General features: G+C 71.8%; 52 protein-coding genes and 1 pseudogene (1 of these 53 running past the window's edge). 30 read left to right on the top strand and 23 right to left on the bottom strand.

What is annotated here, in order from left to right; translation table 11 throughout:
• Nucleotides 1–103 precede the first annotated feature (103 nt).
• The 4 genes from argG to ACK4LS_RS08765 form a co-directional block, all read right to left on the bottom strand.
• Nucleotides 104–1,546 carry an argininosuccinate synthase gene (argG, locus tag ACK4LS_RS08750; RefSeq protein ID WP_409716169.1) on the bottom strand — a complete coding sequence of 481 codons (1,443 nt, stop codon included), beginning with the start codon at nt 1,544–1,546 and terminating at the stop codon, nt 104–106.
• Nucleotides 1,547–1,641: 95 nt separating this feature from the next.
• Entirely contained in the window at nt 1,642–2,319 is a 678-nt protein-coding gene (locus ACK4LS_RS08755) for a peptidylprolyl isomerase (protein ID WP_409716172.1), read from the bottom strand.
• Nucleotides 2,320–2,337: 18 nt separating this feature from the next.
• Nucleotides 2,338–3,336, bottom strand: a complete 999-nt coding sequence (locus ACK4LS_RS08760) for a glycoside hydrolase family 6 protein (RefSeq protein WP_409716174.1) — start codon at nt 3,334–3,336, stop codon at nt 2,338–2,340.
• A gap of 69 nt (nt 3,337–3,405) precedes the next feature.
• Nucleotides 3,406–4,137 carry a Pr6Pr family membrane protein gene (locus tag ACK4LS_RS08765; RefSeq protein ID WP_409716177.1) on the bottom strand — a complete coding sequence of 244 codons (732 nt, stop codon included), beginning with the start codon at nt 4,135–4,137 and terminating at the stop codon, nt 3,406–3,408.
• 105 nt (nt 4,138–4,242) lie between these two features.
• Between ACK4LS_RS08765 and ACK4LS_RS08770 the strand changes: the two genes are divergently transcribed.
• Together ACK4LS_RS08770 and ACK4LS_RS08775 are read left to right on the top strand one after the other, a co-directional pair.
• Nucleotides 4,243–5,529 (top strand): adenylosuccinate synthase, encoded by a 1,287-nt coding sequence (locus ACK4LS_RS08770; RefSeq protein WP_409716180.1) that lies wholly within the window; start codon nt 4,243–4,245, stop codon nt 5,527–5,529.
• Nucleotides 5,529–6,728, top strand: a complete 1,200-nt coding sequence (locus tag ACK4LS_RS08775; RefSeq protein WP_409716183.1) for a lactonase family protein — start codon at nt 5,529–5,531, stop codon at nt 6,726–6,728. The genes ACK4LS_RS08770 and ACK4LS_RS08775 overlap by 1 nt, the downstream gene beginning before the upstream one ends.
• A gap of 213 nt (nt 6,729–6,941) precedes the next feature.
• Here ACK4LS_RS08775 and ACK4LS_RS08780 read toward each other — a convergent pair whose 3' ends face one another.
• The gene (locus ACK4LS_RS08780; protein ID WP_409716186.1) at nt 6,942–8,066 is read right to left on the bottom strand and encodes an AI-2E family transporter; all 1,125 of its coding nucleotides are present in this window, start codon (nt 8,064–8,066) and stop codon (nt 6,942–6,944) included.
• A gap of 80 nt (nt 8,067–8,146) precedes the next feature.
• Between ACK4LS_RS08780 and ACK4LS_RS08785 the strand changes: the two are divergent.
• The 4 genes and pseudogenes from ACK4LS_RS08785 to ACK4LS_RS08800 all read left to right on the top strand — a co-directional run.
• Nucleotides 8,147–8,437: pseudogene (locus ACK4LS_RS08785) on the top strand (chorismate mutase); the annotation flags it as partial.
• A gap of 708 nt (nt 8,438–9,145) precedes the next feature.
• On the top strand, nt 9,146–10,471 hold the full coding sequence (locus tag ACK4LS_RS08790; RefSeq protein ID WP_409716280.1) for a glycine betaine/L-proline ABC transporter ATP-binding protein: 1,326 nt from the start codon (nt 9,146–9,148) through the stop codon (nt 10,469–10,471).
• A complete protein-coding gene (locus ACK4LS_RS08795) occupies nt 10,471–11,463 on the top strand; it encodes an ABC transporter permease (RefSeq protein ID WP_409716189.1) in 993 nt (330 codons plus the stop codon). The genes ACK4LS_RS08790 and ACK4LS_RS08795 overlap by 1 nt, the downstream gene beginning before the upstream one ends.
• A 153-nt stretch (nt 11,464–11,616) precedes the next feature.
• Entirely contained in the window at nt 11,617–12,522 is a 906-nt protein-coding gene (locus tag ACK4LS_RS08800) for a glycine betaine ABC transporter substrate-binding protein (protein ID WP_409716192.1), read from the top strand.
• Between the two features lie 70 nt (nt 12,523–12,592).
• Here ACK4LS_RS08800 and ACK4LS_RS08805 read toward each other — a convergent pair whose 3' ends face one another.
• Complete coding sequence (locus tag ACK4LS_RS08805; RefSeq protein ID WP_409716195.1) at nt 12,593–12,745, bottom strand: hypothetical protein; 153 nt, start codon at nt 12,743–12,745, stop codon at nt 12,593–12,595.
• A 102-nt stretch (nt 12,746–12,847) separates the two neighbouring features.
• Nucleotides 12,848–13,579 carry a YqjF family protein gene (locus ACK4LS_RS08810; RefSeq protein ID WP_409716198.1) on the bottom strand — a complete coding sequence of 244 codons (732 nt, stop codon included), beginning with the start codon at nt 13,577–13,579 and terminating at the stop codon, nt 12,848–12,850.
• Nucleotides 13,580–13,626: 47 nt separating this feature from the next.
• Between ACK4LS_RS08810 and ACK4LS_RS08815 the strand changes: the two genes are divergently transcribed.
• Nucleotides 13,627–13,887: a DUF3253 domain-containing protein gene (locus ACK4LS_RS08815; RefSeq protein WP_409716201.1), complete on the top strand. Its 261-nt coding sequence runs from the start codon at nt 13,627–13,629 to the stop codon at nt 13,885–13,887.
• Nucleotides 13,888–13,946: 59 nt separating this feature from the next.
• On the opposite strand, the gene ACK4LS_RS08820 is transcribed toward ACK4LS_RS08815, so the two are convergent.
• Together ACK4LS_RS08820 and ACK4LS_RS08825 are read right to left on the bottom strand one after the other, a co-directional pair.
• Nucleotides 13,947–14,696, bottom strand: coding sequence for a hypothetical protein (locus tag ACK4LS_RS08820; protein ID WP_409716204.1), 750 nt, complete (start codon nt 14,694–14,696; stop codon nt 13,947–13,949).
• A 33-nt stretch (nt 14,697–14,729) separates the two neighbouring features.
• A complete protein-coding gene (locus ACK4LS_RS08825; protein ID WP_409716207.1) occupies nt 14,730–15,716 on the bottom strand; it encodes a hypothetical protein in 987 nt (328 codons plus the stop codon).
• A gap of 199 nt (nt 15,717–15,915) precedes the next feature.
• Here ACK4LS_RS08825 and ACK4LS_RS08830 point away from each other — a divergent pair, with 199 nt between their 5' ends.
• Nucleotides 15,916–17,286 (top strand): TrkH family potassium uptake protein, encoded by a 1,371-nt coding sequence (locus ACK4LS_RS08830; protein ID WP_409716209.1) that lies wholly within the window; start codon nt 15,916–15,918, stop codon nt 17,284–17,286.
• The gene (locus ACK4LS_RS08835; protein WP_409716211.1) at nt 17,279–17,971 is read left to right on the top strand and encodes a potassium channel family protein; all 693 of its coding nucleotides are present in this window, start codon (nt 17,279–17,281) and stop codon (nt 17,969–17,971) included. The genes ACK4LS_RS08830 and ACK4LS_RS08835 overlap by 8 nt, the downstream gene beginning before the upstream one ends.
• Nucleotides 17,972–18,084: 113 nt before the next feature.
• Here ACK4LS_RS08835 and ACK4LS_RS08840 read toward each other — a convergent pair whose 3' ends face one another.
• Nucleotides 18,085–18,219, bottom strand: coding sequence for a hypothetical protein (locus tag ACK4LS_RS08840; protein ID WP_276606268.1), 135 nt, complete (start codon nt 18,217–18,219; stop codon nt 18,085–18,087).
• A 56-nt stretch (nt 18,220–18,275) separates the two neighbouring features.
• Nucleotides 18,276–20,636: a phosphoribosylformylglycinamidine synthase subunit PurL gene (gene purL / locus ACK4LS_RS08845; RefSeq protein WP_409716282.1), complete on the bottom strand. Its 2,361-nt coding sequence runs from the start codon at nt 20,634–20,636 to the stop codon at nt 18,276–18,278.
• Between the two features lie 184 nt (nt 20,637–20,820).
• Here purL and ACK4LS_RS08850 point away from each other — a divergent pair, with 184 nt between their 5' ends.
• The 7 genes from ACK4LS_RS08850 to ACK4LS_RS08880 all read left to right on the top strand — a co-directional run bounded on the left by ACK4LS_RS08850 (nt 20,821) and on the right by ACK4LS_RS08880 (nt 31,120).
• Nucleotides 20,821–21,987 (top strand): ROK family protein, encoded by a 1,167-nt coding sequence (locus ACK4LS_RS08850; RefSeq protein WP_409716284.1) that lies wholly within the window; start codon nt 20,821–20,823, stop codon nt 21,985–21,987.
• 223 nt (nt 21,988–22,210) lie between these two features.
• The gene (locus tag ACK4LS_RS08855; protein ID WP_409716213.1) at nt 22,211–23,494 is read left to right on the top strand and encodes an ABC transporter substrate-binding protein; all 1,284 of its coding nucleotides are present in this window, start codon (nt 22,211–22,213) and stop codon (nt 23,492–23,494) included.
• A 67-nt stretch (nt 23,495–23,561) separates the two neighbouring features.
• Complete coding sequence (locus ACK4LS_RS08860) at nt 23,562–24,491, top strand: carbohydrate ABC transporter permease (protein WP_409716215.1); 930 nt, start codon at nt 23,562–23,564, stop codon at nt 24,489–24,491.
• Nucleotides 24,491–25,390: a carbohydrate ABC transporter permease gene (locus ACK4LS_RS08865; protein ID WP_409716217.1), complete on the top strand. Its 900-nt coding sequence runs from the start codon at nt 24,491–24,493 to the stop codon at nt 25,388–25,390. The genes ACK4LS_RS08860 and ACK4LS_RS08865 overlap by 1 nt, the downstream gene beginning before the upstream one ends.
• Nucleotides 25,391–25,425: 35 nt before the next feature.
• Entirely contained in the window at nt 25,426–27,465 is a 2,040-nt protein-coding gene (locus ACK4LS_RS08870; protein WP_409716219.1) for a beta-galactosidase, read from the top strand.
• A complete protein-coding gene (gene yicI, locus ACK4LS_RS08875) occupies nt 27,462–29,681 on the top strand; it encodes an alpha-xylosidase (RefSeq protein WP_409716222.1) in 2,220 nt (739 codons plus the stop codon). Before ACK4LS_RS08870 ends, yicI begins: the two co-directional genes overlap by 4 nt.
• Complete coding sequence (locus tag ACK4LS_RS08880; protein WP_409716224.1) at nt 29,678–31,120, top strand: GH1 family beta-glucosidase; 1,443 nt, start codon at nt 29,678–29,680, stop codon at nt 31,118–31,120. Before yicI ends, ACK4LS_RS08880 begins: the two co-directional genes overlap by 4 nt.
• Before the next feature lie 138 nt (nt 31,121–31,258).
• Here the strand turns inward: ACK4LS_RS08880 and ACK4LS_RS08885 are convergent, their stop codons facing one another.
• Nucleotides 31,259–33,580: an FdhF/YdeP family oxidoreductase gene (locus ACK4LS_RS08885; RefSeq protein ID WP_409716226.1), complete on the bottom strand. Its 2,322-nt coding sequence runs from the start codon at nt 33,578–33,580 to the stop codon at nt 31,259–31,261.
• 61 nt (nt 33,581–33,641) lie between these two features.
• Nucleotides 33,642–34,532 (bottom strand): formate dehydrogenase accessory sulfurtransferase FdhD, encoded by an 891-nt coding sequence (gene fdhD / locus ACK4LS_RS08890; protein ID WP_409716228.1) that lies wholly within the window; start codon nt 34,530–34,532, stop codon nt 33,642–33,644.
• 257 nt (nt 34,533–34,789) lie between these two features.
• Here fdhD and ACK4LS_RS08895 point away from each other — a divergent pair, with 257 nt between their 5' ends.
• The 6 genes from ACK4LS_RS08895 to ACK4LS_RS08920 are packed head-to-tail and all read left to right on the top strand — an operon-like array spanning nt 34,790 to nt 37,900.
• A complete protein-coding gene (locus tag ACK4LS_RS08895; RefSeq protein ID WP_409716230.1) occupies nt 34,790–35,272 on the top strand; it encodes an Asp23/Gls24 family envelope stress response protein in 483 nt (160 codons plus the stop codon).
• Entirely contained in the window at nt 35,269–35,457 is a 189-nt protein-coding gene (locus ACK4LS_RS08900) for a DUF2273 domain-containing protein (RefSeq protein WP_409716232.1), read from the top strand. The genes ACK4LS_RS08895 and ACK4LS_RS08900 overlap by 4 nt, the downstream gene beginning before the upstream one ends.
• A complete protein-coding gene (locus tag ACK4LS_RS08905; protein WP_409716234.1) occupies nt 35,454–35,846 on the top strand; it encodes a hypothetical protein in 393 nt (130 codons plus the stop codon). Before ACK4LS_RS08900 ends, ACK4LS_RS08905 begins: the two co-directional genes overlap by 4 nt.
• Nucleotides 35,846–36,424 (top strand): DNA/RNA endonuclease G, encoded by a 579-nt coding sequence (locus ACK4LS_RS08910; RefSeq protein ID WP_409716236.1) that lies wholly within the window; start codon nt 35,846–35,848, stop codon nt 36,422–36,424. Before ACK4LS_RS08905 ends, ACK4LS_RS08910 begins: the two co-directional genes overlap by 1 nt.
• Nucleotides 36,424–37,011 (top strand): hypothetical protein, encoded by a 588-nt coding sequence (locus ACK4LS_RS08915; RefSeq protein ID WP_409716238.1) that lies wholly within the window; start codon nt 36,424–36,426, stop codon nt 37,009–37,011. Before ACK4LS_RS08910 ends, ACK4LS_RS08915 begins: the two co-directional genes overlap by 1 nt.
• A gap of 25 nt (nt 37,012–37,036) precedes the next feature.
• A complete protein-coding gene (locus ACK4LS_RS08920; protein WP_409716240.1) occupies nt 37,037–37,900 on the top strand; it encodes an Asp23/Gls24 family envelope stress response protein in 864 nt (287 codons plus the stop codon).
• Between the two features lie 109 nt (nt 37,901–38,009).
• Here ACK4LS_RS08920 and ACK4LS_RS08925 read toward each other — a convergent pair whose 3' ends face one another.
• The 4 genes from ACK4LS_RS08925 to ACK4LS_RS08940 all read right to left on the bottom strand — a co-directional run bounded on the left by ACK4LS_RS08925 (nt 38,010) and on the right by ACK4LS_RS08940 (nt 41,998).
• Complete coding sequence (locus ACK4LS_RS08925; RefSeq protein ID WP_409716243.1) at nt 38,010–39,377, bottom strand: ABC transporter substrate-binding protein; 1,368 nt, start codon at nt 39,375–39,377, stop codon at nt 38,010–38,012.
• A 30-nt stretch (nt 39,378–39,407) separates the two neighbouring features.
• The gene (locus ACK4LS_RS08930; RefSeq protein ID WP_409716245.1) at nt 39,408–40,352 is read right to left on the bottom strand and encodes a carbohydrate ABC transporter permease; all 945 of its coding nucleotides are present in this window, start codon (nt 40,350–40,352) and stop codon (nt 39,408–39,410) included.
• A complete protein-coding gene (locus ACK4LS_RS08935; protein ID WP_409716247.1) occupies nt 40,352–41,329 on the bottom strand; it encodes a carbohydrate ABC transporter permease in 978 nt (325 codons plus the stop codon). Before ACK4LS_RS08935 ends, ACK4LS_RS08930 begins: the two co-directional genes overlap by 1 nt.
• Before the next feature lie 174 nt (nt 41,330–41,503).
• Nucleotides 41,504–41,998 carry a DUF1990 family protein gene (locus ACK4LS_RS08940; protein ID WP_409716249.1) on the bottom strand — a complete coding sequence of 165 codons (495 nt, stop codon included), beginning with the start codon at nt 41,996–41,998 and terminating at the stop codon, nt 41,504–41,506.
• 82 nt (nt 41,999–42,080) lie between these two features.
• Between ACK4LS_RS08940 and ACK4LS_RS08945 the strand changes: the two genes are divergently transcribed.
• Genes ACK4LS_RS08945 through ACK4LS_RS08955 form a run of 3 tightly spaced genes read left to right on the top strand, consistent with a single transcriptional unit; the run spans nt 42,081 to nt 44,626 of the window.
• On the top strand, nt 42,081–42,581 hold the full coding sequence (locus ACK4LS_RS08945) for an N-acetyltransferase family protein (RefSeq protein WP_409716251.1): 501 nt from the start codon (nt 42,081–42,083) through the stop codon (nt 42,579–42,581).
• Between the two features lie 33 nt (nt 42,582–42,614).
• Nucleotides 42,615–43,802, top strand: coding sequence for a gephyrin-like molybdotransferase Glp (gene glp, locus ACK4LS_RS08950; RefSeq protein WP_409716252.1), 1,188 nt, complete (start codon nt 42,615–42,617; stop codon nt 43,800–43,802).
• Nucleotides 43,796–44,626, top strand: a complete 831-nt coding sequence (locus ACK4LS_RS08955; RefSeq protein ID WP_409716254.1) for an NTP transferase domain-containing protein — start codon at nt 43,796–43,798, stop codon at nt 44,624–44,626. Before glp ends, ACK4LS_RS08955 begins: the two co-directional genes overlap by 7 nt.
• 131 nt (nt 44,627–44,757) lie before the next feature.
• Here the strand turns inward: ACK4LS_RS08955 and ACK4LS_RS08960 are convergent, their stop codons facing one another.
• The gene (locus tag ACK4LS_RS08960; protein ID WP_409716256.1) at nt 44,758–45,939 is read right to left on the bottom strand and encodes a citrate/2-methylcitrate synthase; all 1,182 of its coding nucleotides are present in this window, start codon (nt 45,937–45,939) and stop codon (nt 44,758–44,760) included.
• Between the two features lie 52 nt (nt 45,940–45,991).
• Here ACK4LS_RS08960 and ACK4LS_RS08965 point away from each other — a divergent pair, with 52 nt between their 5' ends.
• Entirely contained in the window at nt 45,992–47,095 is a 1,104-nt protein-coding gene (locus tag ACK4LS_RS08965; protein WP_409716258.1) for a citrate synthase, read from the top strand.
• Between the two features lie 128 nt (nt 47,096–47,223).
• Nucleotides 47,224–48,420 (top strand): MFS transporter, encoded by a 1,197-nt coding sequence (locus ACK4LS_RS08970; RefSeq protein WP_409716260.1) that lies wholly within the window; start codon nt 47,224–47,226, stop codon nt 48,418–48,420.
• A 156-nt stretch (nt 48,421–48,576) separates the two neighbouring features.
• On the opposite strand, the gene ACK4LS_RS08975 is transcribed toward ACK4LS_RS08970, so the two are convergent.
• The 5 genes from ACK4LS_RS08975 to otnK form a co-directional block, all read right to left on the bottom strand.
• Complete coding sequence (locus ACK4LS_RS08975) at nt 48,577–49,461, bottom strand: helix-turn-helix transcriptional regulator (RefSeq protein WP_409716262.1); 885 nt, start codon at nt 49,459–49,461, stop codon at nt 48,577–48,579.
• Between the two features lie 158 nt (nt 49,462–49,619).
• The gene (locus tag ACK4LS_RS08980) at nt 49,620–49,991 is read right to left on the bottom strand and encodes a hypothetical protein (protein ID WP_409716264.1); all 372 of its coding nucleotides are present in this window, start codon (nt 49,989–49,991) and stop codon (nt 49,620–49,622) included.
• Between the two features lie 49 nt (nt 49,992–50,040).
• Complete coding sequence (locus tag ACK4LS_RS08985) at nt 50,041–50,820, bottom strand: DeoR/GlpR family DNA-binding transcription regulator (protein ID WP_409716266.1); 780 nt, start codon at nt 50,818–50,820, stop codon at nt 50,041–50,043.
• A gap of 19 nt (nt 50,821–50,839) precedes the next feature.
• A complete protein-coding gene (locus ACK4LS_RS08990; RefSeq protein ID WP_409716268.1) occupies nt 50,840–51,490 on the bottom strand; it encodes a class II aldolase/adducin family protein in 651 nt (216 codons plus the stop codon).
• Nucleotides 51,487–52,707, bottom strand: a complete 1,221-nt coding sequence (otnK, locus tag ACK4LS_RS08995; RefSeq protein WP_409716270.1) for a 3-oxo-tetronate kinase — start codon at nt 52,705–52,707, stop codon at nt 51,487–51,489. Before otnK ends, ACK4LS_RS08990 begins: the two co-directional genes overlap by 4 nt.
• A gap of 165 nt (nt 52,708–52,872) precedes the next feature.
• On the opposite strand from otnK, the gene ACK4LS_RS09000 reads away from it, so the two are divergent.
• From ACK4LS_RS09000 to ACK4LS_RS09010, 3 genes are all read left to right on the top strand, one after another.
• On the top strand, nt 52,873–54,234 hold the full coding sequence (locus tag ACK4LS_RS09000) for a homoserine dehydrogenase (RefSeq protein ID WP_409716271.1): 1,362 nt from the start codon (nt 52,873–52,875) through the stop codon (nt 54,232–54,234).
• 81 nt (nt 54,235–54,315) lie between these two features.
• Complete coding sequence (locus tag ACK4LS_RS09005) at nt 54,316–55,644, top strand: SLC13 family permease (protein WP_409716273.1); 1,329 nt, start codon at nt 54,316–54,318, stop codon at nt 55,642–55,644.
• Nucleotides 55,645–55,727: 83 nt separating this feature from the next.
• Nucleotides 55,728–56,189, top strand: the 5' portion of a protein-coding gene (locus ACK4LS_RS09010; RefSeq protein ID WP_409716275.1) for a DUF429 domain-containing protein. It continues 288 nt past the right edge of the window; only the first 462 of its 750 coding nucleotides appear in the window; its start codon is at nt 55,728–55,730; its stop codon lies beyond the right edge, outside the window.

The raw sequence follows: 56,189 nt of genomic DNA on the forward strand, positions 1-56,189 counted from the left end.
CGGGGGGGGTGTGGGGGGGGGGGATCCCCGCCCCGCGCGGGGGGCCGGGCCCCGACTCCTACGCCGCCGCCCCGGGGGCCGCCGGATTCGTCGAACGTGGGGGTCAGTCGGTGCCGGAGTCGAACGCGGCGCTCTCGCCCGCGACGTCGGTCGCCTCGGCGAGGCGCTCGCCGTCGGCGGAGAGCGGGGCAGCCGGCTCGGTGATCTCGCGGGCACCGCCCTGGGTGACATCGCCGACGAGCTCACCCGTCGGACCGCCGATGAGCCCGAGCCCGGCGTACTGCTCGAGGCGCGCGCGCGAGTCGGCGATGTCGAGGTTGCGCATGGTGAGCTGCCCGATGCGGTCGACGGGGCCGAACGCGGCGTCGCCGACGCGCTCCATCGACAGCTTCTCGGGCGAGTACGACATGCCGGATGCCACGGTGTCGAGGATCGTGTAGTCCTCGCCGCGGCGCAGACGCAGCGTGACCGAGCCCGTGATGGTCGATCCGACCCACTTCTGGATCGACTCGCGCAGCATGAGCGACTGCGGCTCGAGCCAGCGCCCCTCGTACATGAGGCGACCGAGCCGGCGACCCTGCTCGTGGTAGGTGGCGAGGGTGTCTTCGTTGAGGATGCTGTTGACCAGGCGCTCGTACGTGATGAACAGCAGCGCCATACCGGGGGCCTCGTAGATGCCGCGGGACTTGGCCTCGATGATGCGGTTCTCGATCTGGTCGCTCATGCCCAGGCCGTGACGGCCGCCGATGGCGTTGGCCTCGCGCACGAGAGCGACCGGGTCGTCGAAGCGCTCGCCGTTGATCGAGACGGGACGACCCCCCTCGAAGGCGACCGTGACGTCTTCGGTCTCGATCTCGACCTCGGGGTCCCAGAACCGCACGCCCATGATGGGCTCGACGGTCTCGAGCGACACGTCGAGGTGTTCGAGGGTCTTCGCCTCGTGCGTCGCGCCCCAGATGTTGGCATCGGTCGAGTACGCCTTCTCGACGCTGTCGCGGTAGGGGAAGTCGTGGGCGACGAGCCACTCGCTCATCTCTTTGCGTCCGCCGAGCTCGGTGACGAAGTCGGCGTCGAGCCACGGCTTGTAGATGCGCAGAGCGGGGTTGGCGAGCAGGCCGTAGCGGTAGAACCGCTCGATGTCGTTGCCCTTGTAGGTGGAGCCGTCGCCCCAGATGTCGACGCCGTCTTCCTTCATCGCCCGCACCAGGAGGGTGCCGGTGACGGCGCGGCCGAGGGGCGTGGTGTTGAAGTACGTACGGCCGCCCGAGCGGATGTGGAACGCGCCGCACGCCAGCGCGACGAAGCCCTCTTCGACGAGTGCCGTCTTGCAGTCGACCAGACGCGAGATCTCGGCGCCGTACTGCGTCGCGCGCCCGGGGATCGAGGCGATGTCGTCTTCGTCGTACTGCCCGAGGTCACCCGTATAGGTGCAGGGCACGGCGCCCTTGTCGCGCATCCACGCGACGGCCACCGAGGTGTCGAGACCACCCGAGAAGGCGATGCCGACGCGCTCGCCGACGGGAAGGGACTGAAGGACCTTGGACATGCCTCCGATTCTAGGACGGAGGGATGCCGCGCCCCGACCCCGCGCCCCGACCCCGCGACGCGCCCCGCTCGCGCGGAGTGCCGGGGGAGGAGGGGTCAGCCGACGGTGACGCCCGTGATCGTCACCGGCTCGGCGGGCGGCCCGTCGGGGGCACCGCCCTCGGTGCCCGCGGCGGCGATCGCTTCGACGACCTCGACACCCTCGGGCGACATCGTGCCGAACACCGTGTAGTCGGGGCTCAGCTGCGTGTCGTCGTAGACCAGGAAGAACTGCGATCCGTTGGTGCCCGGACCCGCGTTCGCCATGGCGACGGTGCCCGCCGGATACGTCTCGCTGCCGTCGAGCTCGTCGGCGAAGCGGTAGCCCGGGCCACCACGGCCGGTGCCCGTGGGGTCGCCGCACTGCAGCACGAAGATGCCCTGCGTGGTCAGGCGGTGGCACTCGGTGTTGGTGAAGTACTGCTGCTGCGCGAGCGACACGAAGCTCTCGACCGTGCAGGGGGTGCGCTCGCCGTTCAGGGTGATCGGGATGTCGCCGGCCGAGGTCTGCAGCACCGCCTGCACGTCGCCGGTGGGGCGATCGGTCCCCTCTGCCGGGGGCGTGACGTCGACGGCGGGCTGCCCCGACGTCGGGTACGCGCACTCCCCGCTCGCGGCGCCCCCCGACGACGAGCTCGCCGCGGGGGCGGAGGTGTCGGGCGTGCCCGCCGCGCAGCCGGCGAGCAGGAGCAGGGCGGAGGCGGCCAGGGCCGCGGACATCAGTCGCGTACGCACGCGTTCCAGGGTAGAGGCCTAGGTCTTGCGCAGCGACACCAGCTCGAGCGCCGCCTTCTCGAACCAGCTCCCCGCCGCGGGACCGCCGTTGCAGCCGCCGTCGCTCTCGCCCGGGCGCTTGATCCACAGCAGCGCATCGAGACCGCCGCTCCCGGTGACCGCGCGAGGGGTGCTGCCCAGGCCCACGCCGGCCGGGTTGCACCAGTCGCCGGTCCATCCGCGGCCGTTACGAGAGGTGTCGATGACGTAGCGGGTCGTGCCGCCGAGGAGTGCGCGCACCCGCTCGGCGTACTTCTGCTCCGACGCCGTGCCGCGAAACCCCGACACGTTGGTGGCGAAGCCTCGCGCCTCGGACACGCCGGCGGCGCGCAGCCGCTCGGCCATCGCCTCGGCCGGAACCCAGCCGGAGTTGCCCGCGTCGATGTAGGCGGGCACGTTCGCCGCGGCGAGGTCGCGCACGGCCTGGCGGATGAGCGCCGCCCGATCGCCCTGGCCCTCGCATTCGCCGATCATCGCGAGGGCGTCTGGCTCCACGATCGCGACCGAGGGGGTGCCGCGCAGCGTCCGGGCGATCGTCTTCGTCCACTCGCGGTAGGCGGCGGCGTCGAATCCGCCGGCGGAGTGCTGACCGCAGTCGCGGGCCGGGATGGCGTAGAGCACGAACACCGCGACCTTCTTCTGCTGCACCGCGGCCCGTGTCTCGGCCTGGAGCACCCGCACGAGCGACGCCCGGTCGTACCAGTCGCCGAGCCAAACGGCGGAGGGCTGCGCGGCGATCACGCCGATGCGCTTCGCGACACTGGTGCGACCGGCGCGGATCGCAGCCTGTTGCGCCTCGGCGGCCGCCGAGAACGCGGGGAGGGCGGGGCCGGATGCCAGGGGGTTCGGGCCGGTCGAGATCGTCGACGGGGAGGCGGCGGAGGCCGCGGACGAGCCGACGAGGGCGAGGGGCGCGACGATCAACGCGAGGGCGCTCGCGACGAGCCACGTTCTCCACGGCGCTGGGCGTGACGGCATCCGGTATCGCTTTCGGCGGGGCCGGGGATCGGTCCCCTCCGTTCGATTATCACCACCGGAGCGCGGACATCACCCCCGACGGCCCGAATCGACGCTCGCAGCGGCCCCGCGGATGCCGCGCGCCCGGCCGATCGCGACCACGCCGACGGCGAGGGCGACGATGGCGAGGGCGATCACGACGATGTAGACGGCGACGCTGCCCCACCCGCCGGTGCTGGGGTCGAGGAAGGGATACGGGTACCAGAAGGGGGCGCCCGTGGTGGGGTTGGTGATCAGGGGGGCGCGCAGGAGCGTGTACACGATCCAGACGATGGGGAAGATCGCCGCTCCGAGAGCCGCCGTCCACGGCAGTCGCCGTCTGCCGGACCCGAGCAGCACGTCGAGCAGGAGGAAGAGCGGCCCCCACACGTGGAGGATCTCGTTCGACCAGCCGACCGTCTCGGGCTGCAGGGGCAGGCCCCGCAGCAGGAGGTTGTAGACGACGCCGGTGACGATCATGTAGGTCGAGACCCAGGCGAGCGCCGTCGCGAGGGCCGGGCTGTCGACCTCGGGGTGGTCGGCCGCAGGACGCCGCCGGGCGAACCGCACCGCTGCGATCAGCAGCACGACGGCTGCCGACACGTTCGAGAGGATCGTGAAGAAGCTGAAGAAGTTCGCCACCGTCGTCGTGACGTCGCGGCCGGCCGCGGCCGCCCCGGAGGCGGTGGAGACGAATTGCGCGACGACGGCCACCAGGACCGCGACGGCCACGATCGCCCGCAGGATGTTCCAGCCGGTCGCCCACCGCGTCGTCGTCGTCATCCGTTCAGGGTACTGACGTGGCGACCCCGTCGGCAGGCCGCGGGGCGGTGTCGGACCCGCTCGATAGGATGGGGTGTACCGCCGGACAACATGCGAGGAGCACTCATGCCCGGAATCGTGATCGTCGGCGTCCAGTGGGGCGACGAGGGCAAGGGCAAGGCCACCGACCTGCTCGGTGAGCGCACCGACTGGGTGGTGAAGTTCAACGGCGGCAACAACGCCGGCCACACCGTCGTCATCGGCGACGAGAAGTACGCGCTGCACCTGCTGCCCAGCGGCATCCTGTCCCCGGGCGTGACGCCGGTGATCGGCAACGGCGTCGTCGTCGACCTCGAGGTGCTCTTCGCCGAGCTCGAGGCGCTCAACGCCCGCGGGCTCGACACCAGCCGGCTGAAGATCAGCGCGAACGCGCACATCATCACGCAGTACCACCGCACGCTCGACAAGGTCACCGAGCGCTTCCTCGGCAAGCGTCAGATCGGCACCACCGGTCGCGGCATCGGGCCCGCCTACGCCGACAAGATCAACCGGGTCGGCATCCGGGTGCAAGACCTGTTCGACGAGAACATCCTGCGGCAGAAGGTCGAGGGAGCCCTCGACCAGAAGAACCACATGCTCGTGAAGGTGTTCAACCGTCGCTCGGTCACGGTCGACGAGGTCGTCGAAGACCTGCTGTCGTACGCCGAGCGCGTGCGGCCGATGGTCGCCGACATCTCGTTGCTGCTGAACGACGCGCTGGATGCCGGAGACGTCGTCGTCTTCGAGGGCGGCCAGGCCACCATGCTCGACGTCGACCACGGCACCTACCCGTTCGTGACGTCGTCGTCGGCCACGGCCGGTGGCGCCTCGACGGGGTCGGGCGTGGGTCCCAACCGTCTCGACCGCATCGTCGGCATCGTGAAGGCGTACACCACGCGCGTGGGATCGGGTCCGTTCCCGACCGAGCTGTTCGACGAGAGCGGCGACTGGCTGCGCTCCCGCGGGTTCGAGTTCGGCACGACCACCGGTCGCCCGCGCCGCGTCGGCTGGTACGACGCGCCGATCACGCGCTACGCCACCCGCATCAACGGCATCACCGACCTCGTGCTGACCAAGCTCGACATCCTCGGCGGCCTCGAGCAGATCCCGGTCTGCGTCGCCTACGACGTCGACGGCGTGCGGTTCGACGACCTGCCGGTCAATCAGACCGACTTCCATCACGCGAAGTCGATCTACGAGAACTTCCCCGGCTGGAGCGAGGACATCTCGTCGGCACGCACGTTCGACGACCTTCCGCAGACCGCGCAGGAGTACGTGCTGGCCCTCGAGAAGATGAGCGGAACGCGCATCTCGGTGATCGGCGTGGGTCCCGCCCGCGATCAGGTCATCGTCCGTCACGACCTGATCGACTGATGCGGTTCTGGGTCGGCGCGTACGCCCCCGACGCCGGATCCGCCGAGGGCATCGGCCTGCTCCAGGCCGGCGAGGCCGACTCGCCCGGTGCGGGCGGCCCACTCGGCATGGTCGGCACGGCTGTCGCGGCCCCGGGATCGCCGTCGTGGATCGCGGCCCACCCCACGCACGAGCTGCTCTACGCGGCCGTCGAGTTCGACGGCACCGTCCAGGCGTATCGACGCACCGGTGAGACCAGGCTGACGCCGGTCGGCGCGCCCGTCGACGCCGGCGCGGCCGTGTGCCACGTCGCCGTCGCGCCCGACGCCTCGTTCCTCGTCGCCAGCTGCTGGGGCGATGGACGCGTCGTGCGGATCGACCTGGATGCCGCGGGCCGGCCGTCTCGACCCGTGATCGCCGCCGAGGCCGCCGACCCGTACGGGCCGTCGCCCGTGGAAGGCGCCGTCTCGACCGGCGCGCGCGTGTCGGGCGCCGTGGTGCCCGACCTCGCTGCCGCGGCCCGTGCGCTGCGCGACGCGGCGGGTGAGGAGTACGGGCACCTCATCCCCGCATACGACGACGTTCCCGAGACCGACGCCGAGTCGGAGGAGGCGGCCGCCGGCGCCCGCGTCTCGCGCGCGCATCAGGCCACCTTCCTTCCGGGCGGTCTCGTCGCGACCACCGACATGGGCCTCGACCTGGTGCGCATCTGGCGTCCGGCAGCGGACGGGCTCCGGCTCGTGCAGAGCGTGGTGTTCCCGAAGGGGAGCGGTCCGCGGCACGGGCTGTGGCATCCGTCGGGGCACCTCTACGTGGTGACCGAGCTCAGCCGGGAGGTCTTCGTGCTCGCCGCCGATCGCGAGGGGCGTTGGCACGTGCGTTCGGGTGAGCGGCTGCTCGGCACGCTCGAGACCGACACCGCGGCCGAACTGTGCGCCGGCCGCGACGGCTCGACGCTGTACGCGGGCGTGCGCGGAAGCGACACGGTCGGCGTGCTGTCGGTGCGCGGCGCGGGCGAGACCCTGCAGCTCACCGCTCTCGCCGAGACCGGCACGCACTGGCCGCGGCACCACGTCGTGGTCGACGACACGCTCCTGGTGGCCGGGCAGCTCGCGCACGAGATCGTGTCGCTGCCGCTCGACCAGCGCACGGGCGTCCCGGGGCGGGTGCGGCACCGCACGGCCTCACCGTCGCCGACGCGTCTGCTGCCGCTGCGCTGAGCCCGCTTTCCGCCCCCGGTTAACCCGCGCCGCGTGGGCCACGGGCGGCGATCCCGTCGCCGTCGGGGTGCTCGTGATGCGCTGGGTCCGCCCCCGGGGCATAAACGCTTTCTGCGCACATAAACACGAGTACAGCGCGTTTATGCGCGCGGGGTGCGTTTATGCCGAGGAGGAACCACGCTCGAGGTTCGGCGGTTCGCTGGAGTGGGCGTGCTACTTCTTGGCATCCTGTCGCGGGATGACGATCTGCTTGACGATCAGCAGCACCGACGCCGTGACGGGGATGGCGACGAGGGCGCCGAGCAGCCCCAGCAGCGTGCCGCCGACCAGCGCGCCGATCACGACGAGCGCACCCGGGATCGAGATGGTGCGGTTCATGACGCGCGGCGTGAGGATGTATGCCTCGATCTGCATGTACGCGAGGTAGATGATCGCGAACCACAGGCCCGCGGTGGGGCTGACGATCAGCGTGAACAGCGTGGCCGTCGCCCAGAACAGCACGGAACCGACCAGGGGGATCAGGGTGATGCCGAAAGCCAGGGCGGCCAGGAGCGCTGCGAACGGCTGCTGCAGGATCGTGAGCACGATGAACGCGAAAACCGCGTTGCACAGGGCGAGCACCACCATGCCGGCGAGGTATCCACCGACCGAGTCGGTGATCTGACCGGTCATGTCGGCGACCGTCTCGCGGCTGCGCGCGGGGGTCAGACGCACGAGGCTGTTCTTCATCTTGGGCAGGGATGCCAGGAAGTACAGGCTCAGCACGAGCACGATGATCGCGCCCGAGATGAACTCCCCGATGCCGATGCCCACCTGCAGCAGGCCACCGCCGATCGCGGCGATGTTCGCGGGGTTCGTCGCGAAGTTCTGCACCTCCTTCAGCACGTTGCCGAGGCTGTCGCCGAAGTTCGCCTCGACCCAGCGCACCGCGTCGCTGTCGATGAGGTCGTTGACGAAGGAGGGGATGTCGCCGACGAACTGCTCGACCTGCCGCACGACCGGCGGGATGAGCAGCCAGAGTGCGCCCGCGAGGATCACGGCGAGGCCGCCGAACACGATCACGATCCCCCAGGCGCGCGAGAGGCCGCGGCGCACGAGCAGACGGACGAGGGGGTCGAGCGCGAGGGCGACGAACAGCGCGATGGCGATGTAGATCAGCACGGTCGACAACTTGCCGAGGGCGAGCGCCAGCAGGAACGCGGTCAGCCCGCCGAGGGTCAGGAAGAAGCCCGCGGCGTACGGGCGGGAGACGGCCGACCACACCGGCTTGTCGCGCGAGGTGGCAGCCCCGGCGTCGGCGCCTTCGGCGGTGGGGTCGGGGCGCGTCGATCGGCTCATGCTCACACTGTAGGACCGGGGTACGCCGGTGCGCGGCGTCGAGCGCGCCGCGGTAGGGTCGGAGCGATCTGGGAGGACACATGACCGACGCCGATCCCTCGACGATTCTGCAGGGGCTGCGCGGCAGCATCGACAACATCGACGCCGCGCTCATCTTCCTTCTCGCGGAGCGCTTCCGCTGCACCAAGCAGGTGGGCGTCCTCAAGGCGCAGCACGGGATGCCGGCATCCGACCCCGCGCGCGAGGAGCAGCAGATCGCCCGGCTGGTGCAGCTCGCCGAGCAGGCCGACCTCGACCCCGCGTTCGCGGAGAAGTGGTTCAACTTCGTCGTCGCGGAGGTCATCCGTCACCACCGCACCGCAGCGGTAGAGCCCGTCGCCGACGCCCGCACCGCCGACGCCACGCCCGCAGGCGCCGCGCCCACCGACGCCACGCCCGCGGGCGCCGCACCCCCCGTCCGCACCGCCGACGCCGGACCCTCCGCGGACTGATCCCGCCGCGTCCGGCCCGGCGTGGCGAGCGTCGTCGAGATCCCGGTGCCCCCGGTGCGGCCGTGCCGCTCGAGGGCGCGACCGTGCCGCCCGTTCGCGCGGGTGTCGTGCGTGGCGGGGGGAGGCGCGTGCTCGCCCTATGGGCACGGGCGACACGCCCGAGGTGACATCCACGTGAATCCATGACCGGTGCCGCGACCGCCGATCCCAGGCGCGCGCGCGTGCCACAGGCCCACCGTCAGGGCAAGTCCGCCGCTGATTTGCCAGCCGATCCATCACCGTGAAACGTTTGTGGAGGCCCTTTCAGGGCCGTTCACCCGACCAGTCCGCGGTCGCCGGTGCCACCTCGGGGGAGGGGACGCCGCGAGCGTACGGTCGGCGGCCAGGGCGCCGGACCCGATGTCCGGTGCCGGTGCGCTCCGCCCCCGGAGAGTGCCGACGGCTGCCACCCGGGCGTGACCGCTGCGGCCACCCGAAGGCCGCCGAGGTGCACCAGTGACACATCCGCCTGCCCCCACGGAGCCCGCCTCTCGAGAGCCCGCCTCTCGGGAGCCCGCCTCCGCGGCGCCCGCTCTCGCGGCGAAGAACCTGTTCAAGGTCTTCGGCCGCGCACCCCAGGCCGCCGTCGACAAGCTGCGCGCCGGTTCGTCGCGCGACGAGATCTCCGACCACGGAACCGCCGCCGTCATCGACGCGAGCTTCGACGTGAGACCCGGTGAGATCTTCGTCATCATGGGCCTGTCCGGCTCCGGCAAGTCCACCATCATCCGCATGCTGAACGGCCTGCACGACGCCACCGCGGGGACCGTGGAGGTGCAGGGCGACGCCCTCACCGGCGTCGGTGCCGCGCGGCTGCGCACCCTCCGCCGCGACCGGCTGGCGATGGTGTTCCAGCACTTCGCCCTCCTCCCGCACCGCACGGTGGCGGCGAACGTCGCCTACCCGCTCGAACTGCGCGGGGTCGCCAAGGCCGAGCGCCTCGCGAAGGCGAACGAGATCCTCGCGCTCGTCGGTCTCGAGGGCTGGGGCGAGAAGCTCCCCTCGGCGCTCTCGGGTGGAATGCAGCAGCGCGTCGGCATCGCCCGTGCGCTCGCCGCCGACACCGACATCCTGCTCATGGACGAGGCCTTCAGCGCCCTCGACCCGCTCATCCGGCGCGAGATGCAGGAACAGCTGCTCGAGCTGCAGCGCACCCTGAAGAAGACCATCGTCTTCATCACCCACGACCTCAACGAGGCGATGTTCCTCGGCGACCGCATCGCCGTCATGCGCGACGGGCGCATCGTGCAGATCGGCACGCCGGAAGACATCCTCACCGACCCGGCCAACGACTACGTCGAGCAGTTCGTGCAGGACGTCGACCGCGCCCGCGTGCTCACCGCCGGCAACGTCATGGAGCGTCCGCGTCCGCGCGTCGACGCCTCGGCGGGCCCCCGCACGGCGCTGCGCCAGATGCGCGACGCCTACATGTCGGCGGTCTACGTGACCGACCGCGACCGCAAGCCGCTGGGCATCATCACCGACCGGGATGCCATCAAGCTCGTCCGTGCGGGTGAGAACTCGCTGCACGGCAAGCTCAAGCCGGTGCCGCAGGCCGTGCGCGAAGACGACGTGCTCATGAACCTCTTCGTCCCGTCGGTCGAGTCGCCCCTTCCTCTCGCCGTGCTCGACGGCGACGGACGCCTGGCCGGCGTCATCCCGCGCGTGACGCTGCTGGCGGCTCTCGGGCCCGGACCCACCTCGACCGAGGAGATCACCGTGCTCCCGCAGCCCCTCCCGTCCGCCGAGATCGATGCGGCGCTCGACGCCACGGGCACCGACCCGGATGCGGGTGACTCCGTGTCGGCGTCGGCCGCCGGCTCGCGCGGCGCCGCCGGCGGAGCCGCGGCATCCGGAATCGAGGGGGTGCGCTGATGGACGGCTTCCGCATTCCCGTCGGCTTGTGGGTCGACTCCGCCGTGGACTGGCTGCGCGACAACCTCTCGGGCCTGTTCGACGTCATCGCCGTGACCGTGCGGTTCCTCGTCGGTGGACTCAGCGACGTGCTGCTGGCGGCGCCCATCGTCGTGGTGATCGTGATCGCGGCGCTGCTGGCCTGGCTGCTGCGCTCGTGGAAGCTCGCGATCGGGACGGTCATCGGTTTCGCACTGATCCTCGCCATGGGGCAGTGGGTCACCGCGATGCAGACCCTGGCGCTCGTGCTCGTGGCGACCGTCGTCGCCGTGGCGATCTCGGTGCCTCTGGGCATCTGGTCGGCGCGCAACGCCACGGTGCGGGCGATCCTGAAACCGATCCTCGACTTCATGCAGACGATGCCCGCGTTCGTCTACCTGATCCCGGCGATCACGTTCTTCAGCATCGGCGTCGTGCCCGGTGTCGTCTCGACGGTCATCTTCGCGCTGCCCCCGGGGGTGCGTCTGACCGAGCTCGGCATCCGCGGTGTCGACTCCGAGACGGTCGAGGCCGGACACGCGTTCGGTGCCACGCCCTGGCAGATCCTGCGCGGCATCCAGCTGCCGCTCGCGACGCCCACGATCATGGCGGGTGTCAACCAGGTGATCATGCTCGCCCTGTCGATGGCGGTCGTGGCCGGCATCGTCGGCGCTGACGGCCTCGGCAAGGAGGTCGTCCAGTCGATCTCGACCGTCAACCTGCCCAAGGGTGTCGAGGCCGGTCTCAGCGTCGTCATCCTCGCGGTGTACCTCGATCGCCTGACGGCCGCCCTCGGCAATCGCGCCGACAACGGCGGGTCGCTGCTGGGCGTGCTCGGGCGCCGCCGTGCGGCACGGGCTTCGGCGGTCGCGGCGGCCGGCGCCGCCTCGGCGCCCCACGCCGGCACCCCGTCGGCGGACGCCGCGCGCGAGAAGGCGTCGCCCCGTCGCGCGCCCATCTCGACCGGCCGCTGACACCGGCATCGCCCTCGCCCCCTCGACGTGCTCGACGTGAGGGGTCGGCATCCGTCGCCGAGGACGCTCCCGGGCGACGGAGACGGACCCCTCACGCGCCCGACGGGCGGGGCCCCAACGGAAATCACATACGAAAAGGAAGAGAACACAGCAATGAAGACACGACACCTCACCAGCACTCTCGCTCTCGGCGCCGTCGGCGCGCTGGCGCTCGCCGGCTGCGCGAGCGGCAACCAGGCCGACGGCGGCTCGGGAGAAGGCGGCGACAAGGGCACCATCACGCTCGGCTTCCTCCCCTCGTGGACCGACGGCCTGAGCACCGCGTACCTGCTCGAGGACCAGCTCGAGAAGCTCGGCTACTCGGTCGAGATGCAGACGCTCACCGAAGCGGGTCCGCTGTACACCGGCCTCGCCCAGGGCGACGTCGACATCTACCCCTCGGCCTGGCCCGAACTCACGCACAAGTCGTACATGGACACCTACGGCGACCAGATCGAAGACCTCGGCGCGTACTACGACAACGCCAAGCTCACGATCGCGGTGCCGAGCTACGTCGACATCGACTCCATCGAAGACCTCCAGGCCGACCCGGCGCGCTTCGGCGGCCGCATCTACGGCATCGAGCCGGGCGCGGGCCTGACGAAGCAGACGCAGGAATCGATGCTGCCCGGCTACGGCCTCGACGGCGACTACGAGCTCGTCACCTCCTCGACCGCGGCGATGCTCACCGAGCTCGACAACGCCATCGCGGCGCAGAAGGACATCGCGGTCACCCTGTGGCGTCCCTTCTGGGCCAACGACGCCTACGACGTGAAGGACCTCGAAGACCCCCAGGGGCTGATGGGCGACCCCGAGGCGCTGCACTTCCTGGGCACGAGCGGCTTCGCGGAGCAGTACCCGGATGCCGCCGAGCTCATCGCCGGCATCCAGCTCGACGACGAGCAGTACGGCGCCCTCGAAGACCTCGTCGTCAACGAGTACGGCGAGGGCCGCGAGGCCGAGGCCGTCGACGCGTGGCTCGAGCAGTACCCCGAGGCGTTCTCGACCCAGCGCGACTGACCTCTCGCACAGCGACGGCCCCCTCCGGTGCGGAGGGGGCCGTCTCGCTGTGGTCGCCGGGGTGTCGTTCTCAGGGGACGACGACGGCGTCGTCGATGAACGACTGCTCCAGGAGGATCGGTGAACCCCCAGCCGTCGGCACGGGCACGGTCAGCGCCGCGATCGCCGCGGCCACCGCCCACCAGTGGAGGGTGCTCGCCCGTGGGGCGACGGGCTCGCTCACCGGGCCGGTCGTACCGTGTGGATGCTCCCGTCGACCCGTGCGGGGTTGCCCGCCTGCGTTGTGACCGAACAGCTCTCGCGGGGCGCGTCCGGCCCCACCGGCTCAGCCGACGGCGTGCGCCGCGGTGAACCGCGTGATGAAGCCCGGGTGGTCGGCGGGCATCGCGAGCACCGAGTCGGGGGCGCGACCGGCCAGCTGCGGGAAACCGGCATCCGCCACGAGCTCGTCGTCCAGGGTGTCGAGCTCGGCGGTGACCAGCGGCCAGGGCTCGTGGCTGTTGGCGGCCCAGATCGTGCGACCGAGGTGACGCTCGTGGAAGCCCCAGCGGGCGGTGAGGAAGCGCGAGAGCGGGGTGTCGACGGTCTCGGTGCCGAGCGTCGCCCGCAGCCGCGTCCCGGGATGCCGGCCGCCGTGGCGCTGCGAGCGGTACTCGATGCGATCGCCGTCGGTGCGCACCCCCGCGCGCGCCCAGCGGTACGGCAGCCCGAACAGCGCGCGCGCGGCGAGTACGGGGGCGAGGTGCTCCGCCTCGAGCGTGCGGAAGACCACACCCCGATGGCCTTCGTCATCCACGGCGTAGGTGCGCACGTTGATCTCGGTGAAGGTGCCCACGAACGGCACCGGCGGCAACGGCAGGAATCGGAACTCGCTCAGCACGAACGGCACGAGCCCGACCCACGCCGACCCGTCGTGGACGTCGGGGCGGGTGCCCGGGGGCAGCAGAGGGGCGACCTCGGCCGGGTCGATGCGCCAATGCACGAACACGGCGCGGTTCCAGCGCTGCGCGATGACGGCGCGTCCGGGTAGGTCGGGGGCATGGCGCTCGGTGATCACCGGGTCATTCTGACCCCGAGACCGAGCCGCGGAGGGACACTGGACAGATGGCCCCGTCATCTGGTGCAGACCCGCGGCTCGTGGCATCCATCCGCGACCTCCTCGCGGCGCGCGATGCCGGGAAGACGATCTGCCCGTCGGAAGCCGCGCGCGCCGTGGGCGGCGACGACTGGCGCGACCTCATGCAGCCCGCGCGCGATGCGGCGCAGGAGCTCGTCGGCCTCGGCGAGGTGGAGGTCACCCAGAAGGGCGTGGTGGTCGATATGACCACGGCGCGGGGGCCGGTGCGGATCCGGCGGAAGGTCTGAGCGGCACGCTGCGGCCGTTCCCACCCATCGCGCACCGCGCGGCCCGAGGCGGCCGGGCCTCAGGGGGCGGGCTCGGGCGGGGGAGTGGATGCCGAGGGCGTGCTGCGCTCGCGGGGGAGCTCGAGCGCGACCTTCTTCTCGAGCTCGTCGACGGCTTCGTCGCTCAGCCAGATGAGGCCCTCGATCTCTTCGCGTACGCGCTTGTACGCGAGCTGGCGCTCGTTCGGGGTGGCGGCCTGGTCGGTCGCGACGCTGAGGAGCTGCTTCGCGGTGTCGAGACGCTTGCGTTCGTCGGGCGAGAACGCCGCGTCTTTCACCCGGCGGGCGTCGCGCTCGGCGACCTCGAACGCCACCTCGTAATCGGTGACGGCGTCGCGGTACTCGCGTCGGCGCGCAGCGGACAGGGTCTCATCCGCGCGAGGACGGAGGTTGTCGGCGACCTTCTTGGCCCGGAGGAACGCGGCGGTCAGGGGTTGGCGCCCGTCGCTCATGGCCGGATAGCTGATGACCTTGGCGGCGTCGAGCTCGTACTCGAGCCAGCGGTGCGTGACGTCGTCGTGCGCCTCGACGAGGCGGCGTTGGTCTCCGTCGTCGTCGCCGGTGAGCGCAGCGGTCGGCGATGCGGCGGACTCGGCGACCGGCACGGGTGCGGCGGATCGGGCAGCGAGCAGCTCGAGCTGCTCCTTGTGCCGCCGACGCGCGGCCACCTCGCGGTGCTTCGACCGGGCGTTGACAGCACCCATCGTCATCCCGAAGATCGGGAAGACGAGCCACCAGTAGTCGCCGGCGAAGTTCCAGAAGTCCTGCACGTCGCCATGCTACGCCGACCGATCCGAGACGCCTCAGCGGCTGGGCGGCTGCGGCCGATCCCGTGCGGGCGGTGGCCAGAACGGGCGCCGGGGCGCGGGGCCGTCGGCATCCGGGGCTTGGGCGGAAGTGCGTTTGGCGGCGCGCTCGGCCCTTTGGCCCGCGGCCGCGCGCCCCATCGACTCCATCGACCGGGCGAGGGCGCGCTGCGCGGTCTCGGCGAGATCGGATGCCACCCGGCTCCAGGTGTCGCCGGCGTCGAGGCTCGGTTGCTCCCCGCCGAGGCGCGCGGCGCGTTCGGCACGGTCGAAGGCGTGGCCGGTGCGGCGCACGGCATCGCGATAGGCGAGGTACTCGGCGGGCTCGAGACGGGTGTGCACCGAGGCGGGACGCAGCCACTGCGCACGCTCGTGCGCGCGGAGGAAGTCCGCGAGCAGGGGGGAGCCCGAGTCGGTCATGGCGGGGTAGTCGATGGCCAGACCCGGGTCGGTCTCGTACGACATCCAGCGCGCGAGGATCGCGTCGTGATCGGCGAGGAGGCGCGCCACGGGCAGGGGAGCGTTGCCGGAGCGGATGGCCGGCAGCATCGCCTTCGCGGCCTTCACCCCCGCGCGGCGGGCGCGGACCTCGGCCGTCGCGGCCCGGAGGTCGCGCTGCGCGTCGATCAGTCTCTGTCGCGCGGCGGCGACCACGTCGCCCGAGACACGGGATGCCGCTCGCTCGGCCTGAGCACGCACCACCTCGGCGTCGGCGACCTTCACGTCGGCTCGGCCACGGGTGACGGCGTGTCGCGCGTTCTGCAGGTCGAGCAGCGCGGAATCCAGCTCGAGGCGACGCGCGGCGGCCTTGCCCATCGGGCGGGACGCCCAGGCCCGGGCAGCGCGATCACCGGTCGCCGTCGCGCCCGCGGGAAGGGAGCGGCGGCGGGTGCGACGCACGCCGATCCAACCGACGGTGCCCGCACCGGCCGCAGCGGGGCCGATCCACCACCACTCGGTGAGCAACACCAACAGCGGTTCCACGTGCCCATGCTACGTCGGGGCTCCGACACGGGGCTGGGTGTGGGGTTCGAATCCGGAAGCGACGTCCGCAGCGAGGCGCGACAGGGCGTCGTCGGGGGCGCGTTCGGCGCCCGTCCTCGGCGTGACGAGCGTGCCGCAGTCGGGTGCGGCGCGGCCGCCCGCGCAGTTCCGGGGACGCCGGGTGTGAGATCGTGGCGAGGTGATCTTTCGGCGACGAGCGCGGCGCGGGCGCGGCGGCGTCCGCGCCGCTTTCCGGCTCACCGCGGGTCAGGCCATCGTGGTGGGCTTCGGGGCCGTGCTCGCGGTCGGAACGCTGTTGCTCAGTCTGCCGATCTCGGTCCAGGGGCGTTCGGCATCCTTCATCGAGGCGCTCTTCACCGCGACCAGCGCCCTGTGCGTCACGGGCCATGTGGTGGTGGACACGGCGACCTTCTGGAGCCCGTTCGGGCAGGTCGTCATCATGGTGCTCATTCAGATCGGTGGTTTCGGGGTGATGTCGTTCGCCACGCTGCTGGGGCTCCTCGTCGCCCGTCGCCTCGGTCTGCGCACGCGCCTGACCGCGGTGAGCGAGACCCACACGGTCGCCGTCGGCGACGTCCGACGCGTGGTGACCGGTGTCGCCCTCATCACCCTCTGCGTCCAGACGATCGTCGCGGTCATCCTCGCCGCGCGCTTCGCGATCGGCTACGGCGAGCCGTTCGGCCGCTCGCTCTGGCTCGGCGCCTTCCACGCGGTGTCGTCGTTCAACAACGCCGGGTTCGCCCTCTTCAGCGACAACCTCATGTCGTTCGTGACCGACCCCTGGATCTGCCTCCCGATCTGCGCGGCCATCATCCTCGGTGGCCTCGGCTTCCCGGTGATCATGGAGCTGCGGCGGCGCTTCCGCTTCCCACGACGGTGGACGCTCAACACCGTCACCGTCCTGGCGGGCACCATCACGCTGCTCGTCGGCGGCGCCGTGACCCTCACGGCCCTGGAGTGGTCGAATCCCGGCACCCTGGGGCCCCTCGACCCGGCCGGCCGCCTCCTCGCCGGCTTCACCCTCAGTGTGATGCCGCGCACGGCGGGCTTCAACGCAATCGACGTGGGCGCGATGCACCCCGAGAGCTGGTTCGTCACCGACATCCTCATGTTCATCGGTGGAGGCCCCGCCGGAACGGCCGGAGGACTGAAGATCACGACGTTCGCCGTGCTCCTGTTCATCGTGCTCGCGGAGCTGCGCGGCGACACGGCCGTGAACATGTTCGGCAAGCGCCTCCCGCGATCGACGCACCGCGAGGCGCTGACGGTGGCGCTGCTCTCGGTCGCCGCCGTCGTGGTCTCGACGCTGGCGATCATGCTGATGACGCCGTTCCCCTTCGACCGCGTCTTCTTCGAGGTCATCTCCGCCTTCGCGACCGTGGGGCTGTCGACCGGCATCACCGCCGATCTGGGCGCGGCCTCGCAACTGATCCTCATCACCCTGATGTTCATCGGCCGCATCGGCCCCGTGCTGCTGGGCGCGGCTCTCGCCCTCACGCGCGAGAAGCGCATGTACGAACTCCCGAAGGAGCGTCCGATCATTGGATAACACCCCCGCCTTCCTCCGCCGCCGGCGCAACCGCGACGCCTCGGCCGTCGCCGTGATCGGTCTCGGCCGATTCGGCGGTTCTCTGGCCACCGAGCTGGCCCGCTCGGGAACCGAGGTGCTCGGCATCGACACCGACGAAGACACCGTGCAGTCGCTCAACGGCGTGCTGACGCACGTCGTGCGGGCCGACTCGACGAAGCAGGTCGCGCTCGAGCAGCTGGGCGTCGCCGACTTCGACCGTGTCGTGGTCGGGATCGGCACCGACATCCAGGCCAGCATCCTCACCACCTCCCTGCTGAAGAGGATGGGTGCGAGGTCGATCTGGGCGAAGGCCATCAGCGAGCAGCACGGCCTGATCCTGGAGCAGCTCGGCATCGAGCACGTCGTCTATCCCGAGGCCGACATGGGGCGCCGCGTCGCCCACCTCGTGCGCGGGGCCATGCTCGACTACGTCGAGTTCGACAGCGACCTCTCCGTCGCCAAGACGGTCGCCCCGCGGGAGATCGTGGGGCAGACGCTGGAAGCGTCCGCGGTGCGTCGTCGCCACGGCGTCACGATCGTGAAGATCAAGGGCGCCGACGGCAAGTGGCACGCGGCGGGAGCGGCATCCGTGGTCCGCGAGGGCGACCTGCTGATCGTGATCGGACCCGTGGAGCGGACGGAGCGTTTCGCCGCGCTGGCGTGAACCGGGTGGTCGTCGACCCCCGCGCGCTCCTGCGCCGCGCGAGGGGTCGATCCGTGTCGCTGGGGATCGCCGTACGCAACGGAAAGCGACCCCTCACGCGAGGGGGAGGGGCGTCAGCCGAGGATCAGCGAGATCACCGTGGCGCCGCCGCCGGTGAGCACGAGCGCGCCGATCACGATCCACGCGGTGATCTTGACGCGCTTCTGACGTTTGTCGCTGAACACGGTCATGTCGTCGTCATCGGTCATCGCGCGTCTCCTCTCGTCGGGGTGTCGGCCGTGCCGGGGCGGGCCCGGCCGCGATCTCAGGCCACCGGCTCCGCGACCGTCGGCCCGAAGACCGCCGGCAGCGTCTCGTTCGAGAGGCGGCGCAGCTCGGGCACGGTGACGGTGAAGACGTCCTGGATCTCCAGGGTCGCCTCGGTTCCGGGCTCCACGTCGGTCACGCCGATGCGCAGCACCGGGTAGCCGCGTCCGTTGCACAGGCCCCGGAATTTCACGTCTTCTTCGCGGGGGACGCTGACCAGCACCCGGCCGGTCGACTCGCTGAACAGGGCGGCCGTGGCATCCACGCCGTCGCGCTCCCTGAGCTCGGTGAGCCAGACGCGCGCGCCGACGCCGAAGCGCATGACGCCCTCGGCGAGAGCCTGGGCGAGACCGCCCGACGACAGGTCGTGCGCGCTCGAGACGAGCGACTGGGAGCCCGCCGCCTGGAGCAGCTCGGCGAGCTTGCGCTCCTGAGCGAGGTCGACCTTCGGCGGGCGGCCGCCGAGGTGGTCGTGGATGGTGCCGGCCCACTGCGAGCCGTCGAGCTCGTCGGCGGTGGTGCCGAGCAGGTACAGGTTCTCGCCGGCATCCTGCCAGCCGCTCGGGATGCGGGCGGCCACGTCGTCGATGATGCCCAGGACGCCCACGACGGGGGTCGGGTGGATCGGCTGGTCGCCGGTCTGGTTGTAGAACGAGACGTTGCCGCCCGTGACCGGGATGCCGAGCTCGAGGCAACCGTCGCTCAGACCCTCGACGGCCTGGCTGAACTGCCACATGACCTCGGGGTTCTCGGGGCTGCCGAAGTTGAGGCAGTCGGTGACCGCCGTGGGGACGGCACCGGTCACGGCCACGTTGCGGTACGCCTCGGCCAGCGCCAGCTTCGCGCCGTTGTAGGGGTCGAGCTGGTTGTAGCGGCCGTTGCAGTCGGTGGCGATCGCGAAGCCGAGACCGGTCTCTTCGTCGACGCGGATCATGCCGGCGTCGTCGGGGAAGCTCAGGGCGGTGTTGCCGAGCACGTAGTAGTCGTACTGGTTCGTGATCCACGAGGTGTCGGCGAGGTTGGGGCTCGCCACGAGCGTCGTGAACTGCTCGCGCAGCACGTCGCCGTCGGTCGCGCGGGGCAGCTTCGCGGCGGAGTCGTCGTTCAGCGCGTCGATCCAGGTCGGGTACGCGACGGGGCGCTCGTAGACCGGGCCGTCGACCGCGACGGTGGAGGGGTCGACGTCGACGATGCGCTCGCCGTACCAGTCGATGACGAGGCGGCCGTCGCCCGTGACCTCGCCGAGCACGCTCGTCTCGACGTCCCACTTGCCGACGACGGCGAGGAACGCCTCGAGCTTCTCGGGAGCGACGATGGCCATCATGCGCTCCTGCGACTCGGACATGAGGATCTCTTCGGGCGTGAGCGACGGGTCGCGCAGCAGCACCTTCGACAGCTCGACCTTCATGCCGCTGTCGCCGTTGGCGGCCAGCTCGCTCGTGGCGCACGAGATGCCCGCGGCCCCGAGGTCTTGGATGGCCTCGACGAGGTCGTCGCGGTAGAGCTCGAGGCAGCACTCGATGAGCACCTTCTCGGCGAAGGGGTCACCGACCTGGACGGCGGGACGCTTGGTGGGGCCGCCGTCGGCGAAGGTGTCGGATGCCAGGATGCTCGCGCCGCCGATGCCGTCGCCGCCCGTGCGGGCACCGAAGAGCACGACCTTGTTGCCGACGCCGGTGGCGTTGGCGAGCTTGATGTCTTCGTGGCGCATGACGCCGACCGCGAGGGCGTTCACGAGCGGGTTGCCCTGGTAGACGGCGTCGAACACGGTCTCACCGCCGATGTTGGGCAGGCCCAGGCAGTTGCCGTAGAAGGAGATGCCGCTGGTGACGCCGTGCACCACGCGCGGGGTGTCGGGGTGGTCGATCGCGCCGAAGCGCAGCTGGTCCATGACGGCGACCGGGCGCGCGCCCATCGAGATGATGTCGCGCACGATGCCGCCGACGCCGGTCGCGGCGCCCTGGAACGGCTCGATGTAGCTGGGGTGGTTGTGCGACTCGACCTTGAAGGTGACCGCCCAGCCGTCGCCCACGTCGACGACGCCGGCGTTCTGGCCCATGCCCACCATGAGGCGGGTCTTCATCTCGTCGCTGACCTTCTGGCCGAACTGGCGGAGGTAGATCTTGCTCGACTTGTAGGAGCAGTGCTCGCTCCACATGACCGAGTACATCGCCAGCTCGCCGCTGGTGGGGCGGCGGCCCAGGATCTCGCGGATCTGGGCGTACTCGTCGTCCTTGAGGCCCAGGGCGCCGAACGGCTGCTCTCTCTCGGGCGTCGCGATCGCGTTGTCGACGGTGTCGGCCAGGGCCGTGCGGTGGGCGGGTGCGGCGGCTTCCGCGGCATCCGTCTGCGCGGGCACGGCGTCGGGGGCGGCGGATTCGGGTGAGGTGGTCACGCGGCTGAGCTCCAAGAATCGCAGGGGCCGGACGGGAGTCAGTCTAGTTGGGTGGGCGGACGTCGCCGGGGCGGGGTCGAGACGGGCGGTGGTGGGGGCTCCGCCGGCCCGCGGGTCGGGGCGGCGATGGGCGTAGCCTCATCTCGTGATGTCGCGCCCCGCCGAGCTCGCTTCGGATTCGCCCCCGCGGTGGTCGGAGTTGAGCGCGACCGGTCGCCGGGTGCTCCTGGACCTCCTGGTGCACGGCCCGCGCTCGCGCATCCGCATCGCCGAGCGTCTCGGGCTCTCGCGCGCGAGCCTGACGCGGGTGGCGCGCGAACTGGTCGACAGCGGACTCATCCTCCCGGGCGACATGCTGGCCAGCGCCTCGCGCGGGCGTCCCGCAGAGGAGCTGCACCTGCGGCCGCAGGCGGCGCACTTCGTGGGCGTGAAGGTGACCGCGGAGCGCGTGTACGCGGTCGTGACCGACCTCGCCGCAACGGTCGTGGACGAACTCAGCATCGCCCTCGATTCGCCGACCGAGACGAACGTCGTCGGCGCGGTCGTCGACGCGACTCGGACGCTCATGGCCCGGCACGCGAACGTGTCCGCGCTGGGCGTGGGGCTGGCGGCCGACGTCCTCCGGCGCACGGGGGAGCCGTTGGTGGCGAGTTCGCCGCTGCTCGGCTGGAGCGCGCCCGTGCCCCTGGCGCGGCTGCTGACGGATCTCGTGGGACTCCCCGTCACCATCGCGAACGACGTGCACGCGCTGACAGCGGCCCACCACTGGTTCGGGAGCGGGGTGAACCACCGTTCGGTGGTCGTGTACGGCGTGGGTGCGGGTATCGGGTGCGGTGTGGTCATCGACGACGAGCTCGTGCAGGGCGCCCATGGCCGGAGCGGTCGGGTGGGGCACACCCGGGTCGGGCGCACCGGCCGGGAGTGCTCGAACGGCCACACCGACTGCGTGCACAGCTTCGTGAGCATGCCCGCCATCGAGGCGAACGCCGGCGTCGCGCCGGGCGAGTACGCCCTCGCCCTCGACCGGGCGCGCGCGGCCGAGGGGCGGGAGCGCGACGCCTTCGCCGCGGCGGCGTACGCGCTCGGCACGGCGGTCGCCGAGACGGTCGACCTCCTCGACCCCGAACTCGTCTCGCTCATGGGCGAGGGGTTGGACATGCTCGACGTCGACCCGGCCGCGTTCGAGGAGGGTCTCGTCGCCCACCTCGAGCAGGTTCCCCGCTCCGACGTGCGCCTCGACCGGCCTCCGTTCGCTTTCGGGCTCTACGCCCGCGGCGCGGCAGCGACCGCCATCCGCGAGGTGCTCTCCGCCTGAGCGCCCGGGTTCTCGGGCCCCAGCCGCGCGCCCGTGCCTCGTCGCGCATGGCCGGGATCGGCCCGCGGCCCGCACGCGGGCTCCCGCGCCGTCACATGTTTTGTTTCATGTGTTGACAAAATGACGGTGCGGCAGCGAAGGTAGGACACGAGCACCGGGGCCTCGTCCCCACAGCATCGACCGCACCCCTCGTGGGGTGGTCGCACCTACAAAGGAGTAGTTCGTGAAGCGCAGCAGTCTCTTCCGTGCCGGCGCCATCGCCGTCGCGAGTGCCGCCCTCCTCTCGACCGCCGGTTGCGCCGGCGACGCGGGGCAGGCATCCGGCCCGGTCACCCTCGAATACTGGGCGTGGGCGCCCGGTATCGACGAGGTCATCGACGTCTGGAACGAGCAGAACCCCGACGTCCAGGTCTCGGTGGTCGAGGCCGCCGGCGCCGACGACATGGTCGCCAAGCTCCTCGCGGCGCAGCGCGCCGGCGAGGGACCGGACCTCGCGCAAGCGGAGTACCAGAAGCTTCCGAACCTCGTCGTCAGCGACGTCGCGATGGACATCAGCGAGTACGCCGACACCTTCTCCGACAGCTTCTCGGAGGGCGCCCTCAGCCTCGTGACCGTCGGGGACGGGGTGTACGCGGTGCCGCAGGACACCGGCCCCATGATCTTCATGTACCGCAAGGACATCTTCGATCAGAACGGGTGGGCCGCCCCGACCACGTGGGACGAGTACGCCGCACTGGCGCAGACCGTGAAGACCACGCTGCCGGGCTCGTTCCTGGGCGGCTACCCCGACGACGCCTCCACGATGGCCGCGTACGCGCAGCCGCTCGGCGCCGAGTGGTGGGCGACCGAGGGCGACGCCTGGAAGGTCGGGATCGACGGGGAGCCGACGCAGCGCGTCGTGGAGTTCTGGCAGCCGTTGGTCGAGCAGGGGCTGGTCGACACGACCCACTTCTTCACGCCGGAGTGGGGCACGAAGATGAACGACGGCAGCATCCTGAGCTGGACCGCGGGCGCCTGGGCGCCGGCCTCCGCCTTCTCCGTCGCCCCGGACACGGCGGGCCTCTGGGCCGCCGCGAAGATGCCCACCTGGGACGGCGAGACCGGCACCGGGTTCATGGGTGGGTCGTCCGTCATGGTGACCAAGAACAGCGACCACCCGAAGGAGGCCGTCGAATTCCTCCAGTGGCTGAACGCCAGCGAGGAGGGCACGCGCGGCCTCATCGACATCGGGCTCTTCCCGGCGTCGTCGAACGGCCAGGCCCAGTTGGCCGATCAGCCCGTTCCCGATCTGGTCAGCAACCAGGCGGACTTCTGGGATCTCGCCGTCGACGTCGCCGAGAACAGCGCTCCGTTCACCTGGGGACCCAACGTGCAGGTCGCCTTCGACGCGTGGTCCGACGGGGTCAAGGCGGCCACGCAGAGCGGCGGCTCGTACACCGACGTGCTCGAGTCGGCGCAGGACGCCGTGGTCGCCGACCTCGAGAAGTCCGGCTTCACGGTCCAGTGAGCCGATCCTTCGGCGGGAGGGGACGCCCTCGCGCGTTCCCTCCCGCCCCCATCCAGGAGAACCGACCGTGACCACATCCGTCTCGCGCGCGACGAACCGGCGCACCTCCCTGCGGCCCCGCGTGGCCCCCTGGGTCTTCCTCGCCCCCGCGCTCGTGCTGTTCACGATGTTCCTCATCGTGCCGATCGCCTACGCCATCTACCTCAGCGTCATGCAGCTTCGCTCCTCCGGGGGTGCCTTCGGCATCCGGAGACAGACCTTCGTCGGCCTCGACAACTACGTCTCCTCGTTGACCGATCCCGAGCTGGTGGCATCCCTGGGCCGACTGGGGATCTTCGCGCTGATCTCCGTGCCGCTGACCCTGGGGCTCGCCCTGCTGTTCGCGCTGCTGCTGGATCTGCCGGGGGTGCGCCTGGCGCGCTTCTCCCGCCTGGCGATCTTCCTGCCGTACGCGGTTCCCGGCGTCATCGGCGCGCTGCTGTGGGGATTCCTCTACCTCCCGCGCACGAGTCCGGTGACCTATCTGCTCGAGGCGGTGGGGCTTCCCTCGGTCGACTTCCTGAACGGCTCGTGGCTGTACCTGTCGTTGTCGAACATCGCCGTCTGGGCCGGCGTGGGTTTCAACATGATCGTGATGTACACCGCGCTGCGCTCGATCCCGAGCGAGCTGTACGAGGCGGCCAAGATCGACGGCGCCTCGGAGTGGCAGATCGCGTGGCGGATCAAGGTCCCCCTGCTCACGCCCGCGCTGGTGCTCACCTTCCTCTTCTCGATCATCGCCACGCTCCAGGCGTACGGCGAGCCGACCACGCTGCGCTCGATGTCGAACTCGATCTCGTTCAACTTCTTCCCGCTGATGAAGATCTACCGCGACGCCTTCAACCTCGACAACACCTCGGGAGCCGCGGCCGCCTCGGTCGTGCTCGCCCTGGGAACCCTCGTGATCTCGCTCGGGCTCCTCCGCCTGCTGCAGCGCCGCACGTTCGGAGAAAACTGATGGCCACCCTCACCGCCCCCGCCCCGGCCGCTCCCGCCGCGCGACCCCCTGCGCGTCGTCCGCGTCCGTCCTCCCGCGGGCGCGTCATCCCGACGCTCGTGCTGCTCATGGGTGCGATCTACACGCTGATCCCGATCGTGTGGGTCATCACGGCATCCACCAAGTCGCGCGGAGAGCTCTTCAGCACCTTCTCGTTCCTGCCCGGAACGGGTTTCTGGCAGAACCTCGTCGACCTCTCCACCTACGGCGGCGGCGTGTACTGGAAGTGGGCGGGCAACAGCCTGCTCTACGCGGGCGGTGGCGCGGTGCTGTCGACGCTCGTGTCGGCTGCCGCGGGGTACGCGCTGGCGCGCTACCGCTTCCGCGGGCGGGCCGTGGTGTTCAACCTGCTGCTGGCCGGGGTGATGCTGCCGCAGATCACCCTGGCGATCCCGCAGTACTTCCTCATGGCCGAGATGGGGCTGGCCAACACGTACTGGGCGGTGCTGCTGCCGAGCATCATCAACCCGTTCGGCATCTACTTGGCCACCATCTACGCCCAGTCCTCCGTGCCCGAGGAGACCGTGGAGGCCGCGCGCCTGGACGGGGCGAGCGAGTTCCGCATCTTCCGCTCGATCGCGCTGCCCGTGATGATCCCTGGCCTGATCACCGTGTTCATGCTGCAGTTCGTGGGCATCTGGAACAACTTCCTGCTGCCCTTCATCATGCTCAGCAACGAGGAGCTCTACCCCCTCACGACGGGGCTGTACCTGCTGCTCAACCGCGGAACCGGCACGCCCGCCCTCTACTCGCTCGCCATCCTCGGCGCGCTCCTCGCGATCATCCCTCTCCTGCTGCTGATGGTTTTCCTCCAGCGCTTCTGGCGACTCGACCTCGTCAGCGGCAGCCTCAAGGGCTGACCTCGACCGCCGTCCCCCTCCGTCACGAAAGAACCATGAACGACTTCTCCTCGCACGCCGCCGACCTGCCCGCCCCCTCTCGCTTCGCCTGGATCGCCGACGGCATCGCCTTCGGAGCCGACTACAACCCCGAGCAGTGGCCCGAAGAACTCTGGCCCGAAGACATCGCGCTGATGCAGCGGGCCGGCGTCACCTCGGTGTCGCTGGGCATCTTCTCGTGGGGTCTGCTCGAGGTGGCCGACGACGTCTGGGACTGGGGCTGGCTCGACCGCATCATGGACCTGCTGCACGCCGGGGGCATCGGCGTGAACCTGGCCACCCCCACGGCCGCCCCGCCGATCTGGCTCCTGCGCGCGCACCCCGAGATCGCGACGGTGGATGCCGACGGCCACCGCACCGCCCAGGGCGGGCGTCTCGCCTGGTCGCCGAGTTCGGCGGTGTTCCGCCGCTACGCGCTGCGCGTCGTGCGCGCCGTCGCCGAGCGCTACGGCACCCACCCGGCGCTGCGCATGTGGCACGTGAGCAACGAGATCGGCAACGAGAACGGACGCTGCTTCAGCGAGGAGACGGGGGCGGCGTTCCGCGTCTGGCTGGCCGAGCGCTTCGGCGACGTGGCCCGGCTCAACGCCGCGTGGGGCACCGCGTTCTGGGGCCACCACTACACCTCGTTCGACCAGGTCGAACCGCCGCGGGGAGCGCGCACGGGGCACAACCCGGGTCTGCTGCTCGACTTCGAGCGCTTCACCTCGGACGCGCTGATCGGGCACTACCGCGCCGAGCGCGACGAACTGCGCCGGATCACGCCGGGCATCCCGATCACCACGAACTTCATGGTGATGAACACCCCGGGCGCCACCGATCACGAGGTGTGGGCGCGCGAGGTCGACATCGTCGCGAACGACCACTACACGATCGGCGCAGACCCCTTCCGCCACAGCGAACTGGCCTTCAGCGCCGACCGCGTGCGCGGACTCGTCGAGGGGCGCCCCTGGATGCTGATGGAGCACTCCACCGCGGCCGTCAACTGGCAGGGCGTGAACCGCGCCAAGTCCGCCGGGGAGATGGCCCGCGATTCCCTGGCCCACGTCGCCCGGGGATCCGACGGCATCCTGTTCTTCCAGTGGCGGGCCTCGACCGCCGGCGCCGAGCAGTACCACTCCGCGATGCTGCCGCACGCCGGTGCCGACTCGGCGATCTTCCGCGACGTGGAGGCGCTGGGGGCGACCCTGAAGGCGTTGGCCCCGGTGCGCGGCACGCGCGTGGAGAAGGCCCGCGTCGCCCTGCTCTTCGACCACGACACCGTCGCGGCGCTCCGCAGCGGGCGCAAGCCGAGCGATCTCGTCGACCCGATGGACATGCCGATCGCGATCCACCGCGCGCTCACCCTGCGCGGGGTCGCGGTCGACGTGCTGCCCTCGTCGGCCGACCTCGACGGGTACGCCGCCGTGATCGTGCCGACCCTCTACCTCGTCGACGACGCACTCCCCGCGCGCCTGGAGCGGCACGCGCAGGACGGCGCTCATGTGCTCGTGACCTACCTCTCGGGCATCGTCGACCCGGAGAACCGCGTTCGCTCGGGCGGCTATCCCGGCGCCTTCCGCGACCTGCTCGGCATCCGTGTCGACGAGTTCTTCCCGCTCATGGCGGGCGAGAGCGTGGACCTGGACACGGGGGCCGCGGCCTCGGTCTGGCTCGAGAACGTCGACGCCCGCGACGCCGAGGTGCGCGCCCGCGTGCTCGGCGGCGAACGCTCCGGCCTCCCCGTGCTCACGCGCCGGACGCTCGGCCACGGCTCCGCGACCTACCTCGCGACCCGGCCCGACCCGGACGGCCTCGACGTCGTCCTGGCCGAGGTGCTCGACGCCGCCGGGGTGGTCCCGGTGGTCGAGAGGGAGCCGGGGCTCGACGTCGTCCGGCGCGTCGGCGACGACCGCTCGTACCTCTTCCTGATCAACCACACGGATGCCGAGCGCACGGCGTCGGCATCCGGTCGAGACCTCGTCACGGGGGCGTCGTACCGCGGCACCGTGCGGGTGGCATCCGGTGCCGTCGTCGTGCTGGAGGAGGAACGATGAAGTTCACCGACGGCTTCTGGCAGCTCCGGCCCGGCGTGCACGCGTTGTACGCGCAGGAGGCGGTCGACGTCCGCGAGGTGGACACGATCGACGGTCCCGGGCTGCGCGTGCTCGCCCCCACCAAGGTGATCGAGCGGCGCGGCGACACGCTGAACAGGCCCGTGCTCACCACGACCCTCTCGTCGCCGGCGGAGGGGGTCGTGCGCGTGCGCATCGAGCACCACACCGGCCGCGGGCGGGGCAGCTCGTTCCCCCTGCCGGGGGCCGGGGCCTCCGCCGCGTCGATCGCGGTCGAGGAGGGCGACGGGGTGCTGCGCACGGGGGCGCTCGAGGCGCGGATCGTCGCCGGCGCGCCGTGGTCGTTGACCTTCCGCTCCGACGGGCGGATGCTCACCGCCAGCGGGGCCAAGGCGCAGGCCTACCTCACCCTCGGCGCCGACGCGCAGGTGGACCGCGCGATCGTCGACCCCGCCGGCTCGACCCCGCCGCGGGCGTTCGTCCACGAACAGCTCGCGCTCGGCGTGGGCGAACTCGTCTACGGCCTCGGCGAACGCTTCGGACCCCTCGTGAAGAACGGGCAGTCGGTCGACATCTGGAACGCCGACGGCGGCACCTCGAGCGAGCAGGCCTACAAGAACGTGCCGTTCTACGTCTCGAACCGCGGCTACGGCGTGCTCGTGAACGATCCCGGTCACGTGTCGTTCGAGGTGGGTTCCGAGGCCGTCGAACGCGTGCAGTTCTCCGTTCCGGGCGAGGCGCTCGAGTACTTCGTCATCGACGGTCCCACCCCCAAGGACGTGCTCTCGCGGTACACGGCCCTGACCGGTCGCCCCCCGGTGGTGCCGGCCTGGTCGTACGGTCTCTGGCTCTCGACCAGCTTCACGACCGACTACGACGAGGCGACCGTCACCTCCTTCATCGACGAGATGGCCCGCCGGGAACTGCCGGTGTCGGTGTTCCACTTCGACTGCTTCTGGATGCGGGAGTTCCAGTGGTGCGACTTCGAGTGGGACCCGCGGGTCTTCCCCGACCCCGACGGCATGCTCCAGCGCCTGCACGAGCGTGACCTGCGCGTGTGCGTCTGGATCAACCCGTACATCGGTCAGGCCTCGCCCCTCTTCGCCGAAGCGGCGGAGGCGGGCTACCTGGTGCGCCGCCCCGACGGCTCGGTCTGGCAGTGGGATCTCTGGCAGGCGGGCATGGGACTGGTGGACTTCACCGACCCGGATGCCACGCGCTGGTTCCAGGAGCACCTGCGCCGCCTCGTGCGGCAGGGGGTGGACTGCTTCAAGACCGACTTCGGAGAGCGCATCCCCCTCGACGTGGTCTACGCCGACGGCAGTGCGCCCGACCGCATGCACAACCTCTACACCGAGCTGTACAACCGGGCCGTCTACGACGTGCTGGTCGAGGAGCGCGGCGAGGGCGACGCGGTGCTGTTCGCGCGGTCGGCGACGGCGGGCGGGCAGAGCATGCCCGTGCACTGGGGCGGCGACTCGACGTCGACATTCGCGTCGATGGCCGAGACCCTCCGCGGCGGCCTGTCGCTGGCGATGAGCGGCTTCGCGCACTGGAGTCACGACATCGGCGGCTTCGAGGGACTCCCGGATGCCGCGGTGTTCAAGCGCTGGACCGCGTTCGGCCTGCTCGGCACCCACAGTCGGTTCCACGGCTCGGAGTCGTACCGGGTGCCGTGGCAGTTCGACGAGGAGGCCGTGCAGATCACGCGGCTCTTCACGAACCTGAAGATGCGGCTGATGCCGTACCTCTTCCAGCTCGGGCTCGACGCCGCCGCGACGGGCGTGCCGATCATGCGACCGATGGCGTTGGAGTTCCCCGACGACCCCTCCGTCGCCCACCTCGACCGGCAGTACATGCTCGGGCCCGACCTGCTGGTGGCCCCGGTGTTCTCCGCCGAGGGCGAGGTGGAGTTCTACCTCCCGCGCGGGGAGTGGACCCACCTGCTGACCGGGGAGAGCGTGGTCGGGGGAGGGTGGCGCCGAGAGCGCTACGGCTTCGACGGCATCGCGGTGTACGCCCGGCCCGGGGCGGTCATCCCGTGGGGTTCCCGCAACGACCGGCCGGATTACGACTACCTCGACGGCCTTCGGCTGCGCGTCTTCCCCGGAGGCTCCGGAACGCGCGAGATCATCGTGACCACCCCCGACGGCGACTCGTCCGTCTTCACCGCCGATCTCACGGAGGTCACCCGATGACCGTTCTGCCCACCGTCGGCACCGCCGACTACCGCGACAGCGGTCTGGTGTTCCCCGAGGGCTTCACCTTCGGTTCCGCGACCGCGTCGTACCAGGTCGAGGGCGCGGCCGCCGAGGACGGCCGTCGCCCCTCGATCTGGGACACGTTCAGCAAGACCCCGGATCGCGTCTGGAACGGCGACACCGGCGACGTCGCCTGCGACCACTACCACCGCTGGGAGGCCGACCTCGACGTCATGAAGGAGCTGGGGCTCGGTGCCTACCGCTTCTCGATCGCCTGGCCGCGCATCGTCCCTGAGGGTACGGGCGCCGTGAACCAGGCCGGGATCGATTTCTACTCCCGCCTGGTCGACGGCCTGCTCGAGCGCGGCATCGCCCCCGTCGCGACGCTGTACCACTGGGACCTCCCGCAGACACTCGAGGATGCCGGCGGCTGGCCCGCCCGCGCGACCGCCGACGCGTTCGAGCGCTACGCCGAGATCATGGGGACGGCGCTGGGCGATCGCATCCACACGTGGACGACCCTCAACGAGCCCTGGTGCTCGGCGTACCTCGGGTACGGCCAGGGCGGACACGCGCCCGGGCGCCACGAGCCCGCGGCCGCGCTCGCCGCGGTGCACCACCTCAACCTCGCGCACGGCCGGGCGGTGCAGGCGCTGCGGGCCACGTCGACGGGCGATCCGCAGTACTCCGTCACGCTCAACTTCCACGTGCCGCGGGGGGAGGGCGACCGGGGGGCCGAGGCCGTCCGCCGCGTCGACGCCCTGGCCAACCGCGCGTTCACCGGGCCGATACTGCGCGGGGCGTACCCCGACGATCTGCTCGAGGACACGGCATCCGTCACCGACTGGTCGTTCGTGCGCGAGGGCGACCTGGATGCCATCCACCAGCCGATCGACGTGCTCGGGGTCAACTACTACTCCACCGTCACGGCGCGCATCTGGGACGGGGTGTCGCCGAAGCAGAGCAACGACGGGCACAAGGCCGCCGCCGGGGGCACCGCGTGGCCGGGGAGCGACGAGGTGCTGGAGTTCCTCCCGCAGTCCGGTCCCTCGACGGCCATGGGGTGGAACATCGCGCCCGAGGGTCTCGAGGAGCTGCTGCTGTCACTGCGCGACCAGTTTCCGCAGCAGGCACTGATGGTCACCGAGAACGGCGCGGCGTTCGACGACGTCGTCGCGGCCGACGAATCGGTGCCGGATCCCGAGCGGCTCGACTACCTGCGCCGCCACTTCACCGCTGCCCACCGCGCTCTCGAGAAGGGTGTCGACCTGCGCGGATACTTCGTGTGGTCGCTGCTCGACAACTTCGAGTGGGGCTACGGCTACGCCAAGCGCTTCGGCATCGTGCGGGTCGACTTCGACTCGCTCGAGCGGACGGTCAAAGACAGCGGGCACTGGTACGCCGAGCTCGCGCGCACCGGGGTGCTGCCGGCCTGACGCGCCGTCGCCGCCGGCGCGGGGGTGGCTCGCGAGATGACCCGTGATGCTCGAGACGACCGGCGTTGAGCGGGTATCCCGGGTCCTTTCGCGAATCGCGTGTGATCTCGGCGTCGGGGCTGGGGGGCCGGGGGCGCGTCAGGCCGTCTTTGTGATGCGCACCCGGATGTCCTTCATGAGCGGCTGGTCGCTCTGGCGGCTGTAGTCGTCGGGGCCGAGCAGCACGTTCAGCTCGGGGAAGTAACCCGCCGCGCTGCCCCGGGGGGTGTCGTACTCGAGGGCCCGGAAAGCCGTGACGCTGCGCACCGATCCGTCGCGTGAGGTGGCGACGATGTCGACGAGGTCGCCCTCGGCGATGCCGCGCTCCTTCATGTCGCGCCGGTTCAGGAAGACCAGCTCGCGGATGTTGCGCACGCCGCGGTAGCGGTCGTCGGCCGAGTAGATCGTCGTGTTCCACTGGTCGTGCGAGCGCATGGTCTGCAGCACCAGCACGTCGGCCTCTTCGGGAATGACGTTCGGCAGCTCGGCATCCGAGAACTCCGCCTTGCCGGAGGGCGTCTGGAAGACGCGCTCGCGGGCGGGCTGCGGGATGCGGAAGCCGTACTGCTGGCGCACGAGCTCGTTGAACCCCTCGAAGCCGGGGAGCACCTTCGCCATCGTGTCGCGGATGCGGTCGTAGTCGCCCACGTACCACTCCCACGGCGTCGCCGACTCGGGCATGGTCGCCCGGGCGATGCGTGCGATGATCTCGGGCTCGCTGAGCAGGTGCGGCGACGCCGGCTTGCGGGAGCCGAGCGAGAGCATGACGCTGCTCATGGCATCCTCGGTCGAGATCGACTGCGGGCCCGCCTCTTGCACGTCGCGCTCAGTGCGGCCGAGGCACGGCAGGATGAGCGCCTCCCTGCCGTGGGTGAGGTGGCTGCGGTTGAGCTTCGTACTCACGTGCACGGTCAGCTCGCACCGGCTCATGCCCTCGGCCGTGAGGGCGGTGTCGGGAGCGGCCCGCACGAAGTTGCCGCCCATGCCGAGGAAGACCTTGAGGTCGCCGCGGTGCAGGGCGGCCACCGTGTGCACGGTGTCGAGGCCCGGCTCGCGGGGCGAGGTGATGCCGCACACCTCGTCGAGCGTGGCGAGCCATTGCTCGGTGGGTTTGTGGTTGATGCCGCACGTGCGGTTGCCCTGCACGTTGCTGTGACCGCGCACGGGCGAGGGGCCGGTGCCCTTCCGGCCGACGTTGCCGCGCAGCAGGAGCAGGTTGACGATCTCTCGCACCGTGTCGACGCCGTGCTGGTGCTGGCTCACGCCTAGGCACCAGCTGATGACGCACGCCTTCGAGGCGAGGTAGACGGCGGCGGCGGCGCGGATCTCGGCCTCGGTGAGACCGGCCTGCTCGACGAGTTCGTGCCACGACGTCGCCTCGACGAGCGCCCGGTACTCGTCGAGCCCGGTCGTGTACTGGTCGAGGAACGCCTGGTCGAGGGCGGTGGGGTCGGTCTCCGACGCCTCGAACACGACCTTGGCCATGCCGCGCACGAGCGCGAGGTCGCCGCCCGGGCGCACCTGCAGGTTCATCGTGCTGGTCGGCGTGCTGTGGAACGTCGCCATGTCGACGATCTCGTGCGGCACGATCGTGCGGGTTCCGGCGACCTCGCGCAGCGGATTGACGTGCACCACCTGCGCGCCGCGGTCCATGGCCTCGGCGAGGCTCGTGAGCATGCGCGGGGCGTTCGAGGCGGCGTTGACGCCGAGCACGAACAGCGCATCGCATGCCTCCCAGTCCTCGAGGTCGGCCGTGCCCTTCCCCGTGGCGAGGGACGCCGTGAGCCCGCGGCCCGACCCCTCGTGGCACATGTTCGAGCAGTCGGGGAGGTTGTTCGTGCCGAGTTCGCGCGCGAACAGCTGGTACAGGAACGACGCCTCGTTGCTCAGGCGGCCGGAGGTGTAGAAGGCCGCCTGGTCGGGGGAGTCGAGGGCGGTGAGGTGCTGGGCGATCGTGCGGAACGCGTCGTTCCACGAGATCGGGACGTAGTGGTCGGTCGCGGCGTCGTACGCCATCGGCCCCACCAGGCGCCCGGCATCCTCGAGGTCGAAGTCGCTCCACTGCGACAACTCGGTGACCGAGTGCGCGGCGAAGAACTCCTTGCCCACGCGCTTGTGCGTCATCTCCCACGTGACGTGCTTGATGCCGTTCTCGCAGATGTCGAGCGCGACGCCCTTGTCGTCGGGCCACGCGCACCCGGGGCAGTCGAATCCGCTCTTCGGGTGGTTCATGGTGAACATGGCCTTGGTGCCGGCGACGGGCTGGCGCTGCTCGAGCAGCACCTTGCCCACGGTCATCGCCGCGCCCCACCCGGCGGCAGGGTGTTCGTAGGGCCCGGTGCTCGACCACTCGCCGGTGACCCGCGGACCGAGGCCCCCCTGGCGCGGCTTCTCGCTCATCAGCCCGAACGACTCACCCATGCTCACCCTCCGTGGATCGCGGCGCCGAGTCGGTGGCATCCACACACCGCGCGCACGGACGTCAGCGTACGCTCGCGATCTCGCCGGCGGAGGGGGTTGTGGACGACACGCCATCCGCTACGACGACGCGGTCGCCGCGGGAGTACAGGTTCATGCTCGTGCCGCGCACGAAGGCGGCGAGGGTCAATCCGGCGCGTTCCGCAAGTTCGACAGCGAGCGACGAGGGCGCCGAGACGGCGGAGAGCAGGGGGATGCCGGCCATGACGGCCTTCTGCACGAGCTCGAAGCTCACGCGACCCGACACCTGCAGCACCGTCCCGCGCAGCGGCAGTCGGTCGTTCAGCAGCGCCCAGCCGACGACCTTGTCGACGGCGTTGTGACGGCCCACGTCTTCGCGGGCGACGAGCAGCGCCCCGCTCTCGACGTCGAACAGGGCGGCCCCGTGCAGACCCCCGGTCTTGTCGAACGTCTTCTGCTGCTCGCGGAGACGGTCGGGGAACGCGAGGACGTCGCTCGCCGCGATCCGGATGCCGTCGGAGGCCACGTCGTAGCTCGACACCTTCTCGACCGCCTCGATCGAGGCCGTGCCGCACACCCCGCAGGAGCTCGTCGTGTAGAAGGAGCGCGCGATGTCGGGGGAGGGGAGGGCGACCCCGGGGGCGAGGGTGAGGTCGAGCACGTTGTAGGTGTTGCCGTCGGCGCCCCCGGTGCCGGGACCACCGCAGTGGATCGCGCGGGCGAACTCCTCACCGCGGCTGATGACGCCCTCCGACACGAGGAACCCCGCGGCGAGCTCGACGTCATGCCCGGGCGTGCGCATCGTGACGGCCAGGGGTGATCCGGCGACGCGGATCTCGAGCGGCTCCTCGACCGCGACGGCATCCGGCCGCCGGCGGGTCACCCCGTCGAGGGTGATGCGGGTGACGCGGTGCGAGGCGGTGAGGCGACCCATGTCAGGACCGCGCCGTGCGGGAGAGGGGGGACATGGAAAGAGCGTACGCCCGTGATCCCGTCGGAGGGCGGGCGTGGATGGGAGCGCGACCACCGCCGGAATGACGCCGAACGGCGCCATTCGCATTCGTGCGCATACAGATTCCGAGAGATTTTTCAAGACCGACGTGACGATTCCCACACCCGGTACGTCTTAGTCATGTAGGCCAAAGCGCCCACCCCGGAGCACCCGGGTCCACACACTCGAAAGGCACGGACATGGCTACCGACGCCCCCACCACCCCCGCAGCACAGAACGTCCCCCAGACGGCGTCCCGCGTGAACCGTCCGCTGAGCGGCCGCGGTCAGGAGGCCCACACCGAGGGCAAGACCACGATCGCCGAGGGCGTCGTGGCCAAGGTCGCCGGTATCGCGGCCCGCGAGGTCGCCGGCGTCTACGCGCTGGGCGGCGGCGGAGCCCGCGCGCTCGGTGCCATCCGCGATGCGATCAACGCGACCGACCTCACGCAGGGCGTGAAGGTCGAGGTCGGCGAGACCCAGGCCGCCGCCGACATCACGATCGTCGTCGAGTACGGCGCCCCCATCCAGGAGGTCGCCGACCAGGTCCGCGGCCGCGTGGCCGGCGCCATCAACCGCCTCGTCGGTCTCGAGGTCGTCGAGGTCAACGTCGACGTGAACGACGTCCACATCCCGGGCGACGACAACGACGACGACGACAGCAACGAAAAGCGCGTCCAGTGAGCGCCACGACGAAGGGCGCCCTCGCCGGTCTCGTGCTGGCCCTCAGCGCCCTGATCTTCGGATTCTGGGGCTTCATCCTCGTCGCCCTGTTCATGGCGATCGGCGTCGTCGTCGCCCGCATCACGTCGGGTGAACTCGACTTCCGCAACATCGTCAACGCCTTCAAGGGTCGGAGCACCTCGTGACCACCGTCACCGCTTCCCCCGGGGTCGGCAACCGCGCAACGGTTGCCGGCCCCGGCCTCCCCGCCGGTCGGGTGAAGATCGCCGACCGCGTGCTGCAGAAGACCGCCGAGCGGGCCGCCGCGGACGTCATCGGGGTGGATGCCAAGAACGTCCACGTCGAGATCGTCTCGGCGCGCGACACCGCTGCGGTGCGCGTCGCGTCGCCCTTCCCGGTGCCGCGCCTCGACGACACCGCCGCCGTGCGCGCCACGACTCCCGTGCTCGAGGCCGCCCGCGCGGCCCAGGACGAGCTGCGTGCGCGCCTGACCCACCTGTTCGGCCGCGCGATCTCGCGCGTCGACCTCACCATCTCGGGCGCCACCGCCCCCCAGCGAAAGCGAGTGCTGTGATGACGGACACCGTGCTCCGCACCGTCGTGCGTCGCGAGACGCACTCCCCGCGCACCGTGGCCATGCTCGTCGTGGTCGTGCTGCTGCTGCTCGCCCTGGCCTACGCCGCGGTCGAGATCATCCTGAGCCTGCTCGGGCGGCCCGCCCTCCTCGTCTCCCCCGGCGAGGCGCTGAACGCCGTCGTCGCCGCCCCCACCGCGCTCATGCCCGCGGCCTTCATCGTCGGCGGCGTCGTCCTCGCCGTGCTCGGCCTCATCGTGCTCGTCCTCGCCCTCAAGCCCGGGCGCCTGTCGCGTCACGAGATGGAGTGGGGCGAACGTGCCGTCGTCGTCGACAACGGCGTCGTGGCATCCGCCCTCGCCCAGCACCTCAGCAACGAGTCGGGCATCGCCCGAGACGACATCGTCGTGGGCGTCGCCCACCGCAGCGTCGACGTGACGGTACGCCCCCCGGTCGGCATCCCGGTCGACGAGGCGCAGTTGCGCCGCATCGTCGACGACGAGGTCGCCGCCTACAAGCTCACCCCCGCCGTGCGCACCCACCTGCGCGTCGAGCGCCCCGACACCAAGGAGTCCTGATGAATGCGACGCGTCGCGGTCTGAACCGCTTCCTGCTCTTCCTGGTCGCCGTCGTGCTGCTGGCCGCCGGCGCGCTGGCGCTGCTGGTCGGGCTCGTCTCGGGCGGCACCGACACCTGGACCACTGTGATGGGCGGATTCCAGGGCTGGCTCGAGAGCCTGGGCCGCGAGTCCGCCGGGTGGGGTGCCGTCGCCGCCTTCGTGGTGCTCGCCGTCATCCTCATCGTGATCGCCTCGGCCGCCGTGCGCGGTCGTCGCCAGGCGCCGCTGCAGTCCATCGGCAGCGCCGGCGACGCCGGCCGCATCACGGTCAGCGACGGGTTCGCGTCGGAGGCGCTGCGCAATGCGCTCGCCGAGCGCGACGAGATCCTGTCCTCCCGCGTCAGCGCCGGCGAGATCAAGAACGAGTCGGTTCTGCACGTCGCCGTCACCCCCCGGCAGAACACCTCGCCCCGCGAGGTCGCCGAACACGTCGACACCCTCGTGACCAACCTGGCCACGCTGACGGGACAGAACCTGCGCGCCTACATCTCCATCCACTCGGGGCTGCGCGCCAAGCTCGCGCGCGACAACACCCGCGTGCACTGACATCGACACCCCACGAGGAGACGTCATGACCACCATCGATGCCACCATCGACCCGCCCGACCTGGATGCCGCGGCGAGCCTGGCTGCGACGGCCGCGGCCTCCGTGCCCGGCGTGCACGCGCTCGGCAGTCTGCTGGGCCGTGCGTCGGACGCCGTGCGCGAGCGCGTGGGTCTGGCCAGCACCGTCCCCGGTGTGAAGATCGACACCGACCGTGCCGACTCGGTCACGGCCACGATCTCGCTCGTCGTCGACTATCCGCACAAGCTGCGCGAGGTGTCGGACGCCGTGCGCACGGTCGTCCGGACGGCGCTCGAGCCCCTCGGGCGCGGACGGATCGACGTCGACGTCGTCGTGACCGGTGTCTTCGGTCCGTTCGACCGCGACGTCGTGGACGAGGCGGAGGAGAAGGCGGATGCCGCCGCGGCTCGCGCCTCGCAGGTGGCCGACGACGTGAAGGCGAAGTCGAAGGACGTCGCGGCCGGTGCCTCGGCCGTCGTCGATGACACGGTGAAGAAGTCGAAGGACCTCGCCGCCAGCGCCTCGGAGACCGTCGACGTCGCCGTGGCCAGGTCGAAGGACGTCGCCGCCGGCGCCGCGGCCGCCGTCGAGCAGACGGTGCAGGCCGCTCGCGAGCGCGTCAACGTGGCCGACGCCCAGGCGGACGTCGCCGCGGCGGATCGCTTGACGGCGGGCATCGAGCCCACGCCGTCGGAGCAGGCGCGAACCGCCGACGGAGACCGCGGCGACGTGAGCGACGTCGTGGCCGAGGCGTTGGAGGATGCCGCGATCGACATCGCGATCGCCGCCGACGAGGTGCGCACCGACGACGAGACGACGGCGACCGACAGCGTGCAGTCGGTCGTGGAGGACGAGCGGCCTCGCTCCTGACCCGCGCAGACGAGAGGGGGGCCCCCCCGGGGCCCGCCCGCGCGCCGGCTTCGGCCGGGGCGCCCTCGTCGTCAGAGCCGCGGCCGAAGCGCGCGGCGGAGCGCCACGCTCAGCCCGCGGTCGCGTTGTCGTAGGCGCGCTGCGCGGCCTGCTGCGCATCGGCCAACGCCTGTTCGGTCGTCTTGTCGCCGAGCAGGGTCGCGGTGATGGCGTTGTTGAGCTCGTTCTGGATGTCCTGCCCCGCGGGCGAGGAACCGAACGAGCGCCCGGAGCCGACGACGTCGTAGTACGTCGCGATCACCTGATCGAAGCCGCTGTCACCGGTGGGGGTGACGTACTGCGAGCGGATCATCTCGTCGGCCTCGGGGGAGCCCGTGAACAGGCCCGTGTTCAGACCGCCCTTGCTCTCGATCGTCGCCGCGCGCGCGGCGCCGGCGGCCATCCAGGCGTCGGTCGAGGTGAGCTCGGTCATCCAGGCGCAGGCCGCGGCGGGGTTCTTCGCCCCGGCGGGGATGACGAACGCGGTGCCGGAGGCGAGCGAGAACGGCTGCCCCTCGGCATCCCGGAACGGCACGGCCTGCAGCGAGATCTCGTCGCGCGAGGCGCTCAGCACGTTCGGGTACCACTGGTTGGCCACCTGCGCGCCGACCTGGTTCTGCACGAACTGGTTGGCGTCGCCGAACGTGTCGAACGAGTCGGTGAAGCTCTTCACCGCGGCGTAGCCGCCCTGCGCATCGGTGATCCGGTTGAGGGCGTCGATGCCGGCGGCGTTGGCGGGATCGTCGAGCGTCGGCTTACCCTCGGCGTCGGTCAGCCGACCGCCCATGCCCAGCACCCACAGGCCGCCCTGTCCGGTGGCCACCGGGTCGAGGCCGAGGCGGGTGGGGGTGCTGCCCGAGCCCTGGTAGATCTTCTCGACCGCGGCGATCAGGCCGTCCATGTCCGAGGTGTCGAACGCGTCGGGCGTCACGCCCGCCTTGTTCAGCACGTCCATGTTCAGCAGGATCGCCGGCGGCTGGTAGAACTGCGAGACCGCGTAAACGGCATCCTCGTACGTGACGTCGTCCACGACGTTCTGGTACCAGCGCGCGGTCGGGTCGACGTCTTTGGCCTCGAAGCAGGCGTCCAGCGGCAGCAGCAGACCCTGGGCCGCGTAGGTCGTGACGTATCGGCGATCCATCTGCACGACGTCGGGCACGTCTCCGCCGGCGATGCGGGTGGTGAACTTCTGGGCGTCGAAGGCCCTGGCATCCAGGGCCACCTCGACGTCGGGGAGCTGCTCCGCGGCGTGGTCGAGGCGCGACTGGCCGACGTCGTCGGCGTTCTCGAAGCCCCAGGCCGCCAGGGTGCCGGCGGGGGCGGCCGAGAAGTCGACGTCGGCGGCCTGGTCGGAGGCGTCGCCGCCGCCGCTGCACGAGGTGAGGACGACGACGGATGCCGCGACCGCGGCGACGCCGGCGAGGGAACGTGTGCGCATGATGGGTCCTTTCGGGACAGGGGGGATGGGTCAGCCTTTGCGGCCCTGGGTGGCCACGCCCTCGACGAAGTAACGCTGGCCGAACGCGAAGATGAGCAGCATCGGCAGCGTCACCAGCAGCGACGCCACCATCACGTACTGGTAGTCGCCCTGGCCTCCGGCGCTGGGGCTGTACTTCGTCATCGCGTAGGCGATGCCGAGGGGAGCGGTGAAGTCCTCGACGGAGCCCGCGTTCAGGTAGATCAGCGCGGCCTGCAGGTTGTTCCAGCTCGCCTGGAACTCGAACAGGAACACGATGATGAAGGAGGGGATCGACAGCGGCATCGCGATGCGCCAGAACAGTCCCCACGCACTGCAGCCGTCGAGGCGCGCGGCTTCGAAGAGCTCCCGCGGCACGCCGAGGAAGAACTGCCGCTGCAGGAAGATGTAGAAGGCCGAGCCGAAGAGGTTCATGCCCCACAGCGGCACCCACGTGCCGAGCAGGCCCGTCTCCTTCCAGACCAGGTAGATCGGGATCATGGTCACCGCGCCGGGCAGCATCATCGTGGCCAGCACGAGGCCGAAGAGCAGTCCGCGACCCGGGAAACGGAAGTACGCGAAGCCGAACGCGACGATTGAGCTCATCACCGCCACCGTGGTGGCCGCGAGCAGGGCGATCGCGACGCTGTTGAACATCCAGTTCAGCAGCGGCAGCTGGTTCCAGACCTCCGCGTAGTTGCCGGGCGAGAACGTCTTCGGGATGAGGGCGTTGTCGAACACCTCGCCGCGCGGCTTGAGGCTCGCCGCCAGCAGCCACGCGAACGGATAGAGGAACAGCAGCGCGAACGCGACGAGCACGGCCGCCAGCACCACCCGGCCGGCGAGGGTCTTCGGCTGTGCGAGGGCGCGACGCCACCTCGGACGGCGCGGGGCGACGGACGCCGCCAGCTCGGGGCGGGCGGTGGCGACGCCGGGCGTCTCGAGCGACGTGGCCATCAGCGGTCTCCCTCGTAGTAGACGAAGCGGTTGCCGAGGCGTACCTGCACCAGCGTGATGAGCAGGATGATCACGAACAGCAACCACGCCATCGCGGCGGCGAAGCCGAAGTTGAACTGTCGGAACGCCTGCTGGAACAGGTAGATCGCGTAGAAGAGCGACGCCTCCGGGGAGGCGTTGCTCTGATCGCGCCAGAACAGGAGGTAGGCCTGGTCGAACACCTGGAACGCCGCGATCGTCAGCACGATGACGTTGAAGAACATCGCGCCCGAGATCATCGGCAGCGTGATGGAGAAGAAGCGGCGGATCGGCCCCGCGCCGTCGATGGACGCCACCTCGTAGAGGTCGACGGGCACGTTCTTGATCGCCGCCAGGAAGATGACCATCGTGCCGCTGACGGTCCACAGCGCCATGAGAACGATGCTCGGCTTCACCCAGTCGGGATCGACGAGCCACTGCGGACCCTGGATGCCGACGGCGCCGAGCGCCTGGTTGATCGCTCCCGAGTTGCCGTTGAGCAGGAGGAAGAACACCGCGGCCGTGGCGACGGCCGGTGTCATCTTGGGCAGGTAGTACAGCGTGCGGAAGACACCGGCACCGCGGCCCACCCGGCTCAGGAGCAGGGCGAGGAACAGGGCGAAGGCGATCTCGAGCGGCACCGCCATGACGGCGTAGAACAGCGTGTTGCCCAGCGACACCGCGATGCGGGGATCGTCGAAAAGCTGGGCGTAGTTGTCGAAACCGATCGCCCGGGCCCGCCCGGTGGCGAGGTTGTAGCTCGAGAACGAGATCACCAGGCTGTAGACCATCGCCCCGGCGGTGAAGATGAGGAACCCCACGATCCACGGCGAGATGAAGAGGTAGCCGGCGATCGCTTCCCGGCGGTTGTACTTGACTTTCTGCCTGGTCGGGCGGCGCGTGTGCCGCGGTGCGTCCGTGGGGGCGTCGACGCTCGGCGAGGGCGAGGAGAGGGTCACCGGGAGAGCCGGTCGGGAACGGGTGCTCCGGGGATGCCGCTGTTCATGGGGTTCTCCTCTCGCCCGCACCTCGTCATCGAGACGCGTTCCGTCAGCGTGGGGAACCGAGCGCTTCTCGTCCAGGGCATTGCGAAGCGCACCGGAGGAGTGGCATAAGCGCTTCGCGCCGAGCGGTCAGTGCGCGTCGAGAGCGCGCAGGTACCGCCGCGTCATCCACGCCTGCACGGCGCGACCCAGTGGCGCGCCGACGCGGGTGAACCACCGGCCGGGCGCCGAGAACGCCGCGATCTCGAACACCACGTCGCCCGACGGATGCAGCGTCAGCGTGAACCGCTCTTCGCCGCGTTCCGGGTGGCCGGGGAGCGTGCCGTACGCGAAGCCGGCGACGGTGTCGCCGCGTTCCGCCCAGACGACCAGGCACGGGATGCGGAACGCGAGGCGCCCGAGGCCCAGCCGCATGGTCACGCGGGTGCCGACGCGCATCGGCGTCTGCGACGACTCGACCCGCGCGCCCGCGCGTCGCTGCGCCTCTCCGGCGAGCAGCGCGTCGGCGGCTCTCGCGAAGTCGACCCGGCCGTGCCCGATCACGCGGCGCGCGCGGACGTGGTGATATCCCGGCGGCATCTCCCCCGCGGTCGCGCCGACCTCGTCGTAGGTCAGCCCGTCCATCCGCCCACGGTATCCGCCGCGGCGAACGCGACCGCCGGGGTTGCGCCGCGTGCGGCCGCCGATGCGGTGGGAGGATGGCGGCATGATCGAGTTCCGCGACGTGCGGCCCGCCGACGTCGACGCCATGGTCGAGGTGCAGAACGCGATCCACCGCGCGGGGCTGCGGGCCGCGCCGGTCGACGCCGCGTTCGTGACGCAGCGCTACCTCGACGGGGAGCACACGATCGCCTGCACGGTGGCCGAGCGCGACGGCGCGGTCATCGGCTTCCAATCGCTCAAGCGGGCGTGGGCGGACAATCCATACGGTGTGGAGGAGGGGTGGGGCATCATCGGCACGCACATCCACCCCGAGGTCGGGCGCAGCGGGATCGGCCGCAGCCTGTTCGCGCGGTCGCTCGCCGCGGCCCAGGCCGCCGGCATCCGGCACATCGATGCGACGATCGGCGTCGACAACGCCCCCGCGCTGGCGTACTACGCGGCGATGGGGTTCCGGCCGTACCGCGAGGGCGACCAGGCGGTCCCGCATCGCTTCGACCTGGAGGGGGTCGAGCCCCGCCGCCCCCGCGCACCGCGCCTACGCTGAGAAGATGCCCGCCAGCCGCATCCGCTCCGCCGCATGATCGACGTCGCCGCGCACCTCGCCGCGGTCCTCGAGGCGGTCGTCCCCCTCGCCCCCGCCGCGCGCGACGTGGCCGCCGCGCGCGGGCGGGTGCTGCGGCATCCCGTGCACGCGGCCCTCGACGTGCCCGCGTTCGATTCCTCGGCGATGGACGGCTTCGCGGTGCGCGACCTCACCGCTCCCGTCACGCTGCGGGTCGTCGCCGACCTGCCCGCCGGCACCGATCTCGACCCGCGCATGGATGCCGGCGACGCCGCCCGCATCATGACGGGCGCGCCCGTGCCGACCGACGCCACCGCCGTCGTGCCGTTCGAGGACACCTCCTCGGGACTCGCCGGCGGCCTCGACCCCGTCACGGTCGTCGACGCGCCGCGCGCGCCCGGGGCGCACATCCGCCGTCGCGGTTCCGACGTGCGGGCGGGCGACCTCGTGGTGAGCGAAGGGACTCGGCTCACGGCGGCCCGGATCGGCGCGATCGCGGCATCCGGGGTCGCCATGGTGTCGGTGTCGCGCGCGCCGAGGATCGCGGTGGTGTCGACGGGGTCGGAGCTGGTGGCGCCCGGCCGAGCCCTGCGGCGCGGGCAGATCCCCGAATCGAACAGCGTGCTGCTGGCCGGTCTCGCCGAGGAGACGGGCGCGGAGGTGGTGCTGCGCACGAGCGTCGGAGACGAGGGCGAGGGACCCCGCGAGGCCATCGCCGCGGCCGAGGCCGCCGGTGCCGACGCCGTGGTGTTCTCGGGCGGCGTCAGCGCCGGGGCGTACGAGGTCGTCAAGAACACCCTCGGCGACCTGATGCGCTTCGACCGCGTGCGGATGCAGCCGGGCAAGCCGCAGGGCTTCGGCCGCACGCCCGCCGGGACCCTGCTGTTCGGGCTGCCGGGCAACCCCGTCAGCGCCGCGGTGTCGTTCGAGTTGTTCGTGCGACCGGCGTTGCGTGCGCTCGAGGGCGACGCCGAGCTCGGCCGCGCGACCGTGCGCGTCGCGCTCGCCGAGGGGTGGCGCGCGCGTGCCGAGCGGACGCAGTACGTGCCCGTCGCCCTCGACCGCACCGACCCCGCGCGCTGGCTCGCCCGCCCCACGGCCCGGGGCGCCCGCGGTCTCGGCGACGCGGACGGGCTCGCCGTCATCGCGGCGTCGGCCGTCGACCTCGTCGCGGGCGACGTGGTGACGGTGGCGCTGTGGTGAGCGTCGACGCGGTCCTGCTCGCGGGCGGGCGCGGCTCGCGCGTCGACGGCGCGGTCAAGCCGCTGTTCCAGGTCGGCGGCTCCACCCTGCTGCGCGCGGCGATCGACGCGGTCCGGGCGCGCGGGGCGGCCCGCATCGTGGTGGCGGCTCCCGTGCTCGACGACGCGCTCGCGGTGCGGTGGGTGCGCGAGGACCCTCCCTTCGGCGGCCCCGTCGCCGGCATCGTGGCCGCCCTCGAGGAGGTGGACGCCGACGAGCTCTACGTGCTGGCGTGCGACCTGGCCGCGCCGGCGGCCGCGCTGCGACGCCTCCCCGACGCACTCCCGCCGGGCGTCGACGGCGTGTGCCTCGACGACGGCCGGCGCCAGTGGCTCATCGGCCGGTACCGCACCGCGGCGCTGCGCGCGGCGGCATCCGCTCTTCCCGCGAGAGGGCGCCACGCGTCGATGCGCGCGCTGCTCGGGGGGCTGGACATCGCACCCGTCGCCGCCGAGGCGACCGAGACGCACGACGTCGACACGTGGGACGATCTGCACAGAGCCCGAGGAGGAGCCATGACCGAACCCCGCACCCTGCCGCCCGAGGCGCTGAACGACTGGAGCGCGGCCCTCGCCGAGCGCTTCGGCCTGGCCGAGGGCGACATCCCGATCTCGCTGATCCTCGATCTCGCCCGTGACGTCGCCAACGGCGTGGCCCGCCCGGCCGCTCCGCTCAGCGCCTTCGTCGCCGGTCTCGTCGCCGGTCGCGCCGGCGGCTCACCCGCAGACACCGAGGCCGCGGTCGCCGCGGTCGTCGAGCTCGCCCGCGGGTGGGAGAGCCGCTGAGCCCCGCCCCGGAACGGCCCTGCAGCCTTCCCCCCCGGGTGATCGGCCCCGCCGTCCTTCGCCGACTCGATCGCGTGCGCGCGGCAGAGCCGGGTCAGAAAGGCGCCGGGGTTCACCCGGTCGGCCCGGGATCAGATGCCGACGTACTCACCCCGCGGCCGCAGGCGCATCGCCCGCTCCGCGTACTCGGCGCCGATGTGCGCGATCCAGCCCGCCAGCCGCCCGACGACGAAGACGGTGCTCGCGGCGTCCTCGGGAAGGCGCGCCCCGGATGCCAGCGCGGCCAACGCGAGGTCGACGTTGGGCCGCAGGCGCGTGCGGGATGCCACGACATCGGTGAGTCGGCGCACGGCAGCCATCGTGCTCTCGCCGTCGGGGAGCGCCGCGATGAGCGGGAACAGGGCGTCGGCGCGGTCGTCGACGCCGGTGTAGAGGGGGTGGCCGAAGCCGGGGATGCCGGTGCCGTCCTGCAGGGCCTCGATCAGCGCCCGCTCGGGTTCCCTGCCGCGCCGCACGCGCATCAGCAGACGGGAGGTGCGCGTGGCAGCGGCGAAGTGCAGCGGCGAATCGGCGGCCCCGAGGGCGGCGCTGACGGCGGCGTATCCGTCGGCGCGGGCGGAGGCGGCCACCCGGGCGGCGAACGTGGACACGGCGAGGTCGTGGTCGATGAGCAGGATGAGGGCCGCATTGACCGCGGTGACGACCGGCTCCTGCGGCGCCACCCGCCACGCACCGACGAGAGAACGGGCGATGTCGCGGTCGGGGTCACCGCCGAGCGCGACGGGAAGCCCGGTGAGAAGCGTCCAACCGATGCGGTGCAGCGTCGCGGGCGCGGGATCGTGCCGCAGCGGATCGTCGGCGGCGAAACCGGTCAGGGCCGCGCGCAGGCGGTCCATCGCCCCGGCGTGCGGGGGAAGCGCCGCCACCATCTCGCGCGCGCCGCCGATCGCGGGATCGGGGGCATCCGTGCGCTCGGCGTCCCACAGCCATTCCACGACCTCGGCGAACGGGCGGTCGATGAGGTCGCGGGCGCGGCGTCCGCGGTACAGCAGCTCGCCGTCCTCGATGTCGGCGATGTCGGTGTGCACGACGCCGAGCGGCATTCCCGTGGTCGGGTGGGCGGGGGCTTTCGCGGGGGCGCGGCGGCGGCCGGCGGCGAAGGCCTCGATCTCGAGGGCGTCGAACGTCGAGCCGCGCGCATCGCGTTCGCGGCCGACGAGACCGCGCGAGACGTAGGCGTACAGCGTCTCGGGCTTGACCCCGAGACGGGCCGCGGCCTGAGCGGCCGAGAGGCGGGGGAGCGGTGCGGTCATCTTGATCCGATCAACGTTGACGCTGTCGCGGTCATGTTCGCACACTGGGCGCATGAGCGAGCTGATCGATGTCCCCCGCGGTCTCACCGGCGTCGTGGCCGCCGAGACCTCCATCAGCGAGGTCGACGGCGACGCGGGGGTGTACCACTACCGCGGCCACGCGGCCGTCGAGCTGGCGCGCACGCGATCGTTCGAAGACGCGTGGCATCTGCTGGTCGTCGGCGAGCTGCCCGATCCCGGCGCGCGGGCGCAGTTCGCCGCGCGCATCGCGGCGGCCCGCGCCGACGCCCGGCTCCCCGGCCTCGTCGCCGCGGTCGCGGCGCGCACCGATCAGCCGCTCGCGGTGCTGCGCGCGGTCTGGACGCTCGCGGCATCCGCTCGCCGCTCGCCCGCGCTGTACGACCTCGACGACCGGGCGCGGCTCGAGGAGGCGGTCGCCTTCGCGGCGATCGCGCCCCTGGCCCTCGCCCCGGCGGGGGCGGGTCACCCCGCGGGGGAGCTGTCGTCCGGTGGCCTCGTCGCCGACTACCTGCACCGGGTCACGGGACCCGCGCCCGCCGCGGCGCACGTGCGGGCGCTCTCGGCCTACCTCGTCGCGGCGATGGACCACGGCTTCAACGCCTCGACCTTCACGGCGCGGGTGATCGCGTCGACCGGGGCCGACATGGCATCCTGCCTCTCCGGCGCGCTCGGCGCGCTGTCGGGACCGTTGCACGGCGGCGCCCCGGCGCGCGCCCTCGACAGCCTCGACCGCGCCGGCGACGATCCCGAGTCGTGGATCGCCGCCGAGCTGGCGGCCGGGCGGCGGCTCATGGGCTTCGGCCACGCGGTGTACCGCACGGCCGACCCGCGCTCGGAGCTGCTGCGCGAGGTGGCCCGCGGCCTCGGCGGACCGCGGGTGGCGCAGGCGCTGGCGTTCCAGCAGACCGCCGAACGCCTGCTCGCGGTGCATCGCCCCGCGCGCCCGCTGCACGCCAACGTGGAGTTCTTCGCGGCTGTGGTGATGGAGCAGTGCGGCATCCCGCGCGCGATGTTCACGCCCACCTTCGCCCTCGCCCGCACGATCGGCTGGACCGCGCACGTGCTCGAACAGGCGCGGGACGCCAAGATCATCCGACCGTCGGCGCGGTACGTCGGGCCGGCGTTGCGGGGGTGAGCGGCGCGGCTGCCGTCACGGCGCGGGCGTGCACCCGCCGACGCCGGAGCCGAGCGCGGCGGACGATCGGTCGGATGCCGCGGACGAACGGCCCGGCGCAGCGCCCCGCGGCCCGCGAGCATCGGATCATGACCACCACCGCCCCTGTTCCCACGTCGCTCGCCGGGCCCACGATGCGCTACGGCGGGCTCGTCGGCGTGATGCTGCTGAGCTTCCTCCTCGTCACGGCGGAGTTCCTCCCCAACGGCGTCCTCACCGAGATGGCGGCGTCGCTGGGGATCACCCCCGGCCAGGCCGGACAGACGGTCACCGTCACCGCCCTCGCCGGTCTCCTCGTCGCCCCCACGGTCGGTCTGATGCTCCCGCGCCTGGACCGCCGGACCCTGCTCACCCTCGCGGCCGCCTCGGCCGCGGTGTCGAGTCTCGTCGTCGCGATCGCCCCGAGCCTCGTCGCGATCCTCGTGGCGCGCTTCCTGCTGGGAGCGGCGATCAGCGCGTTCTGGTCCATGTCGATCACCGTCGCTGCGCGCCTGTCGAGCCCCGAGCGCATCGGCCGCGCCGTGATGTTCGGTTCCGCGGGCCTCTCCCTCGCCACGGTCGCGGGCGTTCCCCTCGGCGTCGCGCTCAGCGAGGCGCTCGACTGGCGCCTCGCCTTCCTGTCGGTCGCCGTCGCCACGGCGGTGGTGGGCATCGCGGTGCGCGTCGTGCTGCCCCCGGTGCCGCCCGCCGCGGCGTCGAGCCTCGGCATCCTGGTGGACACGCTCCGACGGCCCGGCGTGGCCGGCGGCATGACCGGCCACGTGCTCGTCGTCCTCGGTCACTTCCTCGCCTACACGTACGTGCGGCTGTCGCTCGAGCGGATCCCCGACGTCGATGCGGGCACCGTCGTGCTGCTGCTCGCCCTCTTCGGCGTCGGCGGTTTCGTGGGCAACCTCGTGGTGGGCGTGGTCGTCGACCGGGCCTTCGCGCGCCTCGCGGTGGTCGGCCCCCTCGTGATCGCCGCGGCGATCGCCTCCGTCGTGCTCTCGCCGACCGCCATGGCCGTCATCGCGATCGCGCTGCTGATCTGGGGCTTCTTCTTCTCGTCGTGGTTGATCATCGTCAACACGTGGGTGGGGCACCGCATGCCCGACCGCCTCGAGGCCGGCGGCAGCCTCGTCGTCACCGGGTTCCAGCTCGCCATCACGATCGCGGCGGGCGCGGGCGGCCTGCTCGTCGACGCGACCGGGGTGGTGACGGTGGATGCCATCGGCATCGCGCTCCTCGTCATCGGCGCCGTGCTGTTCGGGCTGTCGGTGCGCACGCGGCGGGCCGCGTCGGCCTGAGCGGGGCGCGGCGGCGGGCGACCGTGCGCGTCTCGGCCGCGGGGCGCACCGGCGCGGCCGGTCGTCCGCGTGCGGTTCGGGGGCGCCGGTTCCGCGCGGGCGCGATCGTCACGCCCCGCGAGCGGCAACGCGCCCCGGACCGGCCGGCGCGGACCGTCAGACCGCGAGCGGGCGGCGCCCCGTGCGCCACGCCGACGGCGCGACGCCGGTGTGGCGGCGGAACGCCCGGCGGAAGCCCTCGTCGGAGGCGTAGCCGAGCGCGCGGGAGGTCTCCGACACCGGTGTGCCGGCATCCAGGAGCTCTTTCGCGCGACGCATGCGCACCTCGGTGACGTAGGAGGCGGGGGAGGTGCCGAAGACCTCGCGGAAGCGCGCGGCGAACACCGACCGTGACATCGCGGCGAGGGCGGCGAGCTGGTCGATGGTCCACTCGTGTCCGGGGTCGGCCGCGACGGCCGCGACCACGCGCGAGAGGAAGGGATCGCCGCTGCGCGGGGGCCACGACGCCTCGCGGTCGGTCGACGCCCACGTGCGCAGCGCCGACAGCAGCACGGTGGTCACCATGAGCCGGCAGATGGTCTCGTCGCCGTCGCGATCGGACGCGGCGGGACGCGGGAGGCCGAGATGGGCGGCGAGTCCGGCCGCCGCGGGCTCGGCGCGTGCGAAACCGCTCACGAACACCACCGGGGGCAGTGCCCGCGTCTCGGCAGTGGGGGTGACCTCGAGGGGCACCACCGTGACCTCGGCGCCGGACTGCGACACGAGGGTGAGGGCGTGGCATCCGAGGGAGACGAACGCGTCGCCGGCCAGGAGCGTCCGCCCGCCGTCGACGGTCGCGGCCGCTCCCGACGAGGCGTCGACGGTGCAGGCCGCGCGCTCGGCGGTCGTGCCGGTGAGCTCGCCGGCCCGCAGGTACACCAGGGCCGCCGCACCGCGGGGGAGGCGGAGGCGCGCGCCGCCGGCCAGCACGCGCTGCTCGGCGCGGCCGGGGCGCACGTCGATCGCCGACAGGGCGCGTTCGAGGGCGAGCTGCGGCGTCATGTGATAGGCAACCCCGCAGGGCGCGACGCTATTCCGGACGTCGCCGGCGTTGCGGCGTGTCCCCGCGCGCCCGCGCACGAGGCGCCGGCCGTGATCCGCGGTGCCGTCGGGCCGCGCGAGGCGTGGAGGCCGACCGTACCGCCGGGAGACGGCCCGGCTCAGCCCAGCAGCTCGATCCCGCTGAAGAAGCCGATCGAGATCGACAGCAGCCCCGCCGCCACCCCCGCGATGAACCCCGCCGCCGCGAGCTCGCGGGCCATGCGGGCGTTGAGGCTCAGGATGCCGCACACGAACGACACGAGCGCGAGCACCCACATCCCGATCTGCACCCACGGCAGACGGTCGAGGTCGGAGACCGTGCTGGCGCCCGCGACGAAGAGGTACCAGGCGATGACGATGGCGCCCGTGGCGATCGCGATGATCGACACCGCGCGCAGATCGCCCTTCGGGGTCGGCGGCGGCGGCGGTTCGTCGCGCGGCGGGACGTCGGTCGCCGGTTCGAGTGAATCGGGGAGATCGTCGTCTGCCATGTGCCGATCCTCCCAGGTCGCGGCCCGGTGCGAGGGACTCTTGCGGGCTTCAGGCCCGTCGCACCTCGACGCCGGCGGAGTCGATCGCGGTCGCGGCGGCGTCGGGGAGGGCGCGGTCGGTGATGACGGCGCCCAGCTCGTCGAGGCGCAGCGCGCGGTACTTGGCGAACCGGCCGTACTTGGAGCTGTCGGCGATGAGGACGGAGCGTTCGGCCGCCTCGACCGCGGCGCGCTTGGCCTCGATCTTCGCCTCGACGGGGGTGGTGACGCCGTGGCCGAGGTCCCACGAGCTCGAGGAGATGAAGGCCAGGTCGAGCGACAGTTCGGCGAGCGTCAGGCGGGTCAGCCGGCCGATCGTCGACAGATTCGTGCGGTCGACGCGCCCGCCGACGCAGATCAGATCCGCGCTGGGGTGGTCGATGAAGGTCTGCACCGTGGCCAGGTCGTTGGTGACGACGGTGAGGTCGACGATGCCCTCGAGGAAGGGGCGCATCGCCTGGGCCGTGGTGCCGGCGTCGAGGTACACCGTCATCGTGTCGCGCACCAACGACGCCGCCTCCCGGGCGATCGCCGTCTTCTCCGCGATCTCGGTCGCCGCCTTCTCGGCCCGCGTGGGCTCGAGCACGAGCCGGGGCGCGAGTTTCGCGCCGCCCGTGGTGGCCTGGACGAGCCCCTGCTCCTCGAGCGCCGCGACATCGCGACGGACCGTCATCTGGCTCACGCCGAGCAGATCGCTCAGCTGCCGGAAGCTCAGCACGCGCTCGCGGTGCAGGCTCTGCACGATGCTCGCGCGACGCTGGTCGGGGATCATCGGGGCGGCGTCGGTCATCGGGATCCTTCGGTCCCGCTCAGCTTAGCGACGGCGTCTCGGACCACGGGGTGCCCCAGCGGTCCGTGATCGCGCGCACGTGCTCGGCGGCGATCAGGCGGCGCTCACGGCCGTGCGTGAGCAGCGCGATGCGGCAGGCCTCCTCGAGCTCCACGGTGCTGTCGACCGCGCCCTCGAGGTCGTCTCCGCTGACGACCGCACCGTGGTTGGCGAGCAGGGCGGCGCGGAACGGGTGCGGGCAGTCGGTGATGAGGGCACCCATGCGCGGGTCTCCGGGCGGCACGAATCCGAGCAGCGGCACCTGGCCCACGCGCATCAGCGTGTACGGCGTCAGCGGCGGCACCGCGCTGTGCGGCGCCCACGGCTCCAGGCACGACAGGGCCACGGTCGAGGGGGAGTGCACGTGCACCACCGCGGTGTGCGCGGGGTTGCGCGCGTACATCGCGACGTGCAGCGCGACCTCCTTCGACGGCCGTGCCCCACCGAGGGCGACGCCGTCGAGGTCGAGCACCGCGACGTCGTCGGGGCGCAGGGCGCCGAGGCGCGTGCCGGTGCCCGTCATGAGCAGGCGGTCGCCGTCGCGCACGCTCACGTTTCCCGAGCTGCCCGGGCTGAGTCCCGCGTCGACCAGGGCCCGGCCGGCGGCGATGAGATCGTCGACGGCGCTCACGCGATCGCCTCCCACGCCGCGGTGAAGAGGTCGTCGGCGCCGAAGTTGCCGCTCTTGAGCACGAGGGCGACAGCGGTCCCGGATGCCGTGACGCCGGCGCTCCAGCACACTCCCGGTGCCAGCTGCCGACCGATCTCGAGCGTCTCGACGCCGAGCGCCTGCACGACGGCCCCGCTGGTCTCGCCCCCGGCGACCACGACGCGGTGCACGTCTCCGGCGCGGACGAGGTGGTCGACGAGGGCTGAGAGCACGTGCTCGACGGCGGCCGCGATCCCGCCGTCTCGGGCCCGGACGTCCGCGGGGTCGCCGACCGAGTAGACGAGCGGAAGCGCCCCGACGGGCAGGGCGCGCACCCACTCCGCGAGGGCCGCGATCTCGACGGCGGGGCGTGAGATCGCGGCATCCAGGTCGATCCGTCGCCCGTGCGCCCCGTGGGCGAGGGCGTGGGCGATCTGCGCGCGCGTCGCCGACGACGCGGAACCGCACACGACGAGCCGACCAGCCTCGACCGTCGGGAACGGCCCCGGCGAGGTGCCCGCGGGGACGTCGATTCCGGCGGCCAGGGCGGCGCCGCCCGACAGGACGCGCAGGTGGGCGGTGGCGGCGGCGATGGCGGCGAGGTCGTCGTCGGTCACGGCATCCACGATCAGGTACCCGGCGGGTGAGGAGTCGATCGACGATCGCAGGGTGTCGATGCCCGCCCGCACGGTGGAGAGGTCGATCTCCGTGAGCGTCGCGGCGGTCTGCGGCGCCAGGATGTCGCGCAGCCGCGACTTCGTCATCGGGGTCAGGGGGTGATGGCGCATCGACGAGTCCTCCAGGAGCACATCGCCCACGTACAGGCGCCCCTCGCGCACAGTGCGCCCGTTGGCCGGGAACGTCGGCACGACCACGGTCCGGTCGACCCCGGCTCGCGCGGTGACGGCGTCGAGCACCGGGCCGATGTTGCCCGCGTCGGTCGAGTCGAAGGTCGAGCAGTACTTCACGTACAGGCGGCGGGCGCCGGCGGCCAGCAGGCGGTCGGCGGCCCGCACCGAGGTCGACACGGCCTCGTCGACCGGGGCGGTGCGCGACTTCAGGGCCACGACCGCGGCGTCGTGGCCGGGCGGGATGTCGTGATCGCCGACGACCACGGCGGTGCGCAGGCCTCGCTCCCGCAGTGCGGTAGCGAGATCGGTCGCTCCGGTGAAGTCGTCAGCGATGGCGCCGATGTACATGGGAGACCTCTCCGTTGGTGTCACGGCCCCCGCTGGGCGGCCTGAGGACAGTGTATGTGATTCTTTGTGACGATACTTTGACAATTTGTGAAGGAGCGTTACAGTTGCCGAGCATCGCGTGACCCGACGCGACCCCCGACTTTCGACGACGTAAGAGGAACAACGGTGATCCACAGCCCGGCACAGCGCCGTCCGTCCCCGATCCGCATCGCCCTGACCGGCGCCAACGGCGGCTACGGGCGCACGCTGCTCGATCAGCTCCGCCGCCTGCCCGACATGACGGCCGCCCAGCTCGTCGACCCCGACGTCGACGGGGTGCGCCGCATGCTCCTCGAGCTCGGCATCGACGCCGAGCTCATCACGACGGTGACGGATGCCGCCGACACCGCCTCCGCCGTCGAGAGCGGCCGCATCGCCGTCGTGGCCGACGCCGACCAGGTCTCGTGGGCGCACGTCGACGTGCTCGTGGAGGCGACCGGCCGCATCGACGCCGGATTCGCCTACGCCGATGCGGCGATCGAGGCCGGCGCGCACGTCGTGATGGTCAGCAAGGAGGTCGAGACCGTTGCGGGTGTCGCCCTCAGCGCGAGAGCGCGCGCGAAGGGGGTGCGCTACCTGCCCGGTGACGGCGACCAGCCCGCCAACCTCCTCCGGCTCGTCGACTGGGTGCTGGCCACCGGCTTCGACATCGTCGCGCTCGGCAAGTCGGGCGAGTACGACCTCGTCCTCGTCCCGGCCACGGGCATCGTGAACCAGAACGGCGTCGAACAGCACGCCCCCGCCCTCGCCGGGCTGCTCGAACGCGGCGACGACCTGCGCGCAACGCTCGATGCCCGGGCGGCGGCGGTCGCCGGGCTCAAGCGGGCGGCAGCGGCCGACTCGTGCGAGATGAACGTCGTCTCGCTGTACAGCGGCGCCACCGCCGACGTCGAGGCGATGCACTATCCCGTGGTGCGCCCCGACGAGCTCGCCGACGTCTACGCCACGCGAGCCGACGGCGGCGTCTTGGGCTCCACCGGTGTGGTCGACGTCTTCTCGATGCTGCGCCTGCCGGGCGAAGCGAGCTTCGCCGGCGGAGTGTTCGCGATCGTGCGCACGGGCGACGACGTGACGTGGGACATCCTGCGCGGCAAGGGCCACGTGGTCAGCCGCGACGGCCGGTACGCCTGCATCTACTGGCCCTACCACTTCATGGGCATCGAGACCCCGCTGACCATCGCGGCGGCCGTCGACGGCACGGCGTCCACCCCGGAGCCCCGCCAGCACACGGTGCTCGCCGCCCGCGCCGCGACGGATCTCGCGGCGGGCACGCCCTTCCGCGTCGAAGGGCACCACCACGAGATCTCGGGCGTCGCGCCCGTGATCGTCGCCCCCGACGCCGGCGAGATCGCGCCCTACTACCTGCTGTCGGGGGCGCGCCTGCGCACCGACGTCGCGGCGGGCGACCTCGTCCGCTTCGCCGACCTCGACGGCGTCGCCGCCGCCGCGGCGGCCGCCTACCGCTCCGGGCTCGCCCTCGGTGCCTGACCCCTCCCCCTCGACCATCAGGAGATCGACGACGATGTACCGCGACCACCCCCTTTCCCCCGAGACCCGCGAGGCCCTCGCATGAGCGTGGAGATCATCGCCCTCATCGTGCTCGTGGCCGTCTTCGCCGTCTCGGCGATCCGCAACGTGCACATGGGCGCGCTCGCCCTCGTCGCGGCGTGCATCATCGGCGTGCTGCTGGTGGGGGAGTCCCTCGACGACGTGCTCGGCGGCTTCCCGGTCGACGCCCTGCTGATCCTGCTGGGGATCACCTACCTGTTCGGCATCGCCCGCGCCGTCGGCACGATCGACTGGCTCGTCGACCGCTCGGTGCGCCTCATCGGCGACCGCGTGGCGCTCATCCCCTGGGCGATGTTCGCGGTCGGCACCCTGGTGGCCTGCCTCGGCACCTCGCACGCGGCCTTCACGCTCGTTCCGATCGCGATGAGCCTCGCGCACAAGCACCGCATCCACTCCACGATGATGGGCATCGCGATGAGCTCGGCGATCGTCGGCGGTGCGCTCGCCCCCACGAGCATCGTCGGCATCACGGTGCTGACGGTGGCGACCAGCGCCGGCATCCCCTACAACGCGGCTCTCATGTTCGGCCTCTCCGTCGGCATCAACACCGTCATCGTGGCGGTCGCCTTCCTTATGTTCGGCGGGCGCGAACTGATCGCCCGCGGGCGTGCGTCGAAGGCCGCCGGCGTCGAACTCGGCACCGGCGGAACCGGTGGCACCGGCCGTCGCGGTGGGGGGACGGCCGTCCTCGATCGCACCGCGACGCAGAAGCTCACCGGCTACCAGCTGATGACGCTCATCTCGATCCCCGTGCTCGTGATCGCCTTCTTCACGCTGACCCTGAACGACATCGACCTCAACCTCGGCGCGGTCGCGCTGACGCTGGCCGTGCTCCTCGCCTTCGTCAACCCGAAGGCCGGTCGCGAGGGCCTGGCGAAGGTCGACTGGAACACGATCCTGCTGCTCGGCGGCATCATCACCTACGTCGGCGTGCTCACGCGCCTCGGCGCGATCGACCAGCTCGGCGAGTTCGCCCGCTCGGTCGACGAGCCGCTCGTCGCCGCGGTCGTGCTGTGCATCATCGCCGGTCTGGTCTCGGCGTTCGCCTCCACGATCGGCATCATCGGCGCTCTCGTCCCCCTCGCGGTGCCCCTGCTGCTGCCCGGCGGGGGGCTCGAGATGACGGGCTTCATCTACGCGCTCGCCATCTCGGCATCCCTCGTCGACTGCGCGCCGTTCGGCACCACCGGCGCGACGATCGTCGCCTCGGCGCACGAAGACGACCGGCCGCGCCTGTACCGGCACCTGACGATCTGGGGTCTGTCGATGGTCGTGATCGGGCCGGTCATCACGATCGCCCTGTTCGTCGTCCCGTTCCTGGGTGGGTGACCCCCCGCACCCACCCGGGAGGCGGCCCGGATCGCTGCGGCGGTCCGGGCCTTCTCCGTCGCGGGGCGCCTAGGCTCCTTCCGATGAGGACCATCGGGATCGACCTCGCCGCGGGAGCCCCCGGCACCGCCCTCGCCGAGATCGAATGGGGCGGCGGCGCCGCGCGCCTGACGCGGCTGCAGATCGGCATCCAGGATGCCGACATCGTGGCATCCGTGGGTCGCGGCGACGCGTGGCTCGGGGTGGACTGCCCGCTCGGGTGGCCCGACGCGTTCGTCGACTTCGTGCGCGCGCACCACGCCGCCGCGGAGCCGGAGCTCGGCCCCGTCGAGGGACACGCCGACTGGCGGCGGCCGCTGGTCTACCGGCACACCGACCACGTGGTGCGCGACCGCATCGGACGGTGGCCGCTGAGCGTCTCGACCGACCGCCTCGGCGTCACGGCACTGCGCGGAGCGGGTCTGCTCCGGCGCCTCGCCGAGGCGGGTCACGCCGCCGACCGGGCTGCCGAGGGGCGCCTGTTCGAGGTGTACCCGGGCGGTTCC

It is taken from the genome of Microbacterium sp. (assembly GCF_046295495.1).
GTDB lineage: Bacteria > Actinomycetota > Actinomycetes > Actinomycetales > Microbacteriaceae > Microbacterium.

Coding starts and splice junctions, on each gene's coding strand:
- otnK (WP_409716270.1), bottom strand. CDS start 52,707: ATGTACATCGGCGCCATCGCTGACGACTTCACCGGAGCGACCGATCTC.
- ACK4LS_RS08795 (WP_409716189.1), top strand. CDS start 10,471: ATGGACGGCTTCCGCATTCCCGTCGGCTTGTGGGTCGACTCCGCCGTG.
- ACK4LS_RS08910 (WP_409716236.1), top strand. CDS start 35,846: ATGACGGACACCGTGCTCCGCACCGTCGTGCGTCGCGAGACGCACTCC.
- yicI (WP_409716222.1), top strand. CDS start 27,462: ATGAAGTTCACCGACGGCTTCTGGCAGCTCCGGCCCGGCGTGCACGCG.
- ACK4LS_RS08915 (WP_409716238.1), top strand. CDS start 36,424: ATGAATGCGACGCGTCGCGGTCTGAACCGCTTCCTGCTCTTCCTGGTC.
- ACK4LS_RS08960 (WP_409716256.1), bottom strand. CDS start 45,939: ATGACCGCACCGCTCCCCCGCCTCTCGGCCGCTCAGGCCGCGGCCCGT.
- ACK4LS_RS08775 (WP_409716183.1), top strand. CDS start 5,529: ATGCGGTTCTGGGTCGGCGCGTACGCCCCCGACGCCGGATCCGCCGAG.
- ACK4LS_RS08870 (WP_409716219.1), top strand. CDS start 25,426: ATGAACGACTTCTCCTCGCACGCCGCCGACCTGCCCGCCCCCTCTCGC.
- ACK4LS_RS08770 (WP_409716180.1), top strand. CDS start 4,243: ATGCCCGGAATCGTGATCGTCGGCGTCCAGTGGGGCGACGAGGGCAAG.
- ACK4LS_RS09005 (WP_409716273.1), top strand. CDS start 54,316: ATGAGCGTGGAGATCATCGCCCTCATCGTGCTCGTGGCCGTCTTCGCC.
- glp (WP_409716252.1), top strand. CDS start 42,615: ATGATCGACGTCGCCGCGCACCTCGCCGCGGTCCTCGAGGCGGTCGTC.
- ACK4LS_RS08880 (WP_409716224.1), top strand. CDS start 29,678: ATGACCGTTCTGCCCACCGTCGGCACCGCCGACTACCGCGACAGCGGT.
- argG (WP_409716169.1), bottom strand. CDS start 1,546: ATGTCCAAGGTCCTTCAGTCCCTTCCCGTCGGCGAGCGCGTCGGCATC.
- ACK4LS_RS08985 (WP_409716266.1), bottom strand. CDS start 50,820: ATGACCGACGCCGCCCCGATGATCCCCGACCAGCGTCGCGCGAGCATC.
- ACK4LS_RS08945 (WP_409716251.1), top strand. CDS start 42,081: ATGATCGAGTTCCGCGACGTGCGGCCCGCCGACGTCGACGCCATGGTC.
- ACK4LS_RS08965 (WP_409716258.1), top strand. CDS start 45,992: ATGAGCGAGCTGATCGATGTCCCCCGCGGTCTCACCGGCGTCGTGGCC.
- ACK4LS_RS08940 (WP_409716249.1), bottom strand. CDS start 41,998: ATGGACGGGCTGACCTACGACGAGGTCGGCGCGACCGCGGGGGAGATG.
- ACK4LS_RS08780 (WP_409716186.1), bottom strand. CDS start 8,066: ATGAGCCGATCGACGCGCCCCGACCCCACCGCCGAAGGCGCCGACGCC.
- ACK4LS_RS08760 (WP_409716174.1), bottom strand. CDS start 3,336: ATGCCGTCACGCCCAGCGCCGTGGAGAACGTGGCTCGTCGCGAGCGCC.
- ACK4LS_RS08885 (WP_409716226.1), bottom strand. CDS start 33,580: ATGGGTGAGTCGTTCGGGCTGATGAGCGAGAAGCCGCGCCAGGGGGGC.
- ACK4LS_RS08920 (WP_409716240.1), top strand. CDS start 37,037: ATGACCACCATCGATGCCACCATCGACCCGCCCGACCTGGATGCCGCG.
- ACK4LS_RS08895 (WP_409716230.1), top strand. CDS start 34,790: ATGGCTACCGACGCCCCCACCACCCCCGCAGCACAGAACGTCCCCCAG.
- ACK4LS_RS08930 (WP_409716245.1), bottom strand. CDS start 40,352: ATGGCCACGTCGCTCGAGACGCCCGGCGTCGCCACCGCCCGCCCCGAG.
- ACK4LS_RS08800 (WP_409716192.1), top strand. CDS start 11,617: ATGAAGACACGACACCTCACCAGCACTCTCGCTCTCGGCGCCGTCGGC.
- ACK4LS_RS08925 (WP_409716243.1), bottom strand. CDS start 39,377: ATGCGCACACGTTCCCTCGCCGGCGTCGCCGCGGTCGCGGCATCCGTC.
- ACK4LS_RS08850 (WP_409716284.1), top strand. CDS start 20,821: ATGTCGCGCCCCGCCGAGCTCGCTTCGGATTCGCCCCCGCGGTGGTCG.
- ACK4LS_RS08815 (WP_409716201.1), top strand. CDS start 13,627: ATGGCCCCGTCATCTGGTGCAGACCCGCGGCTCGTGGCATCCATCCGC.
- ACK4LS_RS08980 (WP_409716264.1), bottom strand. CDS start 49,991: ATGGCAGACGACGATCTCCCCGATTCACTCGAACCGGCGACCGACGTC.
- ACK4LS_RS08970 (WP_409716260.1), top strand. CDS start 47,224: ATGACCACCACCGCCCCTGTTCCCACGTCGCTCGCCGGGCCCACGATG.
- ACK4LS_RS08865 (WP_409716217.1), top strand. CDS start 24,491: ATGGCCACCCTCACCGCCCCCGCCCCGGCCGCTCCCGCCGCGCGACCC.
- ACK4LS_RS08975 (WP_409716262.1), bottom strand. CDS start 49,461: ATGACGCCGCAGCTCGCCCTCGAACGCGCCCTGTCGGCGATCGACGTG.
- fdhD (WP_409716228.1), bottom strand. CDS start 34,532: ATGGGTCGCCTCACCGCCTCGCACCGCGTCACCCGCATCACCCTCGAC.
- ACK4LS_RS08840 (WP_276606268.1), bottom strand. CDS start 18,219: ATGACCGATGACGACGACATGACCGTGTTCAGCGACAAACGTCAGAAG.
- ACK4LS_RS08765 (WP_409716177.1), bottom strand. CDS start 4,137: ATGACGACGACGACGCGGTGGGCGACCGGCTGGAACATCCTGCGGGCG.